Here is a 53,703-nt window from a genome sequence, read left to right as displayed (position 1 = left end):
CTTTCAACTTTTGCCAGTGTTGATCTGTCAGCATGGTACGAGGCATAGCGAATAGTAAAATTGGGTTCGGCGATTTGATTTTACTACTTCGCTATTTTTTTAAGCTAAAAGTGTCAACACACCCTAGCCTTCAAAATTTAATACATCTTCACATACTGACTTTTGTTCAGCTTTTTCAACTTCTTTCGCTGCTTCACGAGCATCTTTCAATAAAGATTGGAATTCTCCATCTTTTTGTAGACTCTCAAGGGAAGCTGACTTATCAGAATAGGTGCTTAAATAAGAACCCACCATCTTTTTGATGTTTTCGTCAAATTTAGCATTTTTTCCAATTATGCTTGGGCACATTTCAATGAGGACTTGCGCATTGGCAATATCATCTTTGATGAGTGCGTCTGCTTCTTTAGTTGAAACCGTTGTGTTTGCAAAAATTGCGGGTGCTGTTAGAAGTGAAAAACTTACCCCTAAAACACGGATAAAAGTAGATAAATGTCTCATGGCGGCATAAATTTCTAATACTATGAAGTTACAAATATATATAATTCAGTGAATAATTCAATTGAAAAAACTACGTAGTAACATTTGAAGAGACAAGATCAAAGTGAATATTTTAATAGCAAATGATGATGGTGTTTTTGCACCAGGCTTACAGGCTCTAGCACAAGCGTTAAAGCCTTTAGGACGCGTCGTCGTGGTTGCACCTGAAAGTGAGCGTAGCGGTTACTCAAGTGCTTTAACTTTAGATCGTCCTTTACGACCGATCCCAATTGCAGAGGATGTTTGGGCTGTGAATGGAACGCCCGCAGATTGTGTTTATTTATCAATGAATGGTCTATTCGATTTTGAATTTGATCTTGTTGTCAGTGGTATTAATAGTGGCGCAAACCTCGGCGATGATGTTTTATATTCAGGTACGGTTGGTGCTGCATTTGAAGGTCGCCTAATGAAACATCCTGCAATCGCAGTTTCATTAGCAGGTTCAAATGTACGTTCCTATGAACATCCTAAGCATTATGCGAAAGCTGCACAATGGGTTCATGATTTTATTGTGAATGGACTACCAATTTTGCCGCCCCGTCATATTTTTAATATTAATATCCCAGATGTTAAGCAAATTAAAGGGACACAAATCACCTATCAAGGTCGTAGAGCACAATCCAAACCAATTAGTAGCCATGTCGATCCACGTGGTCGCCAAGTCTATTGGATTGGTTTAGCCGGTGAGGCGGTTACAGAACCTCAATCCGCTTCAACTCATATTCAGTCTGATTTCTTTGCTGTCGCGAATGGTTATGTCAGTATCACGCCGATTCAAATGGATGCAACTAATTATGCTGTACTCGATAATTTACATCTTCATGTAAATGGTTAGCAGTGGCTATGTTATAACTTTGTGAATATAGAAAGTGAGAACTCGTTTTTTCTCACTTTTTTGGTACTCTTAGGCGCAAATAAATTAAGGTTTTTTTCGATGAGGGCGAAGATGCATTTAAACCATGTCTCGATTTTTCTATCACGAAAAATGATTAAAACAATCGTGTTGTCTATGGCAGTAACAAGCATTGTCGTCGTTACAGGTTGTGCATCAAAACCACAAGTAAAAGGTGGTAATCGTTATGTACAGCAAGCACCCAATTATTACACAGTACGTTCAGGCGATACGCTGAGTGCAATTGCAAATCGTTATGGATTGAATTATTTAGATGTTGCTGTGCTGAATGATATTGCGCCGCCTTATCGTATTTATGTCAATCAATCATTACGTTTAAAAGGTTCTGTTGCAGAACGAACTACATCTACACAAGCAGTGGTACAAACCGCACCGATTCAACGTCAAACGATTAAATTGCCAACACAACAACCTGTTGTTCCTAAGACACAGCCTGTTATACCCAAAGCTGTTGTTCCAGCAAATCCTGTTACACCATCTTCAACGACGCTTGCTTCGAGTTTACGTTGGGTAAAACCATCAAATGGAGCGATCATTCAAAGTTTCAATTTGGCAAATAACGTCAAAGGAACACGTTACGGTGGTAATGAAGGTGATCCAATTTTTGCTGCTGCAAATGGGCAAGTGGTCTATGCTGCTGATGGTTTAAAAGAATATGGCAATCTAGTCTTGATTAAGCATATTGATGGTTATATTACGGCGTACGCGCATAACAGTAAGATGTTAGTCAAGAGTGGGGATAATGTGACTGCTGGTCAAAAAATTGCAGAAATGGGTTCTTCAGGTGCTTCACGTATCATGCTTGAGTTCCAAGTTCGTTTAGATGGCAAGCCTGTAAATCCAATGACAGTTTTACCAAACTAAAATAGCCGAATTAATAATCTTTTAATAAATTATTAATAATCGCTAGTTTAAGGGTAGACTTCCTTGTATACTTATTGAGATTGCTTTAATTAGAACAATAAGCATATTTTAATAAATTAAGAGAGAAGTCTATGCTAGATCAATTGCGTGCAATGGGGGTCTTTGCTTGCGTTGTTGAAAAAAGTTCTTTTAGTGGTGCAGCACGAGAATTAGGAATTACAACAAGTGCAGTCAGTCAACAAATTCGTTCTTTAGAACATGAAATGGATGTCACTTTACTTCATCGTTCTACTCGAAAACTCAGTCTTACAGAAGCAGGACAAGCATTCTTTCTCAGTTGCCAGGAAATGTTGGCTGCCGCTGAACGTGGCAAAATTCGTATCAATCAACTGCGCGACGATCTTGTTGGAGATTTACGTATTGCGACGACACCTGAATTAGGTGCCTTGCATGTCATTCCAGCACTATCTCATTGGATGTCAGCACATAAAGGTCTAGCGATTCATTTTGAAGCAGACCACCGTTATATTGATTTGATTGAAGAGCGGATTGATATCGCAATACGGATGAGCCTGCGTGTTGATGATCATCAGCTCACCGCAGTACCTTTAGCGAGAGTTGATCAGGTTCTTGTTGCATCGCCAAGTTATCTCAATCAAGCATCAACTATTACTCGCCCAGAAGATTTACGAAATCACGAATTATTACCTGTTACTTTGATGCACAATTATCAACATTTTGCCTTCCGTCATGGTTTGAGTGGTGAAATTGTCAATGTTGATATGAAAACACGCTTAGGCACAAACAATGTTTTTGTTGCTAAATCCTTGTGCCAGCAGGGGCATGGTATTGCACGTATTCTCTATATGGATATTCAAAAAGAACTGATTAATGGTTCTTTGGTTGAAGTTCTACCTGATTGGCAACTTCCTGCTTATACGCTTCATGCATTAACTTCCAAGCGTGAACAATACCCAATGAAAGTGCATCTTTGTATTGATGCATTAAAACAATATTTCGCTCAATTACCTGGTGGACGATCTCTACTGGGTGTAGCCTAAGAAAAAGGCCATGTTTGTTTAAAAACATGGCCTTTTCATTTTATCTATTCTTCTTACGAAGTGATTTTAAGCTTTTAGCTTCAACAGTAGATTCTTCTGAAGATTTTGTCTCAGTTTCATCTTTTTTAGTCTTTTTTCGCTTTTTCTTTTTTTTAGGTTCGTCATCTTCAACAGCTTCGCCGTCCTCAATTGCTTGCCAATACTCAAGTTGTTCCATAACGGCTGCATAGATTGAATTTTTACTATATCGACCTTTCTTATCTAATGTACCTACTGGGCGAGCCATTAGAATTTCTAAGGCTTGATCAATTGTTTCAATCGCATGGACATGGAACTGACCTGCTTGAACCGCTTCAATTACATCTTGACGTAGCATCAAATGTTGCATGTTTTGACGGGGAATAATCACCCCTTGTTTGCCTGTAAAGCCTTGTAATTTACAGGCATCGAAGAAGCCCTCAATTTTGGCATTCACTCCACCAATTGGCTGTACCTGACCCAACTGGTTCATCGAACCTGTAATAGCCCATGATTGGTCAATTGGAATTTGAGAAATGGCAGAAATTAATGCTGAAAGTTCTGCAACAGTGGCACTATCGCCATCCACTTGTCCATAGCTTTGCTCAAACGCCAATGCTGCGGAGAAATGTAAGATTTGTTCACGACCAAAGTGTGCTTTTAAGAAGCTTGACATGAGCAACACGCCTTTGGCATGAAGCGAGCCGCCTAACTCGACACTGCGTTCAATATCTAAAATATCACCGCCGCCTTGATAAACGGATGCGGTGAGACGAGAGGGTAAACCGAACTCAACATCTGCATAGTGAATTACAGACAAGGCATTGATCTGACCGAGACGATGCCCTGAAGTTTCAATCAATTGTGTCCCACGCGAAAGATCTTGCCAATATAACTCTCTTAAATAGCCTAAGCGATATTGACGATGATGTAATGCTTGGTTGACATGCTGATCTGTGACGATTTTGTCATCAGCTTTAAAGGCATGATGATGTGCTTCACGAATTAAATCACCGAGTGTAGAGGCATGTAGTGAGAGAGAGCTTTGATCTTCTGCTTGACGACTAGAGTCGGTGAGTAAAGCAGCGAGCGCTGAACGATCAAATGGAAGCAATTTATCGGCTTGAACATAGTCTGCAATCAATTGCATGTAGGCCTGTTCATTGCTGTTATTACGCTGCAAGGTATCGGTAAAATCTGCTCGAATTTTAAAGACACTGCCTAATTCTGGTTCAACTTCTAAAATTTCATAGTAAATTTCAGGTTCTGCCAGTAAAACAACTTTGATATCTAAAGGAACAGAAGCGGGTTCAATCGAAATGCTGCCCGTTAATGTTAGCATATGTTCTAACGAAGAAAGTTTGAGTTGGCCTGATTTCAATGCACGTTTTAAACCTTGCCATGCATAAGGCTGTTCAAGCAATTGCTCTGCTTCAAGCATTAAAAAGCCACCGTTGGCTTGATGCAAAGACCCTGGGCGAATTAAGGTAAAGTCGGTGGTAATCGTACCATTATGTGTAAGTTGCTCAACATGACCTAATAAATTGTAGTGCGTTGGAAAATCTTCGAAAATAACTGGAGCACCGCTATTTGGCTTATTGGCAATAATTACATTAGCTTGATAACGTGATGGAACACGATTAAATAAAGCAGGCGTAAAATCATCTTCTTCTTGTTCTAAAATCAGCTCAACATTATCAATAATATCTTCAGCATAATGTTTTAGATATAAGTCGAGACCTTTGACTTCTTTGTTTTTATTTAAAATTGACTCCATACGTGGTGTAACCACTTGAGTGGCAATTTCACGGTTTAAGATTGATACTTGATCACGAGCATCGTCTTCTAAATCACCAAGATGTAACCCTAAACGCTCTAGTTTTTTCTCCATATAACGCATGTTGGATGTGATTTCAGCACGTTCTTTGCTGCTTAGCGCATCAAGATCATTTTTTGTTAATTCTTGATATTCATTCTCTATGAGCTGCATTGGAATAAACACGTGTTTGTCATCACGAGAAATCAACTTTAAATCGAGTTCTTGTCCTTCTTTTGTGAGTTCTATTAAAGCTTGCTGCTGGACATCACCTGTATCTTGACGAATGCGTTCAATACGATTGTGATAGCTTTCAGCACTAAAACGGCGCTCCAATTGTTTTAGAATAATTTGCCATGTTTGCTGTAAAGCATTTTGAAATTTTGTACCTTGTCCTGCAGGAAAGCGTAGTGCAATGGGTTGTCTTGGATTTTTGAAGTTATTGACATAAACCCAATCGTTTGGCGTAGGCATGGTTTTAGCGTGTTGCTGAAGCAACCGTTTAATCATGGTGCGTTTGCCCAGACCCGCTGTGCCAACTGCAAAAATGTTATAGCCAGAGTATGGTAAGGAAATACCAGCTTCTACTGAAGCACGTGCACGATCTTGCCCAAGAAAGTTATTGAGGGGTTTGATACGTTTAGTTGAACTCGGAATCTCAGCTAAATTTAGAATATGCGTGAGTTGTTCAGGGCTAAGTGCTGTTTTCTTGAGTGTCGTTTGAATATCCGTCTGCTCAAAGGCACTTGGTAAAGAATTGATTTTCGCTGTAGTCGTGTTTGTTGGTGTTGAAGATAAAGTTGTTGCAGTCATTTGATCAAGTTTTTGGGTCACTATTGCTATCCAACAAAGAAACGAAAGTTAAGTAATTAAAGGTATACAGTTTTAGGTCTAAAGATCAAGCGAACTTGTGTTTTTTATCGACAAAACAAAACAATGGTTGCATAAAGCAACTTGCAAGCAAGAGCAAGAAACGATTGAATAGGCACATTCACGCATGTTCATGGAAAATAATAACCAATGACAACTCAAGCCACTGGGTGGGCATCCGCATTTAAAGCTTTTTTAGATCGCCGTGCACTGATTATGCTATTTCTTGGTTTCTCGGCAGGGATACCCATTTTATTGATTTTTTCTAGCTTGTCTTTATGGCTAGGTGAAGCAGGAATTGATAAAAGTGCTGTGACATTTTTTAGTTGGGCGGCATTAGGTTACTCTTTTAAATTCGTTTGGGCACCGTTGATTGATGAATTGCCTGTTCCATTGTTAACGAAAAGTTTAGGTCGCCGCCGTGCTTGGTTGTTGATTGCACAGTCTTTGATTATATGTGCAATTTGTATTATGGCATTTTCCGACCCAGCACTTGGACAAAGCTATTTAATTCAAATGGCAGTTGGTGCTGTTTTATTAGGATTCTCGGCAGCGACTCAAGATATTGTCATCGATGCTTATCGTATTGAACTCGCTGAAAGTGAGATGCAAACGGTTTTGGCTTCAACTTACAACGCAGGTTACCGTATCGGGATGATCGTTGCGGGTGCAGGGGCTTTATTTCTTGCTGCTTATTTAGGTACAGCCAAAGGCAATTATATCTATGAAGCATGGAAATATACTTATCTCACCATGGCAGCAGTCATGGTGGTTGGTATTATTACAACTTTATGCATTCGTGAACCTCAAGTAAATCGTGTTTATAAACATTATAAAACTACAGATTACTATCGCTTGGTCTTTGTATTTTTTATTGCTGTTGCAACTTTTGTTGTCAGTTATATTTACTCTGGGAATGTAACAGATGCTATCGCTAAAGCCGCAAATATTAAAGATACTGCTGCTTTATTTGGTTTAGAAGCACTGCGCTTTTTAACTGCTACAGCCACAGCTTTATTGGTTGGTTTGGGTTTAGTTAAAACTGGCGTCGTGAATCAACAAATGGCTAAAGAAACTTGGGTTGCCCCAATTTTAGATTTCTTTAAACGCTACGGTATTAAACTTGCCTTAGTTCTTTTACTGCTGATTGGTTTTTTCCGCATCTCAGACATCATTGCAGGCGTGATTTCCAATGTGTTCTATCAAGATCTAAATTTCAGTAAAGAACAAATTGCTGAGGCTGTGAAAATCTATGGTGTGATCTTTAGTTTAGTTGGTGGTTTTCTCGGTGGTTTGTTGGCGCAACGCATGAACATTATGAAACTCATGTTCGTGGGCGCAGTGTTGGCTAGTTCAACCAATTTAATTTTTATCGGCTTGGTCAAATCAGGTAAACCACTTGCTCCAGTTGAGGTTCAGGTCGGAAATAAACATTATCAAGTGCAAACCGATGATGTTGGATATTGGAAATTACAAGTGCCGAATGACGTCTTAGCAAAAGCAAATTCGGTACAGGTAAGTACTCAGTACCAAAATCAGAGTGATACCAATGTAACTCTTGCAATACCATATTTAGTAAATGCCCAGCACGCTCAGATTCAATTATTACCTATCGGTGGTGATGATCAATTAACAGAAAAAGAATTGAAGCAAAGTCTGGTCGTTAAAGGACAATTAGCAGGGCTTAAAAGTGAAGATTTAAATGAAGATAAGCCTGTTATCCTTAAATTGGATAATCAAGAATTTGCTGCGAAAGTGGATGATAAAGGAATATTTACTAGTGCTGTAGATGGAAAGCTATTACAAGCATCTCCCACTAAAACGATTAAAGCTTTTGTTCATTTAAAAAATAATAGTGCAAGCCAGTTATTTGCAACAAGATCATACCGTATCAATACTGCATCACATGTTGAAACCACACTCGATGTCGATATTCAGCCAATTGTTGTGGTCGATCCAAGTCAGTCAGGCACAATAGAACTTTCTGGCAAAGTGATAAAAGGCTATAGCTCATTGTGGCTCTATTTTGCCATTATTGTAGATAATTTAGCTTCAGGTTTGGCAGGTGCTGCATTTATTGCCTTTTTATCTAGCTTAACCAGCGTATCATTTACCGCAGTTCAATATGCAATTTTCAGTTCATTAATGACTTTAACACCCAAATTATTGGGTGGTTATTCAGGAACGATTGTGAGTAATATTGGCTACCCAAATTTCTTTTTAATGACGACTTTAATTGGAATTCCAATTTTGATTCTTGTGGTTTGGGTTGCTAAACTATTGCGTGACCATGAAAACCAAACAACTCAACAGACAGGTGAATAACTATGCGCATGTTACATACGATGTTACGAGTAGGTAATTTAGAGCAATCTTTAAAGTTCTACACTGAGGTACTTGGTATGAAATTACTACGCCAACGTGATTATGAAGAGGGGCGTTTTACCTTGGCTTTTGTGGGCTATGGTGAGGAAGAAAACAATACTGTGCTTGAGTTGACTCATAACTGGGATACAGCTAGCTATGATTTAGGCAATGCCTATGGTCATATCGCCATTGGCGTAGATGATGCTTATAAAGCATGTGAAGAAATCAAAGCAGCTGGTGGAAAAGTAGTACGTGAGGCTGGTCCAATGAAAGGTGGAGTTACGGTGATCGCTTTTGTTGAAGATCCAGATGGCTATAAGGTTGAATTGATTCAACAGGATCAAAATGCACGTAATAATTAATTTCGTATCTTGATCCACAATTTCTAATTTAAAGCCATAGCTTTATTTATACAGCCCAGTATGATGTTTTGATCGAATGGTCAATAATCTCATGTTGGGCTGTATCGTTATTAGCGAACAGATTGGGAAAAGTTATGTTAAAGCTCTTGGCGCTAGATCGTTTCACAATATTATTGATAGCAATGGTAGTACTAGCGACTTTTTTCCCAGTTTCGGGACAGGTTGCGCATTACTTTAATATCCTAACGACAGTTGCGATTGCTATATTATTTTTTTTACATGGCGCCAAGTTGTCACGTGAAGCCGTTATACAGGGAATGCTGCATTGGAAAATGCATGCATTGGTTTTTGCTTTTACTTTTGCGATTTTTCCTGTAATTGGGCTTTTAGCTAAACCTGTTTTGGAGCCGCTTCTTGGGCAACAGTTGTACTGGGGCTTTTTATTTATGTGCTTCTTACCCTCAACAGTACAATCTTCAATTGCATTTACGTCGATTGCAAAAGGGAATGTTGCAGGAGCGGTTTGTAGTGCATCTTTCTCCAATATCATTGGGATGTTTATTACGCCAATCTTAGTGAGTTATTTTATCTTAGGCCAAAGCCAACATGGCTTTGATCCTACGCAATCGATTGTTCAAATTACCTTGTTACTATTGGTTCCCTTTGTTCTAGGTCAGTTACTTCGCCCTCATGTTTTTCCTTATATGATCAAATTACCAAGCTTAGTGAAAGCTTTTGATCAAGGATCAATCTTAATGGTAGTTTACGGTGCCTTTAGCAGTGCTGTAGTTGCAGGTTTATGGCATCAAATCAGTGGATTAGCTTTGCTGTATTTAGTGCTTGCATGCTCAGTTTTGCTTACTATTGTAATGTTGCTTGCTTCGTATTTACCAAAATGGTTAGGGTTTAATCATGCAGATCAAGTTACTATTTTCTTTTGTAGCTCTAAAAAAACGCTAGCGAGTGGCGTGCCAATGGCGCAAATTCTGTTTATTGGTCAGCCTTTAGGTATGATTGTATTGCCGATTATGATTTTTCATCAAATCCAATTAATGGTCTGTGGTGTAATTGCGAATCGTTGGTCAAAATCAAAACAAGAATAGTTCGCAAATTTTGATTTATTGGCGTATAATCTTTGACACTTGTTGGCTTTGCTCTGATCTAAGGGTCTCGGTGAGTCAAAAGAAATGGTCTGTTGTGGTATTGATCTGCGAGTGTTAACACTCTGCTTTCCTCATATTGAGAGTGATCAATTGCGATAACAGCTTAAGCCTTTCTTACTAAATAGGAGCATCGACCATGCGCGCCGATATTCACCCTAAATACGAAAAATTAGTTGCTACATGCTCATGCGGTAACGTAATCGAAACTCGTTCTGCACTTGGTAAAGAAACTCTTTATCTTGACGTATGTTCAGCTTGCCACCCATTCTATACTGGTAAACAAAAGAATGTGGATACTGGTGGTCGTATCGACAAATTCAAACAACGTTTCTCTGGTATGTCACGTTCTATCAAACGTTAATATCAAGAAAACAAAAAAACGGGCGATATGTCCGTTTTTTTTATGCCTTTTGATATTCCCTCCTTTATCAAAGGAGGGTTAGGGAGGAATTTCTATTGGTCTTGTACGTCAGTTAAACGATCAAGTTTCTTTTGGAAGTAGTTACCTTGCAAGAAGCGGGCTTCGACATTCCATGCATTCGCGAACAAACTCATGTCATTGAGTTCGGTGAGTAAAATCTCAACTTGCTTTTCAGCAATAAAATGAAGAATTTTCTCTTGTAGAATTGCCATTTCTTTTTCAGATCCTAGCATCTTCGCTAATTTTCGATGGAAGCTTAAATACTGCGTATCGATCTGTTGAAGAATTGAGTCACTATAAAGAGAATCACCAAAGTTACGAATAGAGATCTCAGCGCCGTGTTGACGAAGTGATGCAATCAGAGATTGAGCCTGTGATAAATTTTGCTGAAGAGCTTGCTCTGAAAACTGCAGAATTAAAGGATGAGCTTGTTTGCTTCCAATAATTGTCAATAATTTAGCGACCAATTCGGATAATTTTCTGTCATTGAATAAAATATGATGATTCAGATTAATAATTAATTTAGCTTTTGGATATTGGGTAATGAAGTTGTGTAATTGTTTACAAGCTTCTACTAATACCCAACGGTCTAACTGAGCCGATAATTCATGATCATCTTTTAGATCACTAAGATCCATCAAGTCTAACCATTGATTATTATGAATAATACCGCCAAATACTTCATAGGTATGAGTGAATTGATCTTGTTTATCATAAAGCTGCTGATATTTTAGATGTATATCACCCTTATCTAATTTGCTTCTGAGCTCTTCTAAAAGATTGACTTCCATCGACATTGAAATTTTATCAGTTGTCAGGCTAATATCACTGTCAATCGATGCATTTTTCAAGACTGGTAGTGCATGCGTAAATGCTCGAGAAATGATTTTCTCAAAATGAGCATCATCTAATATTTGTTGGTCTAGTTCTTGATAGCCCAGTTTTAAATGTAATGGGAAAGTGTGGTTTTCAGTGACCAATAACTGAGGTTTTTGTAAACCATTCAAGCCTATAAGCAAAGAGTTTAAAACTGTTTTTGATTCAGCTTGAATAAGCCCAACATACAAAGCCGTTTCTATTTGATAAATTGGAACATTAACTTGTTCTTTAATGAAATTTGCAATATTTGAAAAATAAGCTTTAGTTCCACGCCAGTCAGTTTGAAAAACTTCGTTTGGACAATTATTCAGGCTAAATAAGATGAGCGCATTTGCATTGGCTGGGTGATTTGCTAAATTTCGATTAATTTGTTGCAGTGCTGAGATGATACCAGAGGCTTTTTCACTTTGCACTGAAGTAGTCGTGGCAGTTGCTGCTGAAACAACAGTTGATGATGATTCACATTCAATATTCAGTTGTATTTCATCATCATTACCAGAGGGTAAGAACTCAACATTTAAAAGATTATTCTTAACCATTGGATTTTGGGTGCGAATTTCAAAGCGTGCTTGTTCGAATAAGCCTTGGGAAATTCTTTTAAAGCGTAATTTAAACTGGCCTAAATCTTTAGGTTGTAAAATATCAAGTATTGGTAAGCCAATGACGTCATCTTCGCTGTCGAAACCAAATAGGTGAGCATATTCAGCATTCGCTTTGATATGAATACCTTCTTGTAGAATTGCAACTGCTTTATGTGTTTCAGCAACAAGTGATTGGGCTTGTGTTTGAGCTGCCTCTAATTCGGTAAGTAAACGGTGCTCTGCTTGTACTAAACGACTGAATGAAAGTGATCTAATAATACTGATATAAAATTCTTCTGGCGCCTTTAAGTTCACAACATCATAAATACCTTTATGAATGTAATTTTGATATAGCGCTGAATTATAGTCATCTGGCTCAAGCAGTAGAATGGGTAAACTTGGTTGTGCGGATGCATGAATAAGAGAAAGCGTTTGTTCGATTTTTAGATCGTAAGCACGTCCAAAAATTACAATATCCCAAGGCAAATTCAATTGTTTTTCAAAAGTTTTTAAATCATCAAGTAAAATAGCCTGTACTTGATGTTCTTGCTGCGCAAATAGCTCTAAAACTTGATTATACCTTAATTGGTTATCATCAATAATGAGTAAGCGCGTTTCAGTTCGTTTCAATTTTTTAGAGAGTAAAGGATTTCTCACTTCAATGCTTCCCATAAATCTTGGTTATTTGTATCCATATTTTTTTGCGCAATAAATTTATTAAGAACGGGTTGTTCTTCTTCATTAAGTAGTTCAAAGTCGAATTGAACAAAACTTTGGGTAATTAGTTGTGCAGTCAACAGATACACTTTTACTTCCTCTTTCCCTAATCTCAAATGAACAGCTTGCTGTTCGCGAAAAATTTGCGAGCCTGGCAAAATTATTGTTGTTTTAGTTTCATCTAAATTTTGATTTTTTAAAATAAGCGCAGGGTAATAATTGCTAATATGACGATCTGCTTGTACGCGAACTGCACAAGGGAAAATTTCTTGTGCTAAAACCTCTAAGCCTAATTCTAAACTTTTTTCACTTGATTGCTTTAACCAACGAATTACACCGCCGCGCCAATGTCCATGAGAGGTTTCTTTTACAAGAATATATTCGCCAGTTCTTAGATTTTTTGGTGCTTCGGCTGACCATTTAATTCGATAACCATTAACACTAATATCTAAAATATCCGCTTGATAAATGGCTTTGTTTTCTCGGCTTAAACGCTGGATTGAGGATTCTTGATTGCCAGAAGAATCTTTTTTATCCCAAGTTGATAAAAATTTTGATTCGCTTTGTAGTCCATACCCGTGCTCTAAGAGTAATGTTTCACCGAAGTTTTTTGCTTTGGATAAATAGAAGTGGGCTGTTAAGAGTCCAAAACAAATATGTAGTTGAGCGGAATATTCATAGCGTTCATGGCGACGTTCTGCCGTAGATCCTAAAATGGTCTGAACGTGGAATTTTAGAGCGGGTGTGAGATAAATCTTTTCATTCTTAGAAATGTATTCAGCATTTTTATGTAATGTTGCTGTCACATGATCAAGTAAACCATTTGTACTAATAAAGATATTAGGATTAAATCCTGAACTTTGTTTTTTGTTGTATATTGGCGGATGATCTTTAGTTGTATCAACAACGTATTTAGTTAAATCAGTCTCTTTAGATAAGAGCTGTAGCATTTTGGCCCAGTCAAAACTGCATTGAAATAGGGCTTGAATTTCTGTTTGACGAATTTGATTGGTATTAAAAATATCCATCAAAATTAATTGAGCATAGGCCTGAGCAATATTATTCAGGCTATTTGGCTTGGTTTGCGCCTGTTCAATAGTCACATGATGATACTTATGTGTCACTGCTGCATCGTATAATTGATGTGCAATGAGCCACTGTCCTGCAACAGGTTCACTATATAACATGTGTTGTTGATAAAGAAGCTGCGTAAGTTGTTGTAATGCTTGGAAAGTTGCAAGTGTTCTAGCAGTATGTAAATTTTTCTTTTGGTTTAGTGCAAAAATAGAAAATTTTCGATTTTCCAATTGTTCGCTACTGCGGCGAACAATATTGATATAAATAGCCGCAAAATAGCAGCGTAACAGCATTGCCAGTTCAATAATGTGCTCATTACGATCTGAACTGATTACACCTTGATTAAAAAAATTTTTCTCTAGGCTACCTAAAATATTTTCAATCGTTGGATGTAAGGTCTGAATGAGATCAAAGCGTAATGTTTCTGAACAATCTAATTCACAAAGCTCTAATAAGGCTGCAAACAATGCTTTTGAAGTATCACCCAACTGCATAATTGAGAGGGTTGAAATCCATTCTGTTAAACTTTTTGCGTTTGCATCACAAAAACTGAGTTTATCCCGTCTTAAAACAGTGGGAATTTGAAAAATATCCGAAAATGCATTATTCATCATTGTAATCAATCTCAGAACGTTTGAACCCCAAAAAGCGGTGTTTTATTTTTTTCGCCCGCAATTTCCCTGACGAGTTTTGGAACTAAATATCCAGGTAAACTCGCTAATACATCACTGTATATATGATCTATCTCTGAAGATCTTAAGTCAAAATGTTGAGCACCTTTTACTTTATCCAATACATGTAAGTAATAGGGCATAACCCTCGCTTCAAATAGTCGATAACTTAGATGAGTTAAAGATGTTGCAGAGTCATTCACACCTTTAAGTAAAACTGCCTGATTTAACACAGTAATATGATGTAATGATAACTGTAATAACTTTGAACACGTGAAATCATCAAGTTCTGAAGCATGATTTGAGTGTATCACTACTACAATGCGTAGCCTACTGTTTTTTAAAATAGAAATAAGCTCTTCATCGATACGATTGGGAATAACAACTGGAACTCGTGAATGGATTCTCAATATTTTGAGTTGAGGTAAAGATTCTAATCGCTCTATCCAAAGTGCTATTTTTCGATTAGATAAAGTTAAAGGATCGCCCCCACTGAGAATGATTTCATTGATGGCAGGGTTGTCTTCAATATATTGTTTTATATTTAGCCAATCATCATTTTTAGGTAAATTTTCTTGATATGGAAAATGGCGGCGGAAACAATAACGGCAGTGAATTGCGCATGCCCCTGTTAAGGTCAGTAAAAAGCGAGACTGGTATTTGTGTAAGACACCAGCCATTTGATTGGCTGCTTCCTCACCTAATGGGTCAGTAACAAATTCAGGATATTCTTCAAGTTCAAGATGGTGTGGTAAAACCTGTAATAGCAAAGGATCAAATGGATCCCCAATACGCATTTTTCCGACGAATGCACGTGGAACACGTAATTTAAACTGTTCAGAGGCAAGTATTGCCCCTGATAATAATTGCTTGGTCGATAATCCAAGCAGATTTAACAGCTCTAAAGGATCAGTAATTAGATCACTGAGTTGTGATTGCCAGTTTTGCTCTTGATGTAAATAGTTTATCATGCCATACGTTAAAATAGTGATAGCCTTAGCTGTGCGCGTAGTCTAGCACTAATAGATTTGAGTTTTAAGTTTGGAGTGAGCCTTTCATGGCCTATTATTCTACAAATGATTTTAAAGCAGGCCTTAAGGTTATGCTTGATGGCAACCCATGTTCAATCATGGAAAATGAATATGTAAAACCAGGTAAAGGTCAAGCATTTAACCGTGTGAAATTACGTAATCTTCGCTCAGGTAAAGTATTAGAAAAAACTTTCAAATCAGGTGACTCTTTAGAAGCAGCTGATATTGTTGAAGTTGAAATGGATTACCTTTACAACGATGGTGAAATGTGGAATTTCATGGATCCTGTATCTTTCGAGCAAATCGCTGCTGACAAAACTGCAATGGGCGATGCTGCGAAATGGTTAAAAGATGATTCTAATGAAAAATGTACGATCATGTTGTTCAACGGTGTACCTTTAAACGTTAATCCACCAAACTTTGTGGTGTTGAAAATCGTTGAAACTGATCCAGGTGTACGTGGTGATACTTCTGGCGGTGGCGGTAAGCCAGCGAAACTTGAAACAGGTGCGGTCGTACGTGTTCCATTATTCGTTCAGCAAGAAGAAAGTGTTCGTGTAGATACGCGTACAGGTGATTACCTAGAGCGCGCATAATCGTAAATGAGTAGCAATGCTACGTAAGCTATACGATGATCGAAGGGATGATTAAACAATCATCCCTTTTTTTATGCCAAAGTATTAGATAAATCATTTTTAATAACAGATAAACTTACAAAGATATTTCTTCTAAAGAAAACATAGGAAGGGAAATCCAAAACTACAGCTTATGTATTTGAGAGGTTCTGAATGGAGACAGTACAAGCAAAGTCGACGCTATCCTCAAAAATTCTGTGGAGTTTAGTTGCCATCATTGGTGCAATTTCATTTGGAATTTTGGCGGTAAGTCGTGGAGAGCATGTCAATGCAGTTTGGCTCGTTCTTGCCGCGGTTTGTGTTTATAGCATTGCATATCGGTTCTACAGTTTATTTATTGCAACAAAAGTCTTTGAATTAAATTCTAAACGCTTAACACCAGCACATCGTTTGAATGATGGTCTGGATTATGTGCCCACTAATAAATACGTTTTATTTGGACATCATTTCGCTGCTATCGCAGGTGCAGGGCCTTTGGTTGGGCCAATTCTTGCAGCGCAAATGGGTTACTTACCAGGAACCATTTGGCTTTTGGTCGGTGTGGTGATTGCAGGCGCGGTACAAGATTTTCTTGTGCTATTTATCTCAACTCGGCGTGATGGTCGGTCTTTGGGTGAAATGGCAAAACAGGAGTTAGGTACTTTCGCAGGTGTTATTGTGATGTTGGGTACGCTCGGTGTCATGATTATTATTCTTGCGGTATTGGCTTTAGTTGTTGTAAAAGCGCTGGCCCATAGCCCGTGGGGGGTGTTCAGTATCGCAGCAACCATCCCAATTGCATTATTCATGGGCATATACATGCGTTATCTACGCCCAGGGAAAATTGCTGAGGTTTCGATCATTGGCTTTGTGCTAATGATGGCGGCGATTGTCTTTGGTGGTGATGTAGCAAAAGACCCTTACTGGGGGCAATTGTTCACCTTAACTGGAACTCAACTAACTTGGGCACTCATCATTTATGGCTTTATTGCGTCAGTATTGCCTGTGTGGTTATTGTTAGCGCCTCGTGACTATTTATCAACCTTCCTTAAAATTGGTGTAATTGCAGGTCTGGCGATTGGAATTATCTTTGCAATGCCTGAACTCAAAATGCCTGCGGTAACTCATTTTGTTGATGGTACAGGTCCTGTATTTGCAGGCAGTTTATTTCCTTTTCTATTTATTACCATTGCCTGTGGTGCGATTTCAGGTTTCCATGCGCTAGTTTCTTCAGGAACAACTCCAAAATTGGTCGATAACGAAGTCAATATTCGTATGATCGGTTATGGCGGCATGTTGATGGAATCATTTGTCGGTATCATGGCAATGATCTGCGCAACCGTACTTGATCCAGGGATTTATTTTGCGATTAATGCACCAGCGGCAGTTCTGGGTACAACGGTAGATACTGCTGCGGAAGCGGTGCGTAATCTAGGTTTTATCGTTACACCTGAGATGCTGACTGTGCTTGCTCAGGAGGTTGGTGAAAGTTCAATCCTTTCTCGTACTGGTGGAGCGCCGACTTTTGCGATTGGTATGGCTCATATCATTTCGGAAATTTTCAATAGTCGTGCAATGATGGCATTTTGGTATCACTTTGCCATTTTATTTGAAGCATTATTTATTTTAACTGCAGTGGATGCGGGAACACGTGCTTGTCGCTTCATGGTACAGGATACCGTTGGGATTGTTGTGCCTGCAGTAAAACAATCAGGTTCATTCTTTGGAAATTTGGTTGGGACGTCTGTGGCAGTTGCAGGTTGGGGCTTCTTCGTTTATCAAGGCGTAGTGGACCCTCTTGGTGGCATTAATTCTTTATGGCCATTATTTGGAATTGGAAATCAAATTCTCGCTTCAATGGCATTGATCTTGGGTACAGTTATTTTATTCAAGATGAAGAAAGAGAAGTATGTTTGGGTAACGATTGTTCCAACGATTTTCCTATTTATTACTTCTATGACGGCGGGTTGGCAAAAGATTTTTCACGAAAATCCGAAGATTGGCTTCCTTGCTCAAGCGAATCGTTTCTCTGATGCAATTGCACGTGGTGATGTACTTGCACCTGCGAAGTCAGTTGCTGAGATGCAGACGATTGTGTTGTCGAATCAGATTAATGCAGTACTTTGTGGATTCTTTATGATTGTTGCAATTGTTATGATTATTGCATCAATCGGAATTATTCGTCGTGCTTTACAAAGCCCTGTCCCAACAGTAAATGAAGCACCTGCCGTATTTACTGAAACTGCAATGACAGCAGAAACAGTGAAGGGAGAGTCGTGATGGATTTTAAAATTGCTAGGCAAGGAAGTGCTGTGATTGTGAAAATCATTAAGTTCACGATCATGTCGCAAAAACACCTGATCTTTTCGCCCAAAAACTGGTCTCGTATTGCAACTTTATGGCAAAACTTGCAAAAAAGTTTTCGTTTGATGGTGGGTGTGCCTGATTATGAAAATTACGTAAAGCACATGCAAGCGCATCATCCAGATTTAACGCCAATGGATGCTAAGACTTTTTATCGTCATTGTATCGATGCGCGTTATCCATCATCAGGTGGGAATTTGAAAAAATGTCCTTGCTAGAAGTCATTTGATTTCTTTGAAAAAAAACTAAAACAGTGTATGTTGAATCATGCACTGTTTTAGTTTGAGGATTACGTTATGTGGGGCATGGAAAAAGCTTCTATTCAAGAAAAACAACAAAAAAATCAAGAAGTAGAGCAAAATATTAAAAATTTTACTCAGAAAATAGAACGTTTTTTGGTTGAAGTGAATCAACTTATTTTAGATAAACCACAACAAACTAAATTAGCGCTGACCTGTTTATTGGCAGGTGGCCATGTATTGTTTGAAGATTTACCAGGATTGGGTAAAACGACTCTAGCTAGTGCCTTAGCTCGTCTAGCAGGGCTGCATTTTCAGCGGATTCAATTTACCAATGACATGTTGGCGAGTGATGTCATTGGGATCAATATTTTTAATCAAAAAGAACATTTATTTGAGTTCAAGAAAGGTCCAATTTTTACTCAGATTTTATTGGCAGATGAGATTAATCGTTGTAGTCCAAAAACACAGAGCGCATTACTTGAAGCTATGGAAGAAGGTGCGGTCACTGTTGATGGAACACATTATGACTTACCGCAACCATTTTGGGTGCTGGCAACGCAGAATCCGTTATTTCAAAGTGGAACTTATGCTTTGCCTGAGTCACAACTTGACCGTTTCTTGATGCGTTTATCGCTCGGTTATCCGTCTCGTCAAGCTGAAAAACTACTGTTACAACAAAGCTCACGTCAGGTTTTAATTCATCAATTAGAAGCGGTATTTACGCACGTTGATATTTTGGAATTACGTGAATTAGCAAAACAGGTTTTTCTAAGTGATGCTGTACTCAATTATATTTTAGATTTGGCTGCTGAAACACGTAAACAACGGCATGGCTTATCAACACGTGGAGTATTGGCATTAAAAGCTGCTGCACAAGCTTATGCACTGGTTGAAGGTCGCAGTTTTGTGACTACTGATGATGTGCAAACCATTTTTGTTGCCGTGGTTGCTCATCGTTTAAGTTTAGGCGAAATAGAGGTAAAACAAATTTTGCAATCGGTTGATGTCTTATAGTTGAGATTGGCTTATGCAAAGGATTCAGCAGTGGATTGCGAAACGCTTTCAGGTTAATGGGACTAAAACCCTGTTACAGAAAGATGTTTTGGTTTTTATTTATAAGCAGGGTTTTCTATATCTCATTCTGATTCTAATTACCTTTATTGCAGGGATTAACTATGCAAATAATTTGATTTTAGGTTTTTGTTTTCTAATCAGTGCAATTTTATGGATTAATTTTTATCTCACATTCAAACAATTGCATGTTTTACAAATTGATCTGATTGCAGCTGAAGTTGGGCAAGTCGATCAGCCTTTCATTTTAAAACTTCGCTTTAATCAGCCATCGGTAATGACCCGATATTTACGTATTCAATGGCTGCAACAAGAACAATTAATTTATTTAGATCAGCAACAACAGACCTTCGAACTGGCTTTTTTTCCGAAGCAGCGTGGTTTATTTGAATTTGGTGCGATGAAAATTTATTCGACCTATCCTTTAGGTTTGGTGCGAGCGTGGACTTATTTATATCCAAAACAAAAAGTGTGGATTGCACCTAAAGCGCATGATTGGCAAAAAGAACATAAAAATCAACCAACCAATGCGAACGATAGTTTAGATGAATTTAAGGAGCTTAGGGCCTTTCAACAAGGCGATTCTTATCAAAATGTGGCATGGAAGCAAGTTGCTCGAGGACAGGGCTTTTTTATCAAAATGTTTGAGGCTCAAACAAATCATCAACATTTAGAAATTGATTATCAAAAAATCCCTGCACAAAGTCATGAGGAAAAATTAAGCTTTATGATGGGATTAATTGAGAAATGTGAACAACTTGGTCATGATTATGCATTGATACTGCCACATGCAAGATTAGAAAGTGGTCAGGGGCAGATGCAGCTTCTTCAAGCAAAACTTCTACTTGCACAGGCCTAAGATTATGACCAAACAAATCTATTTTTGCATTTTAGCTGTATTGGCATTTGTATTAATTGGGCAAGTGGCTTTTATTCCTGTGACATTGAGTGGGTTGTGGGGCGTTATTTGGCTTATATTGGTATGGCGATATAGCAAACAAAAAATTTCACCATTTCCACGCTTATTTTTAGTTTTTTTCTCTTTATTATCTTTGGGTCTTATTTATTTAAATTATCAAACTTTACTGGGAGTAGAAGCTGGAGTCACATTTTTAAGTACGTGTTTATTTGCGAAAAGTTTGGAAGCCAAGAATACTCGTGATTTATTGATTGTATTTAACTTTGCCTTATTCGTCAGTGCCAGTTTATTGTTACATAGTCAGGCATTCTGGATGGCTGTCCTTGTTTTTTCAGCATTTGTGATATGTTTGATGGGGTTGTATCGGATTCAAACTGGTCTATTTAACCAGCATCAATTATTATCCAATCAGTTAAAAAATGATGTTAAACAAATTCTAAAGTTTGTCGGGATTGCGACACCGTTCTTTATTATATTATTTATTTTCTTTCCTCGGTTGCCACCTCTTTGGGCAATTCCTATTCAAAAGAATCAAGCCACTACTGGGATTAGCGATCGTATGTCTCCAGGAGACATTGCACAACTATCACAATCATCGGCTTTGGCTTTTCGTGTTGTTGCAGATATGAGACAACTACCAGATAGACAGGAGCTTTACTGGCGTGCTTTGGTTTTGGATGAGTATGATGGTACAACATGGACCAGTAGTTTTTATAATCAACAGATTAAAAGCGTAACTTCAAATTCTCAAGGAGTTGCCTATCAATACTTAGCTGCTGATGAACAGGCAAATTGGATCATGGGGTTGGAATATTCCATTCCACAAGAACGTTATTTACAACTGTATCAAGATGATAGTATACGCCCATCTAAACTTATTAAACGTAATCAACCTATCCAAATGTTTTGGTTGGGGCGTACATCAACATCTTCTACTTTGTTATCATCACGTCAAATTGAATTTAATACTCGATTTGATCATGATCGTGATCAAAAAGCACAGCAATTAGCCCATCAACTGTTTGAACAAAGTCAGAAACAGCCTGAGAAATATATTAAAAAGGTGCTGAATTGGTATGGAGACCATAACTTCGTTTATACCTTGGCACCAGGTACACTTGGCAGTGATCGTATAGATCAATTTTTATTTTATAGTCGAAAAGGTTTTTGTGAGCATTATGCCTCTAGTTTTGTGATGTTAATGCGTTATGTTGGAATTCCTGCAAGAGTTGTCACAGGTTATCAGGGTGGGCAGTTTGCATTAGATAGAGAAAGTTGGGAAGTACGCCAACTTGATGCACATGCTTGGAGTGAAGTGTATCTAGATGGTGAATGGCAAAGAATTGACCCTACAGCAATCATTGCACCACAACGTATAGATTCAGGAATGCAAGATTATTTAAGTCAATATCAAAACATCTGGGGGAATGGGGGAAGTCATTCATGGCAACTACAGCAATTTAAATTTTTAACAAATATACGTATTTGGAGCGATTATTTAAGCTATCAATGGCAAGCTAAAGTTGTAGGCTATGATGCGGATAAACAAAAAAATTGGTTATCTAAGCTAGGCTTTAATTCGAGCTATAGTTATGCATTTTTATTAATTATTGCTATTGCCGCGATTTTGTTTATTTACATTGGTGTCTATTGGTGGAGGAATCTAAGTCAAAAAGAGAATTATGAAAGAGCAGTATTATCATTCCAAAAGCAATTGCCTAAACATTTGCATAAAAGATCAGAGGAAACATTTCAAGTTTGGATGCAGCGTTTATCAAGTGTAGATAGTGATCAAAAATCATTTCATCAAGTAGTTGTGTTATATCAAAAAATTGTGTTTTTAGAACAGAATACTCAGCAAAATATTCAAGAATTTAAGAAACTGCTTAAAGTCTGTGCTATCGCAATTAAACAATCTCAAAAAAACTTGTGAAGCTGATTAAAAATGAATATTATGCTCTCATTCTAGGTGTATAGCTCAGTTGGTTAGAGCGCTACGTTGACATCGTAGAGGTCTCCAGTTCGAGTCTGGATATACCTACCAAGATTTTAATAAAAAAGCCCTAAGTTTATAAAATTTAGGGCTTTTTTATTAATACCACAAATATTTGCTTAGAAGAATAACTCGGTAACTGGGTTGAATTGCAATTTAGAATGAGTTTCTTATACTAATTATACTTGAACAATTTTTATCAGATATTAGAATCTTGACTCAGCCTGATATTGGTGCTAATTTAATCAATAAAGAAGTCATATACTATTTGGGATTTAAGAGAAATCTTGCCTAAATGAACAAAGATATGATGACCTGAATACACAGCTAACAACGAACGAAACAATTCTGATTGTTTTTAAAAATGTTCAAGGTTGTAGAAAAGCCCGTTAATCGGGCTTTTTTAATGCCCATTATTTTTAAAGCAAATTTACGCTATAGTTTGTCATAAGGATTAGGATAGCGATAGGGAATTGTGATGCTGATATTTATGATTATAGTGATTGTTATTAGTTTGATTTTATTGTTCTTTTTTGCCAAGAAAACTGATCCTACACAAGATAATTTTGATTATAGCCAGCCATATTCATCAACAACCTCCTCATATGATTCTTCTCAAAATAATGATTTCAGACGTTCTGATGAATGTAGCTCAAATGATGATTCGAGCTCAGACTCAAGTAGTTGTGATAATAGCAGCAATAATGATTAGAAAAAGCTTGTACCCCATGAGGGGCAAGGGGTACAAGATAAACTGAGTTTAATTAAGGTAGATCAAACCAAATCATTTGGCTGTCTTGCAATGCAGTAATGGTTGCAGTTTCATCGAATACTAAAGCATCACCTGCTTTAACCAAATGATCGGCGATCATCACTTCACCTGAAATCACATGCACGTAGTTCACTTTTTTTTGTGCTGTAATTTCTAAATGTTGATCTTTTTCAATGACAGCAGTTTTCACTTCCGCATTTTGACGAATCGACATTGGCGCAGATGTATCACCAGCAATCAAATGCCATTGGTTTGGATGGTCTTTTGGATTCAGCTGAATTTGCTGATAGGTTGGTTCGGCATCTTGCACATTCGGTTGAATCCAAATCTGTAATAGATGCACCGCTTTATCATGCTTGTTCATTTCACTGTGGGTGACCCCAGTTCCAGCACTCATCAATTGCCATTCACCCGCATTGATCTGACCTTCATTGCCCATACTGTCTTTATGGGAAATAGTGCCATCAAGTACGCAGGTTAGGATTTCCATGTTGTCATGGGGATGAGTACCGAAACCATTATGTGCAGCAACTGTATCATCATTGATCACGCGAAGGGCACTGACACCCATATATTTCGGGTTGTACCAGCTACCAAATGAAAAGCTATGGTAGGTGTCTAACCAACCTGCTTTGACATGACCACGATTTTCACTACGATGTAGATAAGCATTCATCTTTCATCTCCCAATTATTATGTTTTGCTTAATGACTATATTATTGATTCATAATGAAGATAAATAGTCTTTAATTGCGACATATTGTTCTATAAATGAAATGATTGAGTATTTAACTTTTTATTTCAAATAATAAAAAAGGCTGAATCAAACATTCAGCCTTTTTAAGTGGGCAAATTAATTTACCCATCTTTTATTTTGATTTATTTTCTAGCTGTGGAATTGCAGAACCTTGGCCAACAGCAAGTAAACCCGTTTTAGTATAGATACCGAGTTTTGCACGGGTATCGGTAATGTCGAGGTTACGCATAGTTAACTGACCGATACGATCCATTGGTGTAAACATCGAATCACCTTTCTCCATGGTCAAACGCTCAGCTTCATAGGTGAGGTTTGGAGATTCAGTGTTCATGATGGTGTAGTCATTACCACGACGTAATTCTAAAGTCACTGTACCTGTAATCGCTTTAGCAACCCAACGTTGTGAAGTTTCACGTAGCATTAATGCTTGTGAATCGAACCAACGACCTTGGTAAAGTAGGCGACCTAAACGTAAACCGTTAATACGGTATTGTTCAATCGTATCTTCGTTATGAATACCAGTCACTAAGCGCTCGTAAGCGATATGTAATAAAGCCATACCTGGTGCTTCATAGATACCACGAGATTTCGCTTCGATGATACGGTTTTCAATTTGGTCAGACATACCAAGACCATGACGACCACCGATACGGTTAGCTTCTAAGATCAGCTCAACAGGATCTTCAATACGCTGGCCATTTAATGCAACAGGGAAACCTTCTTCAAAAGTAATTGATACTTCTTCTGCATCAATTTTTACATCTTCTTTCCAGAAAGCAACGCCCATAATTGGGTCTACGATTTTGATACCTGCATTGAGGTATTCTAAATCCTTAGCTTCGTGAGTAGCACCCAACATATTAGAGTCAGTTGAATACGCTTTTTCCTTTGACATTTTATAGTCAAAACCGTTGTCGATTAAGAATTGTGACATTTCCGCACGACCGCCTAACTCATCAATAAAGGTTTGGTCTAACCACGGCTTATAAATTTTAAGCGCTGGGTTGGTCAATAAACCATAACGATAGAAACGTTCAATATCGTTGCCTTTATAAGTTGAACCATCGCCCCAGATGTTGACGTCGTCTTCTTTCATCGCCGTTACAAGCATCGTACCTGTTACTGCACGACCCAAAGGTGTGGTATTGAAATAAGGAACACCGCCAGTACTAATGTGGAATGCGCCACATTGAATTGCTGCAATACCTTCAAGCGCAAGTTGTAAACGACAATCGATTAATCGAGCTTTGACTGCGCCGTATTGTTCAGCTTTCTTTGGAATTGCATCATAGTCATCTTCATCAGGTTGACCCAAGTTTGCAGTATAAGCATAAGGCTCTGCGCCTTTTTGCTTCATCCACAATAAAGCTGCTGAAGTATCGAGACCACCAGAAAAGGCAATCCCAACTTTTTTGCCTACAGGTACGTGCTGCAAGATAGTTGCATTATCAGTCATTGCTTATCCTAACTTTTATGAGTAAAGACTCCGAATAGGTAGTCTTGAGAATAAAAAATCGGAATTATTGTAACACTTTTCATAGAGCTTGTTTTCCTGAAAGAAAAACTAAGTAGAAAAATTATGTTCTAATATATTTGATTTTGGTTTTTTAGATTGGAAATCAAAATAGTTACATTACTTTTGACTTTAGTGTCAGCATTTTCTTGAAAAGAGTCATAAACACATATAAAAATTCAGTTAAAGTACTATGCAACAAGTTGCAAAGCCAATAAATACAGAAGGAATATCATGACTAGCTATGCAAATATTTTAAAGCCATTACATCTCGGATTTACGACCATTAAAAACCGTGTGGTCATGGGGTCGATGCATTCAGGCTTGGAGGATCGTTTTTTTAATTATCCTAAACTTGCTGCTTATTTTGGTGAACGTGCCAAAGGTGGGGTTGGCTTAATCATCACAGGTGGGATTTCACCCAACCGTCAAGGCTGGTTATTACCTGCGGGCGGTACCATGAACAGTCTGGCAGATATTCCTCATCACCGTCTGGTTACACATGCTGTGCATAAGCATGGCGCAAAAATCCTGATGCAAATCCTGCATTCAGGTCGTTATGGTTATCATCCATTTTCGGTTTCTTCATCCCCAATTCAGGCACCTATTAATCCTTTTAAACCGCGTCAAATGTCGGATGCCCAGATTTTGGCAACTATTGAAGATTATGCCCGTTGTGCAAGTCTGGCAAAAAAGGCAGGCTATGATGGTGTGGAAATTATGGGTTCTGAGGGTTATTTAATCAATCAGTTCCTGAGCAGTCATGTCAACAAGCGTACAGACCGTTGGGGTGGCGATATTGAAAACCGTATGCGTTTTCCCGTGGAAATCGTCAAGGCGATTCGTGCCAAAGTTGGTGAAAAATTCATTATTTGTTTCCGCCTGTCCATGCTTGATTTAGTGCATGATGGCAACACCATGCAGGAAGTGATCGTAGTAGCAAAGGCACTTGAAAAAGCAGGCGTGACTTTATTAAATACAGGGATTGGCTGGCATGAAGCACGTATCCCAACGATTGTCACTTCTGTACCTCGTGCTGCATTTGTGGATTATACCGCCGAAGTTAAACAGCATGTTTCAGTACCAGTGATTGCGTCAAACCGTATCAATATGCCAGATGTTGCTGAAGAGATTGTTGCTTCAGGACAGGCGGATATGGTGCAAATGGCACGACCATTCCTCGCTGATCCATACTGGGTCAATAAAACTGCAACCAACCGTGTGGATGAAATTAATACCTGTATCGCTTGTAATCAGGCGTGTTTGGATCATGCCTTTAAAAATGAGCGTGTCTCTTGTTTAGTCAATCCACAGGCATGTTTTGAAACAGAACTGGTTTATATCAAAACCAAGAAACCAAAACGTGTTGCGGTTGTGGGTGGTGGTGTTGCAGGCATGTCGGCTGCAACAGTGGCGGCAAGTCGTGGTCATGCCGTAACCTTGTTTGAAGCCAATAATGATGTGGGCGGTCAGTTTAATCTAGCAAAAGTTGTTCCTGGAAAAGAAGAATTTCATGAAACCATTCGTTATTTTAAAGTTCAACTCAAACAGACAGGTGTGGATGTTCGCTTAAATACTAAGGTCAATCGTGAACAGTTGGAACGTGAAGGCTTTGATGAAGTGGTGATTGCAACAGGCGTAGTGCCACGCGCCTTAAAAATTCAGGGTAGTGACGCACCACAAGTCTTGTCTTATGCAGAAGTACTAAAAGGCGCTAAGGTTGGTCATAAGGTTGCTGTGATTGGTGCAGGTGGTATTGGTTTTGATGTGTCAGAGTTTTTACTAAAACCACCCCATCAACCACAGCCACAACCATTGGCAGAATGGCAACGCGAATGGGGCGTTGATCCAAACCCTAATTATATTTCTGAAGGCGGTGTACAACGTCCAGAAGTTGAAATGCCTGTACGTCAGATTTATTTATTGCAACGTAAAACAACGCCGTTGGGTATTGGCTTAGGTAAGACTTCAGGCTGGGTACATCGTGCACAATTGAAAAAGCATGCTGTTCGTATGCTTCGTGGTGTGCAATATAAGGCTGTAACTGACGAAGGCTTATGGGTTGAGCATAATGGCCATGACCAGTTATTGCGTGTGGATACCATTGTGGTGTGTGCAGGTCAGGAATCAGTAAAAGATTTAGTACCGTATGAGAATGAAACCACATTGGCAAAATATCATGTGATTGGTGGTGCAAAGTTAGCAGGTGAGCTGGATGCCAAGCGTGCAATCCGCGAAGGGGCAGAATTGGCCGCTAAACTCTAATAATTGATGAAACATTATGCATTTAAATACATTGCAGTTAAATTTCTCTTGAATAAAGAGGGCAAGCTTTGTATTCTTACGCACATGGAAGCGTGGCAGAGCGGTTTAATGCACCGGTCTTGAAAACCGACGAGGGTGTGAGTCCTCCGTGAGTTCGAATCTCACCGCTTCCGCCAAATATCTAAATAAGCCCTTGTTTTTACAAGGGCTTATTTTTTATCTATGTGTTTACCCCTCAACCTACCCCTCATCAAACTTTGGATTGAGTCGAATGATTTAGTACTCCATAGGATACGAACAATGAGTAATGATCTGTACTTTCAGTGTAAGCTTTAAAGATCATAGCGTAATAAAGAAAGCCAAATTTCATACCTATTTTCGGTAATATTAGGATATATAGTTATCAACATCATCTACAGTTTTAGGTTGGAGTGTTGAGACGGGCTTTTTTGGTGGTTGAGATGTTTCATTCTTTTTTGCGATTTTTTTCCTGTTATCTACTGGTCTTTTGTCAAAGTTTCTTTTATTCCATGTACTTTGTATTTTTTCTAAAACCTTATAATATGCTTTTGAATCAATAAAAAACCAAAAGTTTAATTGTAAAAGCACCAGTTCTTTTTTTTCTTCTAATGTTACTGGTGTATAGGGAAACTGTGTTTTTTTATCAAGGTAATTGTATAGCCATTCAACAAAGGTCTTATTTGATATTTTCTTGTTGATAATAGTACGTGATATTTTTTGTATATCATCATAATCTTTTATTAATAATACTATTGCGACTAGTTTAATAGGTTTTAAAAAATCATCTCTATATCTATTATTAAAATCTAAGATAATTTTTTTATTAGCTTGAATAATTGGGTTTTTAAATACTTCCTTACTTGGGAGTGAAGGAAGAATTTTATAAAGATCATGCTCATATTCATGTTTTTCAGAAAGCTCATGGTCATATTCATGTTTTTGGGAAAGAAAAGCACTTATTTCTGACCGAATTTCATTTAAATCATCTCTATTATTTTTAATAGTAGTTAAATAAAAATTAGCAAAATTTTTATCATTATTTATTAGGGTTAATAATCTTTTTAATTCTAGGTTAAATACAATATCAACCTCCAATTTCATATACTCAATCAACTTTTGGAAAAAAAATTCTCGGTCCAATTCGGTTGATATATTTTGATGAATTAACCTTGTGAGGTTTGTTATTGTAATTTGTCTGACTTCTTTAAGAGAGGTTAGATTTTCTAGTTCTATCAGTATTTCTTCAAAATCTCTAATTGAGTAGCGACCTATGATGCGTTCTGCATGGCGGATTAGATGACCATGAATCCAAATGTTCATGACAGGATCATAGCTGTTGAGTTTCTTCTTGAACTGCTCTGAATAAGATGGTTTGGTCGTCATTTTTATATTTCTATACAGTGTCTAAATTGCTAATAGAGTAGTAAGAATTTTTTAAGAAAATGGTATGAAATTGGTTAGAGTAGCGTAACTTTTAAGTAAGAAATGAGTAAGAATTTATCTGATCTAGCACTGGTTAAACATGGGATTTTCCCACTATTTAGATACTTTAAGCTGAAAATTTTTCTATTAACAGTATTTTATAAGCTCTTATGTCAGAAAAGTCAATGTGTGCTTATCTACTATAATTGGTTAAGAGAGATTCCAGATCCATTGGAATACATATCATCTCCATGAACACAATTCAGTGTTCATACTAAATAGGAGAAATGGATATGTCTACTCAATGTCCTTTGTGTCAATCGACACACATCAGTAGTAAAAATTATGGTCGTAAAATAGGAGGTACGGTAGGCACAACTGCTGGAACAGTGGGTGGTGTAACCACAGCTTTATCTACTGCTCAGGTGGGAGCAACGCTTGGTATGTTTGCAGGACCTGTTGGTTCAATCTTTGGTGCGCTTGCAGGTGCTGCAATCGGTGGTTTAGTTGGTGGAGTTGCAGGTTGTACTGCGGGTACAGCATTAGGAGAAATGGTTGATGAAAATATTCTGGATAACTTTCAGTGCCTAACGTGTGGTCATTGTTTCAACCATACAGCGCAATGATTCATATCCTTTATGCAATTCCTAGAGGATTGAACGATACTTCTATCTAATACATGACCAGCCCTTTTAGGGCTGGTCATGTTGTTATAGCCAGTTTTAAGTTTTGGTTTGAAATGCTGCTTTGGAACAAGTCATTTACCTAAGCCTACCAATCCCATGTTAAAAAATGATTCCAACGCTAGTTGTTATAGAGGAGTACGCAGAATAGAGGATTCATAACTTTCCTAATACGAATCCCACTGTTGTAGTCCTTGAAATTGAAGCAATTTAATCTCAATGGAGAACCGCTATGAACAACTTGGCAACCACACATAATATAGAGCCTGTAGCTACAGTGAAGAAGATCATCCGTTTAAAACGAGTGATTGAGCTGACAGGACTTTCACGTTCCACCATATATGATCGGATTAATCCAAAGTCCAAACGTTATGACATCAGTTTTCCAAAGTCCATCAAGCTAGGGACATCACATCTCAGTACAGGAGCGGTGGGATGGATTGAATCAGAGGTTCAGGATTGGATTCAGCAACGTATCCAAGCCAGTCAATCAGCATAGCCATCTCATTATCACTGCATAATTCAACAGCAGTATTTGATCCCCACATTCTAAATTAAAAAATCCTCCAATGTAGTGTGATGTCTAGTGGTTAAGGCTATTCTCTTTAATCAATTCATAATGTAAAAGTACCCAAAGTATTCTGGTACTTATATTATTAATATACTACTACTCTAGTTACTATAATAAGACCATCTAGTTATTCTTATGAAGTAATCTTATATCTACTTATAAGCCAGCCTGTTTATAAATCAATTATATTAAATATAGTTGATGGAATAGTTGTGTCTGATAAAAAGTAGATTTTAATAGGAAAGAGTGGGCATCACGTTACTTGGTAATAACCGAGTAAACAAACATGATTAATCTATACAAGCAAGATCTGCTAAATCAATTAAGTGATGATGAATACCAACTTTGGTGTCATGATTTGGCTGTGATTAAGCGAGTGGTTACAATGATCACATCATTCAAATCATTTGAAGAAGTATTCCTCAATACAAAGAGTTATTACATTCCTGACTATTGGAAAGACGGAAATCTAAAATATATAGATCATTACCAGCCCTATAGAAATTTGGCAGACTTAGCTGATAATTTTCTTTATGGCATCTCTGTAATGGATCGAGTTGAGAAGTATTATCCACTGGAATATTACCCCTTACACTTACGTGTGTTTATTGAGTGGATTGAGCGATATACCTTTGAACGTACGCAATATAATCCAAAAAACTTATCTAGGACTTTGGTAGAGCGATTGAATGACTGTATCTATGATATTCGTCAGGATATGAAGTCATTAAGGCATACAACTGAATTAAAAAGGATGAGAGAACAGAGTTTGCGGCAGAAAAGAAGTATGGAAAAGTACATTGATCAGCTACTGCTACGTTTTTCCCGTTTAATTGCAATAAGGGTTGACTTTGGTTATCGGGAGGATGCAGAGGCGAGCTATGAACTGATCAGCGAGCACCGTGAGAAACTGCTTCGCTATCTACGAGAAAGACATTGTGGCGATGCCTTTGCAGGCTTTATCTGGAAACTGGAATATGGGCTGAGAAAATCTTATCACCTCCACACAATCATTTTTCTGGATGGTTCCAAGGTACAGGAGAGCATTTCACATGGCAAACTGATTGGACAGCACTGGATTGATGAAATTACTGAGGGAGAGGGTGTTACCTACAACTGCAATGCCCATATGGATAAATATCAGCATTGTGGTCTAGGACGTGTGGACTATCATGATCGAAGAAAGATTGAGAATTTGAAATATGCCTGTCGTTATTTGACTAAATATGATGAATTTCTTGAATTGGTTCATTATGGTTATCAGGCAGAGCAACACTATCATCAGGATGATCCCTTGAGTCAGCAGATCACTTCCAAGCTAGGTCGTGTATTTGGGACAGCGAGACTGCCACCTTATGTTCCACAGTTGGGACGACCAAGAGCCAAGAAATAACAAATAAGCAACTTTTAGGAATAAGTCTATAGCCTTTGTGGCTATAGGCTTTAGGTCTATTAGAGTGAACTGAAAATTATTTCAGATACATATCATTGTCATGAACATTCAACAACTTGACCTTAAATTAAGGAGAACATTCATGGCACATTTAGTTGAAACAATGGCATTCGTTGGACAAACCCCTTGGCATGGTCTGGGCAATGCACTAACCCCAAACCAGCCGCTAGAGGTCTGGGCAGAGCAGGCAGGCATGGACTGGCGGATTGAATCCTCCGATGTTAGTTACATGGCACAGAACCATCGGGGGCAGAGCATTATTATGCCTTTTGAGGAGCAACGTGTACTTTATCGTTCCGATACCCATGCACCGTTATCGGTGGTGAGCCAACGCTTTCAGGAAGTACAGCCGATGGAGATATTAAATTTCTATCGTGACCTCACCGAACAATCAGGCTTTGAACTGGAAACCGCAGGGGTACTCAAAGGTGGTAAAAAGTTCTGGGCACTGGCACGAACAGGACAAAGCGCAGCTTTAAAAGGAAAAGATGTCAGTAATGGTTACATTTTATTGGCAACTGCCTGTGATGGTACATTGGCAACAACAGCTCAATTCACATCTATCCGTGTGGTGTGTAACAATACTTTGGCGATTGCACTCAAAGGACAAAACACCAGTGCAGGTGTGGTGAAAGTTCCACACAGTACCAAGTTCGATGCAGAGAAAGTCAAACAACAACTCGGTATTTCAGTTCGTGCATGGGATGAACACATGTATGAAATGAAACAACTAAGTCAGCGTAAGGTGACTCAACAAGAAGCAGCAGCCTATTTCGATGCGGTATTCAACAATACCAGTCTGAGCATTGCGGAACAGGATGAAAGCATTATTCAGTTCTATCGAAATGCAGCCATGCCAAATCAATCCAGCCCAACTAGATCAGACAATAAATCCGAACCAAACAGACGTGCCATGTCTAAAGTCATGACTATGTTTAACGGGCATGGACGAGGGGCAGAACTCAGTTCAACCAAAGATACGGCTTATGGATTACTGTGCGCCATTACTGAGTTCACCGATCACGAGCGTCGAGCCATGAGTACTGATCATCGACTCGATTCAGCATGGTTTGGGGCGGGTGCAGCCATTAAGCAACGAGGACTTGAACAAGCACTTCGAATGGTGGCTTAAAACGATTTGACTCACTGAAATTATTTTCAGTTTTATTTAAGCTTAGCCAATTAATTTAAACATACGGTAAAGCCGTAACAAGCATTGCAATTCTCATTTCGCCACATCATCCCCGATGTGGCTTTTTTTATGCCCGAAATTCAGCTTTTACGCTTTTACTCATACAGGAATATTTCTAATGAATAGCCATACTCAAATTCAAAACACACTAAATAACCCGTCATTACAACCTTATTCACCAAACCTGAATCCAACCACTCAAAACTCATCGACTCAACAGGTTGAAGTCGGAACTCGAACTAAACGTGATCGACCGAATACGCAACCACGAAAAACTAAAACCCCTGTAGCCAAACGTATTGCCAACACCAAGCAGATGAATTACCAACAATGGCTTGAAGTCAGAAAACAGGGCATTGGCAGCAGCGATGCCGCTACCGCCTGTGGATTGAATCCGTATATGTCGATGCTGGAACTGTGGATGATCAAGACAGGACGGATGCAACAAAACATCGAGGATGAAAGTGCAGGCTATGCACCTTTATATTGGGGTAAACAACTTGAACCATTAGTCGCTGAATATTACAGCATGCATACCAACAATAAGGTGCGTCGAGTCAATGCAGTGCTACAGCATCCTGATGAAGACAAACACTTTATGTTGGCGAACCTTGACTATGCCGTGGTGGGCAATGATGAAGTTCAAATCTTGGAATGTAAAACTGTAGGGGAATATGGTTCTAAGTTATGGCGAGATGGTGTGCCTTTATATGTCCTCTGCCAAGTGCAACATCAACTGGCAGTGACAGGTAAACAGGCAGCGCATATCTGTACCTTGATCTGTGGACATGAAAGTAAAATCTTTAAAGTGACCCGTAATGAAACCGTGATTCAGCATATCATTAGTGCAGAACGTCACTTCTGGCAATGTGTGGAATCGGATATTCCACCGAGTGTCGATGCTTCTGACTCAGCAGCCAAAGCCTTGCAGCAGCTTTACCCTGAGCAGATACCATTAACAGTGGAAGATCTGACTCAAAATGAACAAGCCAACTACCTATTTAACCAATTGCTTGAAGAGCGACATAAGGTTGAGCGGCACCAACAGTATTTTGATGAACTCAAACATCAACTGCAAATGATGATGAAAGAGGCAGAAAGGGCTGTGTTTGTTGGTGGTTCAGTAACATGGAAGAAAGCACAGGACTCAATCAGCCTAGATAGCAAATCACTCCTTAAGCAGCATCCTGAATATCTACAGCAGTTCCCACAAACCAAAGTGGGAACACGAAGATTTCAGATTTATCCCAACGGTGGATGACCAACAATTCTCACTGTCTATCATCATTCACTTAAACTCAAACGGCAACCAAAATCAACTGATCCCATACCCCAAACAAGTATGGGATTTTTTATGCCCAAAATTTTAAACAGCTATAAAGAGGACATCACCATGATTAAAGGCTTAGCAATTACACCACCCGTTTTAGGTCGTATTAGCATCGGCAAAATTGTCGAAAAGAATGGAAAACGACTCCCTGAAAAAGATGACCAATTTACCATTACCAGCCAAATCCAGAATAAGGATGGCTGGGTGAAACATCCACTGGATGAACAGTTACGTGCCAAAGCACCTAATCAAAATCAAAAGCTCAGAAGCATTCCCGTCCGTATGATCTTCAATGATCCCGAATTGAATCTACGGGCAGAGTACAGTCTGTTTGACCGACAAACTGGACGCTTAATCTGTTCAGGGAACGGAGAAACCTGTCAGCGACTTGGGCAAAACGGCATAGAACAACATCCATGTCCATCGCCTGATTTATGTCCGATGGCACAAGGTGGACTATGTAAACCCTATGGCAGACTGTATGTGAATTTAGATGAGTCGGACGAATTAGGGACATTCATCTTTAGAACCACAGGTTTTAACAGCATCCGTACTCTGGCAGCACGCTTACGTTATTACAGTTCAGCGTCAGGTGATTTACTTTCATGTTTGCCATTGCAACTGACTTTACGAGGTAAAAGCACCACGCAAAGCTACCGCACTCCGATTTATTACGTGGATTTAACTTTGCGGGATGGAACCAATTTGCAGGAAGCGATTAGCAATGCCAAGCAAATCAGTGAACAAAGCAAGGCAGCAGGGTTTTATCAGGAAGCATTAGATCATGTGGCGCGTCAGGGATTTGCCAATGCCAAGTTTGAGGTAGGAGGTGAGGAAGGGTTGGATATTGTTGAGTAGTTTTACAATGATGAATCTAAGCCACAACAACATGAACAATTTCATAATTTTACTCATGTTCAAGATATTCAAAAAAGGGTTGCAGCAGTCGGTTCAAGCTCTGAATTAAATACTGTTGGGGGCTAAGAAGCCCCCAACAGTAATATTGCTACTATTTTTTATTAAAAAATTTCTCTGTACACGACAAATTTCATAGGGCCCTTGTCCTATCAGGCTTTTTCTTCCTTAAAATTGCGAGCACTTTCTTAAATTCTTCTTTTTTTCCAAAACCAATCAAACGTAGAATAGCCATTTGAACATAGTCCAAACCGTATCGAAATAAACTTACTGAAAGTCGTCCATGCTTCTTTATTTTTATCGCTTTTTTTCGATCATGTTGCCATTCACCTGTTAAATAGCACCAACAGAAACCGATAGCTAGTACTGCTATCAATTTCTTGACTCGTCTAGGGTCTGTTAAACGAGTATTTTCAAGATTGAATCCACGTCCTTTGAGACAACTAAATAAGGTTTCGATTTCCCAGCGTAATGCATAATCACGAATAGCAGAAGCATTAAACATAGGAGAAACAACAAGTAAAAGTTCTCCATCTTCTAATCGTAGCGCACTAATATACAGTTTCACTCGACCAACCCAAATACGTCGTTTACGACATTCAGTTTGACCAACTTGAAGATGACGAAATAAATCACTAATTTTATGATTCTTGGCTAAGTGATTGGTCACAATGAAGTTTTTTTAACACGTATACAGAAGTTAATGTCATTTTCAATTCACCATGTAAACCATTTCTCACCGATAAACTCTCTGTCTGCGGACACATTCACAATACGGTCTTTACCAAAAATGGAGATAAAGCGTTGAATCAAAGCAATACGCTCTTTTGTATCTGAATTTCCACGTTTATTGAGCAATGTCCAAACAATAGGTATCGCTATTCCACGATAGACGATGGCTAACATCAAGATATTGATATCTCGTTTTCCCCATTTCCAATTGGTTCTATCTAAAGTCAGTTGCACTTTGTCGAATGAAAACATATTGAAAATCAACTGAGAAATTTGACGATAATCAAAATACTGATCTGCAAAGAAGCGTTGTATACGTCGATAAAATGATTGTGGTGAGCACTTGATGGGTAAGGCTTTAGATGCGGAAGAAAGATTACATGTCTGTTTTACAATTAATGCCAGCATAATCAGTGTAAAACATTTTACATGTGACTTGTTCCACTTTAGATATTTGTTTAAGATGAGATGTAACTCATTGAAATGTGTCATCATATTCGTCGTCAGAAAACAAGTATTATGCCATTATTTCAATGAGTTATCTTCTTTTGTCGTGTACAAAGAAAAAATTTGAACTACTTATTGAATCAATAAACATTACTTAAGTATCGTTTATTTGGAGGGCGGTAGTACGTTAGGCTTTTGTAACATTAATCCATTTATAACTTTTTGTTGTCTACTATCCTCATTACGTAGTTGTTTATCTTTGGAATGATGGTCATCTTTATTCTCATCAACTTTGGTATCGCCATGGTTATGATCAGTAATATTACGTAATTCAGTATCATCTAAGGAGCGAATCGTTTTTGAAGTGCTAGGTTCAGCCCAAGATATTGTATTTAAAAATATGAGAAATAATAAATTGTACTTCATCCATGAAGTCATAGCGTGATCCTTTTTTACTCAATACCGACTACAGTGGTGATATAACCAGTGGCTAAAAGAATTGATAGACCTAATGACATCTCAAATAAAATGGCATAGCCCAATTGTTTCGCAAATTTCGGGTCTTGTAAGCGAGGTGTGAAATACCATTTGTTAAAAGCGGCTAACAATAAAATACTTAGGACAAATACAATTTTAATAATAAATCCATGCCCATAAGGTGTATTGATTAGAGTATTAAAATCTTTAAAAAGTAATAAAGTAATGCTAAGACCACAAGCGATGAGTATTCCTACAATAAAGGCCGCTATTTGCCCAAATAGATGCATACGTTCTTTGAGTGGTAAGCCATTAATTTTTTTGCTTGTTTTCCATAAAGGATAAAGTGATCCCATCCATAAGGATATTACAAGTACATGTATTGATAATAAAGCTTGAGCGAATAAGGGTAAATTCGTGACATGACCTAATTGGGAAAAACTAAAAACAATAGGTAAGAGTAAGATGGTAAAGATTAACCCTTCAACTTTAGAAAACTGATTAGTTCTTCTGCTTAATTTCACGAGCATAAATAAAAATAAAAGCAGAAAACCCACTGATCGTATGATATGGGTATGGCCAATTGGAGTGTTAATTACTAGATTTATATAGTTAGTATCCCACATACCAGATAGTCCAGTATTGGCAAAACTTCCGATGAGAAGGAAGAATCCTAGAATACTGGAAATTAGTCCTAATGCTGTGCCAAGAGTTATGTATTTCAGAATAGTTTCCTTTATTTCTACATAACGTCCAAGTAAGAAGTAGGAGAAAGTACCACCAACAACAAATGCAATACCTAAATATAAAATGACTTTAACAAGCCATGATGCATATATCCAAGATTCAGGAATCATAATTTTCTCCATCGTAATAGCAACATGCCAGCAGTTCGCTGGCATGTTGCTATTAGCACTTGATTTTTATTTTGCTGATTTAATGGTGAAATTATATTCGCCATTCATGTTGTGGCCATCCGCTCCCATTGTGGTCCACACGACTGTATATTTTCCTTTTTTTAGTTTAGGTGCAGCGACGTCAAATGATTTTTTCATATCATGAGTTATTTTATAATTTAAAGGAATGTCCTTACGTTGTGCATCAAGCAACTTGACGTTCATTAACATAACTTCTTCACCAAAATTCAAAGTTATATTTTTCGGTTGGCTAGCTACAGATGCATTAATAGCAGGTGTTGCACTTTCAAGTTTCACATGTGCGAATGCACTTGAAGTAGCTACAACCATAGTCGTGCCTACGAGTACGTTACGTAGAGTAGACATTTTATTTTGAAAAATTTTCATTTCTTCATCCTCTTTAAATTAATCTTGGGCCCAGTAATGACCGAATGAAATTCATTGATTGATAGCTTGGTCACCAACTTTGTAATCCTATTATCAAAGAAAGATAGAAACACTCCGATGACTTCAAAATTACATTTTTGTCATTTTAAAAATTGAAAAGTCACAAGTGCTACACTGACTATAAAGAAAATTTCGCTTATCTAATGATCAAGTAATAGGAAATTATTTACGTTTTAATCAATTTATTACTTTTAAAATTAAATATGAAGGAGGTTGTATGGACCATCATCATCACGAAGATAAAAATACACTTACTGATCCTGTCTGTGGCATGGCAGTAAAAGAAACATCTCAATTTTATGAAAAAGTTGACAGTAAAACTTTCTATTTTTGCAGTGAAAATTGCTGGTTAAAGTTTAAGAATGATCCTGCTTTTTATATTAATAAACTAGCAAAAGCGACTAATCCAAAAGAGATTGGGATAAATTCAATTGTGGTTGATCAGCCGATAAATGTGAATACTTCTACTATTTACACTTGTCCGATGCATCCCGAAATTCAACAAAATCACCCTGGGAATTGTCCTAAATGTGGTATGACTTTAGAGCCTTTACTTCCAAATCTGGATGAAGCTGACGAAAACCCTGAACTAAAAGATTTTAAAAGACGATTTTGGTATACCTTACCTTTAACTCTTATCGTTGTATTTTTAGCCATGTTTGGGCATCAGCTGAATTTATTTGATATGAAGATACAGAGTTGGATTGAACTCATTCTTACATTACCTATCGTTTTTTGGGCAGGGTGGCCATTTTTTGTTAGATGTTGGCAATCAGTTTTAAATCGGAGTCCAAATATGTGGACCTTGATTGGAATAGGTACAGGAGCTGCTTTTATATACAGCCTTGTTGGAACAATAGTACCTCAAGTATTTCCAGACTCATTTGTATCTATGGGGCGTGTTGCTGTATATTTCGAAGCCACAGCAGCCATTATTTCGCTGACCTTATTAGGCCAAGTTCTTGAGTTGAAAGCTCGATCACAGACCTCGGCAGCAATTAAATCTTTACTTGGGCTAGCACCTAAGACTGCAAGAAAAATAAATGACGATGGTAAAGAAGAAGATATTCCTCTTTCCCATGTACATGTTGGAGATTTGCTCCGAGTACGACCAGGTGAAAAGGTCCCTGTTGATGGAGTTGTTACTGAAGGGGCAAGTTCTATTGATGAATCAATGTTAACAGGAGAACCTGTTCCCGTTACAAAACGTGAAGGCGATCAAGTAATAGGTGCAACAATAAATATGAATGGTTCATTAGTAATGCGTTCAGAAAAGGTTGGATCTTCAACGGTACTGTCTCAGATCGTACAAATGGTATCGCAAGCTCAACGTTCTAAAGCGCCGATGCAAAGAATGGCAGATCATGTTGCAGGTTGGTTTGTTATGGTAGTTATTGCTATTTCTGTGCTTACATTTTTTGGTTGGGGGGTATTTGGCCCAGAGCCTAGTTGGGTTTACGGGTTAATTAATGCTGTCGCAGTGTTAATTATTGCTTGCCCATGTGCTTTAGGCTTAGCGACACCTATGTCAATTATGGTGGCAACAGGTCGTGGTGCATCGAATGGTGTACTTTTTCGTGATGCAGCTGCAATAGAAAATTTACGTAAGATTGATACTTTAATTATTGATAAGACAGGTACTTTAACTGAAGGCCAACCCTCATTCGATAAGGTTATCGCTCTTTCGGGCTATGAAGAAAATGAGGTACTTCGGTTAGCAGCTAGTCTGGATCAGGTGAGTGAACACCCTTTAGCTGATGCAATCGTACGTGCTGCCCGTGAAAGAGATCTTGTACTGTCTAGACCAACATCTTTTGAATCTGGCTCTGGGATTGGTGTTAAAGGAGAGTTAAATGGACAACAATTATCTCTTGGTAATACAGCATTAATGGAACAGCTGGGAATATCAGTTAAAGCATTTGTTCCCGAAGCTGAAAAGTTAAGAGCCGAAGGTGCAAGTGTCATGCATTTAGCTGTGGATGGAAAACTGATAGGGTTAATAGCTGTTTCAGATCCAATCAAAGCAAGTACACCTGAGGCTGTTCTTTCATTAAAAGATTCCGGTCTAAGAATCGTAATGGCTACTGGTGATGGATTAACAACAGCTAAGTCTGTTGGCGCTAGATTAGGTATTGATGAGGTTTATGGTGAGGTTAAACCCGCAGATAAATTAGAATTGGTTAAGAAATTGCAAAAAGAAGGAAGAGTGGTTGCGATGGCTGGTGATGGGATCAATGATGCCCCAGCTTTAGCTCAGGCTGATATCGGAATTGCAATGGGTACAGGAACAGATGTAGCAATGAATAGTGCCCAAGTTACTTTGGTAAAAGGTGACTTACGTGGTATTGAAATTGCTCGTTCTTTATCAGAGGCAACTGTTAAAAATATGAAACAAAACTTGATGTTTGCTTTCCTCTATAATGGATTAGGTATCCCTTTGGCTGCTGGTGTACTGTATCCATTTACTGGCTGGTTACTCTCGCCTATGATCGCAGCATTAGCAATGAGCCTAAGCTCAGCATCGGTAATTGGTAATGCTTTACGACTACGTAGCCAAAACTAAGTTTTTCTGACTACTCATTATTTTTAACTATTAAAGATGAGTAGTCAGTAGTTGTTTATTTTTATATAAGTGATTAATTTTTAAAAATAATTTTAAAAGTTATGCGGCCATTATGATAGTCTGCTCTAATTGTTGCGCCATGTACATCAAGAATGGATTTGGTAATTGCTAGCCCTAAGCCAGTACCTTCCTCAACTCGCTGTCTGGAAGCATCTGTTCTATAAAAACGGTCAAATAATCGATTTAGCTGGTCTGATGATAAAGGTGAGCTTTCATTCTCAATTGTAAAAACAGTTTTATCAAAGCTTTGTTGGCAATTGATTTTGATCACTGAATCTGTTTTTCCATATTTGATCGCATTTGATAATAGATTACTGAGTGCTCGACGTAACATTGAAGGATCGCCATTTACATAACCTAGACCAGTTTGTTCTAAAGTCATTTTCTTTTCAGAAGCAATAGCATCATAAAAGTCAAATAAAGCTGAAATTTCTTTGACCAAATCAATTCTTTGTAAGTTTGGTAAATGCAAACCGTGTTCGGCTTTGGCAAGGAATAACATATCTGAAACCATCCGAGCTAAACGTTCAAACTCTTCTAAGTTAGAAAAGAGAACTTCCTGATAAGTATTGATATCTCTACTACGGGATAAACATACTTGGGTTTGAGTCATCAAATTATTAATAGGTGTGCGAATTTCATGAGCAAGATCAGATGAGAAGTCTGATAATTTCTCTACAGCAGATTCCAGTCTATCTAACATATCGTTAAAAGCTATGGCTAAGGATCTAAGCTCTGTTGGCGTGTTTTCGACTTCTAAGCGTTCAGAAAGATGTTGAGCAGATATACCTTCTGCCACTTTTGCCATTTTTTGAACTGGGCGTAATCCTCGCCATGCAGCAAACCAGCCTAAAAACATTAAGCAGATAGTACCGACAATGCCAATGTATAATAACTGGCGCCTAAAATCATTTAAGAAATGCAAATGCTCGGATGTATCGATTCCAACAATAATTTGAGCTGTTGGAATGCTACTATTTCTATTAAAAGACTTTTTATAAGCTAATCCACGATAAGTTTTATTTTGTATTTTCCACTCTAACCAAGGAGTATGTTTAGATTTAATTAATGTCTGCGCTTTAATAAGTGCAGGGGCTGAACTAAAAATAATTTGACCTGTTGGTCGTTCAATTTGAACAATTAGATCATGATGACCAACTAAGGCGTCTTTTAAATATAAATTCAATTCTTGAGAATTAGAAGGATTCTGTTCTAATAGATTCTCTATAAGTTGAATTTTACCTTCTAATTGAGTTCGGTCTTGAGCTTCGAAATGATGCATTACGAGTTGATGAATAACTAGTCCCATAATCATTAGAATGATTACGGTAGATAGAGAAAAAATAATAGCTATACGAAAGCTGATTGCATTAAACAATTTACGAGTCATCTTCAACCTCTAGAACATAACCCATTCCCCGTATGTTCTGGATTAGCTTAGGGCTAAAGTTACTGTCAATTTTACTTCTCAAACGTTTAATAGCGACTTCTACGACGTTGGTATCACTATCAAAATTCATATCCCAAATTTGAGAAGCTATGAGTGCGCGAGGTAAAATTTCACCACGTCTACGCATAAATAATTCCATCAGCGCGAATTCTTTAGCTGTTAAGTCAATACGTTGCCCAGCGCGAGTGACGCGGCGTTTACGAAGATCAAGTTCAAGATCAGCAATTGTAATAAGGTTACTATCTTCTTTTTGTTGTCCCCGTCGGAGTAAGCTTTTAATGCGTGCTAATAACTCAGCAAAAGCAAAAGGTTTTACGAGGTAGTCATCAGCTCCCAAATCTAATCCCTTAACTCGATCTTCAATTTGATCACGCGCTGAAAGAAATAGAATAGGCATTGTCTTTCCGCTTTTGCGAATATCATAAATGATATTCCAGCCATCTAATTTTGGTAACATAACGTCCAAAATGATGAGGTCATATTCTTCGGAAAGTGCTTGATGTTTACCTGATAATCCATCTGTGACCCAATCCGTAATATACCCAGCTTCAGATAGACCTTGTTTAAGGTAGTCACCAGTTTTTTGTTCATCTTCAACTAGTAAGATTCTCATTGATAAAAATCCAATATCACTCATTAAGAATATAATAACGTTATAAATACGTGATTCTTTGTAGATTACAAAAATGTCATTTTCATGTCATATAGATGTTTGGTGGTAGCCTTTAAGGTATTTGTATAAAGTTAATTTTTGGAGCAAAACATGAAAACTCTATTCCGTCGTAGCTTAACTACACTTATGTGTATTGGAACTTTAATTGCAGGAACTCAGTCTTGGGCAGCCGATGCTAAACAGGGAACCACTGTAGTCACTGAAACTAAAGCGGACTCAAAAATGTCAGAGAAATGCCAAAAACCTTGTAATATGAAGAATGATGAGAAAACCCAACAGGATCATAGTCAGCATGAGCATGGCAATATGGCTGATATGTCTCAGATGGATCACTCTAAGATGATGAATATGGATCAGTCTAAAATGGGTAATATGGATCATTCAAATATGATGAACATGGACCACTCAAAGATGAACATGTCAAATACATCAAATAAATAACAAATACGATAAATGAAAGATTGGGGAGATTAAAGCGAATAATTGGTTTGCTTGAGCTCCCCATCTTTATATTAGATAGGTGAAATAAATGTCTAAAAAATTAAGTCATGTCCTTTTAATAGGAGTTGGTTTATTTTCATCAACTTGGGTAATGGCGGCAGTTAAAGAATATGATTTAACAATCGCTGAACAAACTGTAAATATCACAGGAAAACCAGTTGAGAGAATTACTGTAAATGGTAAATTCGTTGCACCACTTCTTGAATTTGAAGAAGGTGATGAGGCCGTTATCCGTGTTCACAATAAGTTAAAAAATCAGGACTCTTCAATCCATTGGCATGGCTTATTACTACCTGGAATTATGGATGGTGTACCTGGATTTAACAAATTTCATGGCATTGCCCCTAATAAAACTTATGAATATAAGTTTAAAGTCCGCCAAAATGGTACTTATTGGTATCATTCACATAGTAAAGGACAAGAACAAGACGGTTTATATGGTGCTTTTGTTATTTATCCTAAAGATAAAACTCCACTAACAGCTGCTGAAAAAACCGATAAAGATTACGTTGTTTTGCTTTCTGATTTTCATAATTCGACAAGTGATCAAATTATGAAAAATATTAAAAAAGAAGCAGACTACTATCAGAACCGCCGCGAAACAGTATTCGATGTATTAAAACAAGTTAAACGTGATGGGCTAAAAGCGACTTGGCAAGACCGTTCTATGTGGAATCAGATGCGAATGCTGAAAACAGATATGTCCGATGTGACTGGTTATACATTTTTAATGAATGGCAAAACACCTCAGCAAAACTGGACCGGTAACTTCAAAGCTGGTGAAAAAGTTCGCCTTCGTTTTATTAATGCTTCCGCTATGTCATTCTTTGATGTACGCATTCCAAACCTAAAAATGACTGTAGTCAGTGCTGATGGTCAACCTGTAAAGCCCGTTCCTGTAGATGAGTTCCGTATTGGTACTGCTGAAACCTATGATGTCATTGTGGAACCAAAACAAGCACATTACCAAATTGAAGCTGAATCTATTGATCGTACCGGTTTTTCAGTGGGAACATTACATGAAGAAAGCAGCCCAGCAGTCAAACAAATTGAGATGCCTAAGCCTCGTCCTCGTTCTTTATTGACTATGGAAGATATGGGAATGAATCATGATATGTCATCTATGAAAGGTATGGATCATGATATGTCTTCTATGAAAGATATGAATCATGATATGTCTTCTATGAAAGGCATGAATCACGATATGTCTTCTATGAAAGGTATGGATCATGATATGTCTTCTATGAAAGATATGAATCATGATATGTCTTCTATGAAAGGCATGAATCACGATATGTCTTCTATGAAAGGTATGGATCATGATATGTCTTCTATGAAAGGTATGGATCATGATATGCCGATGAATAGCGCTACTGTTAAGTCGGCTTCAGACAAGAATGATAATACCGTATTTGGATGGGCAAATGCTTCAACACCCGTTGGTCAAAAAGCACTCCAGTATAGTGATTTACAATCTTTAAACCCTCAACCAGATACTCGTGCCCCTGAACGTGAAATGGAAATCCGTCTTGGTGGGAATATGGAGCGCTACATTTGGACAATTAATGGTAAGAAGTTTAATGAAACAGAACCATTCAAAGTGAAATATGGGGAACGTATACGCTTGAAATTTGTGAATGACAGTATGATGGCTCACCCAATGCACTTGCACGGTATGTTTATGCAGCTTGAAAATGGTCAAGATCCAAGTAATATGCCAAATAAACACACGATCATTGTGCCACCAGGGAAAACAGTTACAACTTTACTTACTGCTGATGAATTAGGTGAATGGGCTATCCACTGCCATTTGTTATATCACATGGCAGCTGGAATGATGAACAAACTCATTGTGGCAAATGTAGATAGCAATGATGTTGATTCAAAAAGTATCGTTGCCCAACCCCATGCAAATGATAAGGGAGTGAATCAACATGCAAACCACTAAAAAACTTTTTTCAAAAACACTTTTATCAGTTGCTTTAATTGGTTTAGCAGGTATGGCATTTGCGAATGATAATTCGACTGAAAATCTAAATAAGAGTACTTCAAGTATGAATGTGCTTTTAAGAGAATCAGGCGGATTAGGTTATGTTGAACGCAATGTTGCTCAAAAAACTTCAAAAGACAAAGGAATTGAAACTTTAACTCTTAGCCAAAATCATGATAAACATCTGAACGAGCATGGTGGGCAGATTTACCAAACAACTAAATTTTCCAATGAGTGGATAGTTGATAAAGATGGTAAAGGCAGTTTAGGTTCGAGTTTCGAAACATTGATTGGAACAGATGAAAATCGAATGTTTGTTGAAGCCAATCTGAATAAAGCAGAGAGTAATGATCCCAATTATGATGTATCAGCTCTTTACAGTAGAAATGTTGCACCATTTTGGGATGTTCAAGCTGGGGTAAGGTATAGTGAGGACAAAAATAACCGTAATAGTAATCGCATTGATGGTGTTATTGGATTATTAGGTCTTGCTCCTTATTTCTTTGAGACAAAAGCTTACCTTTATGGTGGTGAAAATAATTTTTGGGGAGCCAGTTTTGATTTCGACCGTGATTTATTACTCACTCAAAAGTTGATTACTCAGCCATATATTGAAGCAGATGTTGTGTTTAATGATAATTCTGACTTTGCATCAAAGACGGGATTGTCAGAATTGAAGACAGGTATTAAAACTCGTTATGAGATTACCAAACGTATCAGACCATTTGTTGATATAGCTTATCAATATGAAAAAGGGCAGAAATTAACAACTTTTCAAGAAGCTACAGATTCTGAAAAGGGGTGGTTATACGGGGCAGGCATTGAATTAGTTTTCTAAATATTTTATTAAGAATGAATAATGGTGATATTCCATTATTCATTCTTAATTATTTTAAACTTACGGATAACCCTTCAAGTACTTTACAAGAGTTAATTTCCAAAAAACCAGAGCATTTACTTCTTAAATCAGAAAGTTGTTGCTTAAGCTGAATCTGTTTTTGGATATTCTGCTCTAATTGATGAATATGTTTATCAACTAAGATGTTAATAGAACTACAGTTTCCACAAGGTTTGTCTTTGTATGCTAATAAAATTTTTATTTCGTCCAAGCCCATATTCAAAGTTCGGCAATTAAGAATAAATAGAAGTCGCTCTAAGTGGTCTTTGTTATAAAGTCGATAATTAGCTTCCGAACGATTAGGGGCTAGTAATAAAGCTTCTTTTTCATAAAACCGTATTGTAACAACAGGGCAACCGGATAGCTGAGATAATTCACCAATTTTTAAGTTCATTTCAAGTCACCTGATCTATTGACTCTATAGTAGCTATAGGGATTTTAATATGCAATACGTGAAGATATGACTATAGGCACATCAATGAGTGGTTGCGGTTGTAATCAAGAAAGTTCTTGTGAAGACACTAAGCAAAAACAAAATGAATCAAAAACAGATTCTTGTAAAATTAAAGATTTAGCTACAGAAGAAAGCGAAAGTTCTTGTTGCGATAATGAGGTACAGCAAGAACTTACCCCTGATGAAAAAGATTCCTGCGGTAGTAAGCAGTCGAATTCATGCTGTGGCCCAGATACTATAAATTTACCAGAGCAAGTTCGTGGCAATGAAAGTATAGTGGCTTTCATCAGTGACTATAGCATCCCGAAAATGGATTGTTCCGCAGAGGAACAAATGGTTCGGATGACTTTATCTTCATTGATAGATGTTAAGAGCTTGGTTTTTGATTTGCCGAACCGAAACCTAAAAGTTCTGCATAATGGTGAAAGTAATGAAATCACTACAAAACTTGAAGTTCTTGGATTTGGGGCAAAATTAAATAAAACTGAAGTTTATGAAAATAAAGAACAAGCACAAGAAGCTAGTACTTTTCTGATTCCGAAGATGGATTGTTCGGCAGAAGAGCAAATGGTAAGAATGGCACTTTCTCCCTTGCATGAAGTTAAAGGTTTATCTTTTGATTTGGCGCAAAGACAGTTAGTTGTTTTCCATACCAATGGGATTAATGAAATTACCACAAAACTTGAAGCCCTTGGCTTTGGTGCAAAGCTTGTGGAAACGGTAAAAGCTACGGGGGAATTGCCTGAAGCACCTGATCCAACTAAGCAGGCGAAAGTACTAAAATTATTATTAGCGATCAATGGTGTTCTTTTTTTTATTGAATTCATAAGTGGCATTATCGCCGAATCTACAGGTCTTATTGCCGACTCTCTTGATATGTTTGCTGATGCTGCTGTTTATGGTATAGCACTTTATGTAGTAGGAAAAGCAGCTAAGTACCAAGTAAAAGCAGCTCATTTCGCTGGTTGGATTCAATTGTCATTAGCTCTTGTTGTTATTGTTGATGTGATTAGGCGCTTTATTCTAGGTAGTGAGCCTGAATCTAGCATAATGATTATTATTGCTTTCTGTGCACTTATTGCAAATGTTGCCTGTCTCTATTTATTGACAGGCCACAAAAATGGAGGTGCCCATATGAAAGCAAGTTGGATATTCACCGCAAATGATGTAATCGTTAATATGGGAGTCATTTTTGCCGGTGTACTTGTGACATGGACTAGCTCAGCTTACCCTGATTTGATTATTGGTATCCTCGTTTCATTGTTCGTGCTTAACGGCGCTAGAAAAATTTTGGCGTTGAAATAAGGTGCAGACAATGAATTTATTTCAAGTAAAGCAAGACCAAATTGTAAAAATCATTGATCTTAAAAAGGGTGATCAGTATCAAGATAAAAATGATCCTGTTCTAGAGCGTTTAGAACTGCTGGGCTTTAGAGTAGGTGAATCCTTACAAGTACTTGCAAAAGGGCTTTTTGGTGGTGACCCCGTATTGGTTCAAATTGAAACCTCACGTTTCGCATTAAGAAAAAATGAAGCAGAACGAATTTTTGTAGAGATTACCAATGAACACTAAAAATATTGCACTCGTTGGTAATCCCAATTGCGGTAAAACATCACTTTTTAACACCCTCACAGGGACTCGTCAAAAAGTTGCTAATTATGCTGGGGTAACGGTAGAACGGAAAGAGGGTTTTTTTAAATTACCTTCTGGCGATACTGTACGAGTACTGGATTTACCTGGGACTTACAGTTTAAAGCCAAGTAGTTTAGATGAAGAAGTAACTAGAGCAGTCTGTTTTGGCGAGTTAAAAGGTGAAGTTATACCTGATATTTTTGTATGTGTTGTGGATGCTACGAATCTTCATCTTCATTTAAGTCTTGTACTTGAAGTCAGAGCTTTAAACAGACCAATGTTACTTGTTCTTAACATGATGGATGAGGTTAGAAAACGTGGTATCTCGATTGACACATCAAAATTATCTCAGCTCTTAGGTATTCCTGTTGTTGAATCGATAGCTGTAAAGACAAAAGGGATTCAGGGTTTATTAACGCAGTTAGACCAAAAAAATTTGTTTATTTCCCCTTATCATTCTGATCTAAATCATTTCGACCAAATCAAAGATATTACAAAACAGGTCATATTGAAGAATGATAATGGTGATAAACGAACGGCTTTCTTAGACAAAATATTCTTACATCCATTTTTTGGATTATTAATATTGACCTTTACCATGTTTGTAATGTTTCAGGCTGTTTTCATTTGGGCACAACCCTTCATTGCATTTATTGAAAATTCGATTACATGGTTTAGTGGGGCTGTTGGACCTTTAATTTCGCACCAACTTCTAAGAAGTTTGATTGTTGACGGTGTGATTGCGGGTGCAGGTAGTGTGCTTGCCTATATGCCTCAAATTCTTATTTTATTTTTCTTTATTTTAGTTTTAGAGGAATCAGGTTACTTACCTAGAGCTGCCTTTTTGTTGGATAAACTGATGTCTAAAGCAGGCTTAAGTGGGCGTTCATTTATTCCGTTGCTTTCAAGCTTTGCCTGTGCCATCCCAGGAATTATGGCAACACGGAGTATCAGTTCTGAAAGAGATCGTTTGGCAACGATTATGATTGCACCTTTGATGACGTGTTCTGCACGATTACCTGTATATGCTTTGCTGATCGCTGCATTCATTCCAAACAAGTTGGTTTATGGTTGGCTCAGTTTACAAGGTCTAGTTCTGTTCGGGCTTTACATGTCAGGAATCGTATCCGCTTTATTGGTTTCTTTATTCCTGAAATTAGTAAGAAAAGATAAAACTGAAAGTATTTTCATTTTTGAATTACCTACATACCGTATTCCAGATGTTCGAAATGTAGCTTTGGGGCTTTATGATAGAGCGACTATATTCTTAAAAAGAGTTGGTGGAATTATTGTCGCACTTTCTATTTTATTATGGTTCTTGGTAACGTTCCCATTACCACCTGATAACCCAACAATGCCACCAATCAATTATAGTATTGCTGGACAGTTAGGACATCTAATCCATCCAATATTTGCTCCGATTGGATTTACGTGGGAAATTTGTATTGCTTTGATTCCTGCCATGGCAGCTCGTGAAGTGATTATTGCTGCGTTAGGGGTGATCTATGCAATGTCTGGTGATGAAGATGCAGTTACCCAGACTTTATTATCTCAAATATCTGGTCCGGATGGATGGGGGCTAGCGACAGGTATGTCATTGTTAGTTTGGTTTATCTTTGCCCCGCATTGTTTAGCAACACTAGCGACCATTCGAAGAGAAACAGGGAGTTGGAAACAACCAGTCGTAATGGCTGTATATCTCTTTTCATTGGCTTATTTATTTTCCTTTATAACTTATCAAGTTATAAGTCGGTTTTAATTTAGAAGGCGGTTGTTGATATAAACCAACAACCGCTGTTTAATGAATTAGTTTAATTAATTATAGGATTGTTATTTACAGGATAATCTGTAAAACTAAAAAGGTTAAATTTTGGTCTTGATGTTATGCACTTGTTAAGGACATGCTTATCGCTGTTTTTATCTTTTGCTATCCTAATTGTAGGATCGGCAGCAGCTGCTGCATCTGTACATAGCCCATGTTTAATGTCATCTCAAGATACACAATCCATGCAAATGATGAATTCTGAAGATCATGAAAAAGCAAGTGCTATGCACATGGATTGTATGAAAGCTGAGGTAAAGATTAAGAAGCAACTTTGTACACGACAAAAAAAGACAACTCATTGAAATAATGGCATAATACTTGTTTTCTGACGACGAATATGATGACACATTTCAATGAGTTACATCTCATCTTAAACAAATATCTAAAGTGGAACAAGTCACGTGTAAAATGTTTTACACTGATTATGCTTGCATTAATTGTAAAACAGACATGTAATCTTTCTTCTGCATCTAAAGCCTTACCCATCAAGTGCTTACCACAATCATTTTATCGACGTATACAACGCTTCTTTGCAGATCAGTACTTCGATTATCGTCAAATTTCTCAGTTAATTTGTAAGCGTCCGCTGAATCCCATACCAATTTTAATTCGATTTAGGTTTCCAGCAGTGTGGCAGTAACTCTTCAATCTGGGTCACTTTATGTGTCGGCAGCCTTTTCAGCACATCACTTAAATAGGCATACGGATCCAAGCCATTCAGCTTTGCTGACTGGATTAACGTCATGATGTTTGCCGCTCGCTGACCACTGCGCAGCGAACCTGCAAACAGCCAGTTCTTGCGCCCCAACGCCCAGGGACGCATCTGATTCTCGACCCAATTATTGCAAATAGGTAGATTGCCATCATCCAGATAGCGGCTTAAAGCTGGCCAACGCTTCAGAGTGTAATTGATGGCCTTGGCGGTGGGAGAACTCGATGGCACTGTCAGATGATGTTGGTTGAGCCATTCATATAGTTGTTGCATCACTGGTTGACTATGCTGTTGTCGGTATTCGCGGCGGTCTTCCGCTGTACCATCGGTCTTTTTCCTGAGTTCTGCTTCTATCGCATACAGTTTCTGAATCAGCACTAAGGCCTGTTCAGCAACCTGACTTTTCCCAGTTACATGCAGTTCATGGAATTTACGACGTGCATGGGCCATGCACCCTACCTCAATCACCTGGCCTGATTTAAAACGTGCTTTATAACCACTGTAATCATCACAGACTAGATAGCCCTGCCAGCCTTTCAAGAACTCTTCAGCATGCTGGCCTGAACGACTATCCTGAAAGTCATAGATCACCGCCTGAACTGGATTATACTGTGTGGTGGCATAGGCCCAGACATAACCTTTCTTCGGTTTTTTATTATTCTCACCCATCCGCATGATGGTGACCGGTGTTTCATCTGCATGCAGCACCCGCTGTTGCAGCACCACCTCTTTTAAGGCATTGGCCAGAGGTTCCAGTTCTACACCGCAGCGACCTATCCAGTCAGATAAAGTGGATCTGGACAGATCAATGCCAGCCCGCTGATAGATCAGGCGCTGACGGTACAGCGGCAAATGATCGGCATACTTCGATACCAGCACATGGCTGAGCAATTCAGGTGAAGCAATGCCTTTATCAATCACATAGGCGGGCATCGCTTGCTGAGTCAGAGTGTCACACTGATCACAGACCCATTTACCACGCACATGCTGTTCCTTATAGAACTGTGCCGGTCTGAAATGCAGTTTTTCACTGACATCTTCGCCGATACGACGGAGTTGGCAGCCACAAGCACATTGGGTTGATGCAGGTTCATGCTCAATACGGATGGTGTGTAGATGATCTGGCAGTGGTCGACGTTTAGGTTTATTGGTTTTGGCTTTCTGTGTCGCTGCATTGGTTTTATCTGCATTTAGCCGTTCCAGTTCTAGATCAACCGCGGCAATATCTTCTTCAACCGCTTCATCCCACAGATGGATTTGTTTTGCCGTTAAGTGTTCATTCCTTTGGGCGAATTTGTGCTTTTTAAACAGCGCCAGTTCATGCTCGTATTTTTGATTGAGAATAGAAAGATGTTGAACTTTGGCATCCAATTGTTGGTTTGATTGTGCTAGAGACTGATGCTGCAGCGCCAACTGCCTGGTGAATTCCAGCAGTTGTTCATGGGTCAGTTGGCTTAAGTCAGGCAGCGTATTCATGACCGCAGTATGCCTGAGGTCATGACGCAGAGGAAATAGAACGTTTGGAGAATAGCAGAATGGAACAGCCTGGTTTAAAGCATCGTCACCACCTGCTGTCGTCCAATGCGCTGCCAGGGCAAACCTTGGATTAATGCCTGTAACTGTTCCGGGCTGAGGGCCACGGTTTCACCTTGGTGAACTTGAGCCCAGTGAAATTTGCCCTGTTCCAGCCGCCGGGCACACAGCCAGATGCCCAATCCATCATGTACCAGCACTTTCATGCGATGGCCACGTTTATTACAGAACAGGTAAGTACAATGCGGTTTGATGTAGCCAAAGGCTCTCACCACCTGAGCCATGGTCGTATCCATACCTGCACGCATGTCCATGGGCTGAGTAGACAACCAGATTTCATCAATGCGGATCATGTTGCAAGTGCCTTGAGTAATTCTGCCAAGGCAGGTATTTCTGATGTCTGCCATTTTAGCTGAATATCATTATTCGTATGAGGCACGGTGATACACAACGTGATCCTCTCATCAATAGGTTGGCTGATTGCAGCAGTGTAAGGCAAAGCAATAAATGCTGGATTCACATGAGTAGGATCCTGCACGGCACCCTCATGATGGCTGAAGATCCTGATCCAACGACTGACAAGGTTGGCATTAATACTATGTTGCAGTGCGACCGAAGCGATCGAGGTATTAGGATTTTTGCAGGCATTGACAATACTGAGTTTGAATTCTTTGCTGTATTTTCGGCGTTTTTTAGCAACAGGAGGTGTTGCTGAATATATATCCATGTTCATGGATTAAGTCCCCACTTGTTTTTAGGTGGGAACTAAATTAAGGCTTATAGGATCGCTTGGTAAGGCTGTGTTAGCCGGATGCTTACGTTAATTTTCAATATATTTTCATTCGATAAAGTCCAATTAACTTTGGATAGAACCAACTGGAAATGGGGAAAACGAGATATCAATATCTTGATGTTAGCCATCGTCTATCGTGGAATAGCGATACCT

At 38.2% G+C, this 53,703-nt stretch carries 44 protein-coding genes, 2 tRNA genes and 5 pseudogenes; 33 read left to right on the top strand and 18 right to left on the bottom strand.

Going from position 1 to position 53,703, the window contains the following annotated elements; all coding sequences use genetic code 11:
* Positions 1-123: 123 nt before the first annotated feature.
* Positions 124-498, bottom strand: a complete 375-nt coding sequence (locus HYG88_RS10535; RefSeq protein ID WP_005159321.1) for an MCR_0457 family protein — start codon at positions 496-498, stop codon at positions 124-126.
* Positions 499-601: 103 nt separating this feature from the next.
* On the opposite strand from HYG88_RS10535, the gene surE reads away from it, so the two are divergent.
* The 3 genes from surE to HYG88_RS10520 all read left to right on the top strand — a co-directional run bounded on the left by surE (position 602) and on the right by HYG88_RS10520 (position 3,375).
* On the top strand, positions 602-1,372 hold the full coding sequence (surE, locus tag HYG88_RS10530; protein WP_005159324.1) for a 5'/3'-nucleotidase SurE: 771 nt from the start codon (positions 602-604) through the stop codon (positions 1,370-1,372).
* 111 nt (positions 1,373-1,483) lie between these two features.
* On the top strand, positions 1,484-2,314 hold the full coding sequence (locus HYG88_RS10525; protein WP_005159327.1) for a peptidoglycan DD-metalloendopeptidase family protein: 831 nt from the start codon (positions 1,484-1,486) through the stop codon (positions 2,312-2,314).
* A 131-nt stretch (positions 2,315-2,445) separates the two neighbouring features.
* The gene (locus HYG88_RS10520; RefSeq protein WP_005159329.1) at positions 2,446-3,375 is read left to right on the top strand and encodes a LysR family transcriptional regulator; all 930 of its coding nucleotides are present in this window, start codon (positions 2,446-2,448) and stop codon (positions 3,373-3,375) included.
* Between the two features lie 40 nt (positions 3,376-3,415).
* On the opposite strand, the gene HYG88_RS10515 is transcribed toward HYG88_RS10520, so the two are convergent.
* On the bottom strand, positions 3,416-6,043 hold the full coding sequence (locus tag HYG88_RS10515; RefSeq protein ID WP_178883067.1) for an ATP-binding protein: 2,628 nt from the start codon (positions 6,041-6,043) through the stop codon (positions 3,416-3,418).
* Between the two features lie 186 nt (positions 6,044-6,229).
* Here HYG88_RS10515 and HYG88_RS10510 point away from each other — a divergent pair, with 186 nt between their 5' ends.
* The 4 genes from HYG88_RS10510 (at position 6,230) to rpmE (ending at position 10,332) form a co-directional block, all read left to right on the top strand.
* Positions 6,230-8,404: an MFS transporter gene (locus HYG88_RS10510; protein ID WP_178883066.1), complete on the top strand. Its 2,175-nt coding sequence runs from the start codon at positions 6,230-6,232 to the stop codon at positions 8,402-8,404.
* Between the two features lie 2 nt (positions 8,405-8,406).
* On the top strand, positions 8,407-8,808 hold the full coding sequence (gene gloA / locus HYG88_RS10505) for a lactoylglutathione lyase (RefSeq protein ID WP_178883065.1): 402 nt from the start codon (positions 8,407-8,409) through the stop codon (positions 8,806-8,808).
* 134 nt (positions 8,809-8,942) lie between these two features.
* Positions 8,943-9,911 carry a bile acid:sodium symporter family protein gene (locus HYG88_RS10500; protein WP_005159338.1) on the top strand — a complete coding sequence of 323 codons (969 nt, stop codon included), beginning with the start codon at positions 8,943-8,945 and terminating at the stop codon, positions 9,909-9,911.
* A gap of 196 nt (positions 9,912-10,107) precedes the next feature.
* Positions 10,108-10,332, top strand: coding sequence for a 50S ribosomal protein L31 (gene rpmE / locus HYG88_RS10495; protein WP_004662919.1), 225 nt, complete (start codon positions 10,108-10,110; stop codon positions 10,330-10,332).
* Between the two features lie 92 nt (positions 10,333-10,424).
* Here rpmE and HYG88_RS10490 read toward each other — a convergent pair whose 3' ends face one another.
* The 3 genes from HYG88_RS10490 to epmB are packed head-to-tail and all read right to left on the bottom strand — an operon-like array spanning position 10,425 to position 15,288.
* Entirely contained in the window at positions 10,425-12,524 is a 2,100-nt protein-coding gene (locus HYG88_RS10490) for an EAL domain-containing protein (RefSeq protein WP_034602675.1), read from the bottom strand.
* Positions 12,506-14,260, bottom strand: coding sequence for a hypothetical protein (locus HYG88_RS10485; protein ID WP_005159344.1), 1,755 nt, complete (start codon positions 14,258-14,260; stop codon positions 12,506-12,508). The genes HYG88_RS10490 and HYG88_RS10485 overlap by 19 nt, the downstream gene beginning before the upstream one ends.
* Before the next feature lie 11 nt (positions 14,261-14,271).
* Entirely contained in the window at positions 14,272-15,288 is a 1,017-nt protein-coding gene (epmB, locus tag HYG88_RS10480) for an EF-P beta-lysylation protein EpmB (RefSeq protein WP_178883064.1), read from the bottom strand.
* Positions 15,289-15,374: 86 nt separating this feature from the next.
* Between epmB and efp the strand changes: the two genes are divergently transcribed.
* The 8 genes from efp to HYG88_RS15295 all read left to right on the top strand — a co-directional run bounded on the left by efp (position 15,375) and on the right by HYG88_RS15295 (position 23,263).
* Positions 15,375-15,944, top strand: a complete 570-nt coding sequence (gene efp / locus HYG88_RS10475) for an elongation factor P (RefSeq protein ID WP_004662912.1) — start codon at positions 15,375-15,377, stop codon at positions 15,942-15,944.
* A 192-nt stretch (positions 15,945-16,136) separates the two neighbouring features.
* Positions 16,137-18,242 (top strand): carbon starvation CstA family protein, encoded by a 2,106-nt coding sequence (locus HYG88_RS10470; protein ID WP_178883063.1) that lies wholly within the window; start codon positions 16,137-16,139, stop codon positions 18,240-18,242.
* A complete protein-coding gene (locus tag HYG88_RS10465) occupies positions 18,239-18,544 on the top strand; it encodes a YbdD/YjiX family protein (RefSeq protein ID WP_171287512.1) in 306 nt (101 codons plus the stop codon). The genes HYG88_RS10470 and HYG88_RS10465 overlap by 4 nt, the downstream gene beginning before the upstream one ends.
* 78 nt (positions 18,545-18,622) lie before the next feature.
* Entirely contained in the window at positions 18,623-19,582 is a 960-nt protein-coding gene (locus HYG88_RS10460; RefSeq protein WP_178883062.1) for a MoxR family ATPase, read from the top strand.
* Between the two features lie 13 nt (positions 19,583-19,595).
* The gene (locus HYG88_RS10455; RefSeq protein WP_178883061.1) at positions 19,596-20,498 is read left to right on the top strand and encodes a DUF58 domain-containing protein; all 903 of its coding nucleotides are present in this window, start codon (positions 19,596-19,598) and stop codon (positions 20,496-20,498) included.
* A 4-nt stretch (positions 20,499-20,502) separates the two neighbouring features.
* The gene (locus HYG88_RS10450) at positions 20,503-22,491 is read left to right on the top strand and encodes a DUF3488 and transglutaminase-like domain-containing protein (RefSeq protein WP_178883060.1); all 1,989 of its coding nucleotides are present in this window, start codon (positions 20,503-20,505) and stop codon (positions 22,489-22,491) included.
* A 34-nt stretch (positions 22,492-22,525) separates the two neighbouring features.
* Positions 22,526-22,602, top strand: a tRNA-Val gene (locus tag HYG88_RS10445).
* A gap of 427 nt (positions 22,603-23,029) precedes the next feature.
* Complete coding sequence (locus HYG88_RS15295; RefSeq protein ID WP_005159364.1) at positions 23,030-23,263, top strand: hypothetical protein; 234 nt, start codon at positions 23,030-23,032, stop codon at positions 23,261-23,263.
* Between the two features lie 52 nt (positions 23,264-23,315).
* On the opposite strand, the gene HYG88_RS10440 is transcribed toward HYG88_RS15295, so the two are convergent.
* A complete protein-coding gene (locus HYG88_RS10440; RefSeq protein WP_005159368.1) occupies positions 23,316-23,999 on the bottom strand; it encodes a pirin family protein in 684 nt (227 codons plus the stop codon).
* Positions 24,000-24,192: 193 nt separating this feature from the next.
* Positions 24,193-25,536, bottom strand: a complete 1,344-nt coding sequence (gene argG, locus HYG88_RS10435; protein ID WP_005159370.1) for an argininosuccinate synthase — start codon at positions 25,534-25,536, stop codon at positions 24,193-24,195.
* 291 nt (positions 25,537-25,827) lie between these two features.
* On the opposite strand from argG, the gene HYG88_RS10430 reads away from it, so the two are divergent.
* Both HYG88_RS10430 and HYG88_RS10425 read left to right on the top strand, forming a co-directional pair.
* Positions 25,828-27,858: an FAD-dependent oxidoreductase gene (locus HYG88_RS10430; RefSeq protein ID WP_005159371.1), complete on the top strand. Its 2,031-nt coding sequence runs from the start codon at positions 25,828-25,830 to the stop codon at positions 27,856-27,858.
* A gap of 86 nt (positions 27,859-27,944) precedes the next feature.
* Positions 27,945-28,034: transfer RNA gene (locus tag HYG88_RS10425), tRNA-Ser, on the top strand.
* 211 nt (positions 28,035-28,245) lie between these two features.
* Here HYG88_RS10425 and HYG88_RS10420 read toward each other — a convergent pair.
* Positions 28,246-29,262, bottom strand: a complete 1,017-nt coding sequence (locus HYG88_RS10420; protein WP_005159372.1) for a hypothetical protein — start codon at positions 29,260-29,262, stop codon at positions 28,246-28,248.
* A gap of 332 nt (positions 29,263-29,594) precedes the next feature.
* Here HYG88_RS10420 and HYG88_RS10415 point away from each other — a divergent pair, with 332 nt between their 5' ends.
* The 6 genes and pseudogenes from HYG88_RS10415 (at position 29,595) to HYG88_RS10390 (ending at position 35,497) form a co-directional block, all read left to right on the top strand.
* On the top strand, positions 29,595-29,927 hold the full coding sequence (locus HYG88_RS10415; RefSeq protein WP_005159373.1) for a hypothetical protein: 333 nt from the start codon (positions 29,595-29,597) through the stop codon (positions 29,925-29,927).
* A gap of 289 nt (positions 29,928-30,216) precedes the next feature.
* Positions 30,217-30,483: an AlpA family transcriptional regulator gene (locus tag HYG88_RS10410; RefSeq protein WP_005159374.1), complete on the top strand. Its 267-nt coding sequence runs from the start codon at positions 30,217-30,219 to the stop codon at positions 30,481-30,483.
* 358 nt (positions 30,484-30,841) lie between these two features.
* A complete protein-coding gene (locus tag HYG88_RS10405; protein WP_143225214.1) occupies positions 30,842-31,948 on the top strand; it encodes an inovirus-type Gp2 protein in 1,107 nt (368 codons plus the stop codon).
* 142 nt (positions 31,949-32,090) lie between these two features.
* Positions 32,091-33,140: a DUF932 domain-containing protein gene (locus tag HYG88_RS10400; RefSeq protein WP_005159381.1), complete on the top strand. Its 1,050-nt coding sequence runs from the start codon at positions 32,091-32,093 to the stop codon at positions 33,138-33,140.
* A 178-nt stretch (positions 33,141-33,318) separates the two neighbouring features.
* The gene (locus HYG88_RS10395; RefSeq protein WP_005159383.1) at positions 33,319-34,461 is read left to right on the top strand and encodes a YqaJ viral recombinase family protein; all 1,143 of its coding nucleotides are present in this window, start codon (positions 33,319-33,321) and stop codon (positions 34,459-34,461) included.
* A 132-nt stretch (positions 34,462-34,593) separates the two neighbouring features.
* Positions 34,594-35,497 (top strand): annotated as a pseudogene (locus tag HYG88_RS10390) (hydrolase or metal-binding protein).
* 81 nt (positions 35,498-35,578) lie between these two features.
* Here the strand turns inward: HYG88_RS10390 and HYG88_RS10385 are convergent.
* The 4 genes and pseudogenes from HYG88_RS10385 to HYG88_RS10370 form a co-directional block, all read right to left on the bottom strand.
* Positions 35,579-36,669, bottom strand: a pseudogene (locus tag HYG88_RS10385) (IS4 family transposase).
* A gap of 120 nt (positions 36,670-36,789) precedes the next feature.
* The gene (locus HYG88_RS10380; protein WP_005159403.1) at positions 36,790-37,062 is read right to left on the bottom strand and encodes a hypothetical protein; all 273 of its coding nucleotides are present in this window, start codon (positions 37,060-37,062) and stop codon (positions 36,790-36,792) included.
* A 14-nt stretch (positions 37,063-37,076) separates the two neighbouring features.
* Positions 37,077-37,958 (bottom strand): copper resistance D family protein, encoded by an 882-nt coding sequence (locus HYG88_RS10375; RefSeq protein ID WP_005159405.1) that lies wholly within the window; start codon positions 37,956-37,958, stop codon positions 37,077-37,079.
* Between the two features lie 66 nt (positions 37,959-38,024).
* Positions 38,025-38,405, bottom strand: a complete 381-nt coding sequence (locus HYG88_RS10370; RefSeq protein ID WP_002058523.1) for a copper resistance protein CopC — start codon at positions 38,403-38,405, stop codon at positions 38,025-38,027.
* 277 nt (positions 38,406-38,682) lie between these two features.
* Here HYG88_RS10370 and HYG88_RS10365 point away from each other — a divergent pair, with 277 nt between their 5' ends.
* Positions 38,683-41,028: a heavy metal translocating P-type ATPase gene (locus HYG88_RS10365; RefSeq protein WP_005159407.1), complete on the top strand. Its 2,346-nt coding sequence runs from the start codon at positions 38,683-38,685 to the stop codon at positions 41,026-41,028.
* A 73-nt stretch (positions 41,029-41,101) separates the two neighbouring features.
* Here the strand turns inward: HYG88_RS10365 and HYG88_RS10360 are convergent, their stop codons facing one another.
* Positions 41,102-42,478 (bottom strand): heavy metal sensor histidine kinase, encoded by a 1,377-nt coding sequence (locus HYG88_RS10360; RefSeq protein WP_005159416.1) that lies wholly within the window; start codon positions 42,476-42,478, stop codon positions 41,102-41,104.
* A complete protein-coding gene (locus HYG88_RS10355) occupies positions 42,468-43,151 on the bottom strand; it encodes a heavy metal response regulator transcription factor (RefSeq protein WP_002058525.1) in 684 nt (227 codons plus the stop codon). Before HYG88_RS10355 ends, HYG88_RS10360 begins: the two co-directional genes overlap by 11 nt.
* A 150-nt stretch (positions 43,152-43,301) precedes the next feature.
* On the opposite strand from HYG88_RS10355, the gene HYG88_RS10350 reads away from it, so the two are divergent.
* The 3 genes from HYG88_RS10350 to HYG88_RS10340 all read left to right on the top strand — a co-directional run bounded on the left by HYG88_RS10350 (position 43,302) and on the right by HYG88_RS10340 (position 46,540).
* Positions 43,302-43,652: a hypothetical protein gene (locus tag HYG88_RS10350; RefSeq protein ID WP_002058521.1), complete on the top strand. Its 351-nt coding sequence runs from the start codon at positions 43,302-43,304 to the stop codon at positions 43,650-43,652.
* An 88-nt stretch (positions 43,653-43,740) separates the two neighbouring features.
* Positions 43,741-45,660, top strand: coding sequence for a copper resistance system multicopper oxidase (locus HYG88_RS10345; protein ID WP_178883059.1), 1,920 nt, complete (start codon positions 43,741-43,743; stop codon positions 45,658-45,660).
* Positions 45,647-46,540 carry a copper resistance protein B gene (locus tag HYG88_RS10340; RefSeq protein ID WP_005159431.1) on the top strand — a complete coding sequence of 298 codons (894 nt, stop codon included), beginning with the start codon at positions 45,647-45,649 and terminating at the stop codon, positions 46,538-46,540. The genes HYG88_RS10345 and HYG88_RS10340 overlap by 14 nt, the downstream gene beginning before the upstream one ends.
* Before the next feature lie 49 nt (positions 46,541-46,589).
* Here HYG88_RS10340 and cadR read toward each other — a convergent pair whose 3' ends face one another.
* On the bottom strand, positions 46,590-46,994 hold the full coding sequence (cadR, locus tag HYG88_RS10335) for a Cd(II)/Pb(II)-responsive transcriptional regulator (RefSeq protein ID WP_005144789.1): 405 nt from the start codon (positions 46,992-46,994) through the stop codon (positions 46,590-46,592).
* Positions 46,995-47,078: 84 nt separating this feature from the next.
* On the opposite strand from cadR, the gene HYG88_RS10330 reads away from it, so the two are divergent.
* From HYG88_RS10330 to HYG88_RS10310, 5 genes and pseudogenes are all read left to right on the top strand, one after another.
* Entirely contained in the window at positions 47,079-48,359 is a 1,281-nt protein-coding gene (locus HYG88_RS10330) for a cation transporter (protein ID WP_005159434.1), read from the top strand.
* Positions 48,360-48,369: 10 nt separating this feature from the next.
* Complete coding sequence (locus tag HYG88_RS10325; RefSeq protein ID WP_004722330.1) at positions 48,370-48,627, top strand: FeoA family protein; 258 nt, start codon at positions 48,370-48,372, stop codon at positions 48,625-48,627.
* Positions 48,617-50,446: a ferrous iron transporter B gene (locus HYG88_RS10320; protein ID WP_005159438.1), complete on the top strand. Its 1,830-nt coding sequence runs from the start codon at positions 48,617-48,619 to the stop codon at positions 50,444-50,446. The genes HYG88_RS10325 and HYG88_RS10320 overlap by 11 nt, the downstream gene beginning before the upstream one ends.
* Positions 50,447-50,571: 125 nt before the next feature.
* A pseudogene (locus HYG88_RS10315) lies at positions 50,572-50,784 on the top strand (hypothetical protein); the annotation flags it as partial.
* 68 nt (positions 50,785-50,852) lie between these two features.
* Positions 50,853-51,086, top strand: a pseudogene (locus tag HYG88_RS10310) (IS4 family transposase); the annotation flags it as partial.
* Positions 51,087-51,116: 30 nt separating this feature from the next.
* Here the strand turns inward: HYG88_RS10310 and HYG88_RS10305 are convergent.
* The 3 genes from HYG88_RS10305 to HYG88_RS10295 form a co-directional block, all read right to left on the bottom strand.
* Positions 51,117-52,700 (bottom strand): IS66-like element ISAba25 family transposase, encoded by a 1,584-nt coding sequence (locus HYG88_RS10305; protein WP_001094410.1) that lies wholly within the window; start codon positions 52,698-52,700, stop codon positions 51,117-51,119.
* Between the two features lie 74 nt (positions 52,701-52,774).
* Positions 52,775-53,110, bottom strand: a complete 336-nt coding sequence (gene tnpB / locus HYG88_RS10300; protein ID WP_000618092.1) for an IS66 family insertion sequence element accessory protein TnpB — start codon at positions 53,108-53,110, stop codon at positions 52,775-52,777.
* Entirely contained in the window at positions 53,107-53,490 is a 384-nt protein-coding gene (locus HYG88_RS10295; RefSeq protein WP_001055585.1) for a transposase, read from the bottom strand. The genes tnpB and HYG88_RS10295 overlap by 4 nt, the downstream gene beginning before the upstream one ends.
* Positions 53,491-53,577: 87 nt before the next feature.
* On the opposite strand from HYG88_RS10295, the pseudogene HYG88_RS10290 reads away from it, so the two are divergent.
* A pseudogene (locus HYG88_RS10290) lies at positions 53,578-53,703 on the top strand (IS4 family transposase); the annotation flags it as partial.

The organism is Acinetobacter sp. SwsAc4, from assembly GCF_013391535.1.
Lineage (GTDB): Bacteria > Pseudomonadota > Gammaproteobacteria > Pseudomonadales > Moraxellaceae > Acinetobacter.
Note: the sequence above shows the minus strand (reverse complement) of the source record. Positions and strands in the feature narration are given on the sequence as shown.

Coding starts and splice junctions, on each gene's coding strand:
- HYG88_RS10535 (WP_005159321.1), bottom strand. CDS start 498: ATGAGACATTTATCTACTTTTATCCGTGTTTTAGGGGTAAGTTTTTCA.
- HYG88_RS10525 (WP_005159327.1), top strand. CDS start 1,484: ATGCATTTAAACCATGTCTCGATTTTTCTATCACGAAAAATGATTAAA.
- HYG88_RS10520 (WP_005159329.1), top strand. CDS start 2,446: ATGCTAGATCAATTGCGTGCAATGGGGGTCTTTGCTTGCGTTGTTGAA.
- HYG88_RS10510 (WP_178883066.1), top strand. CDS start 6,230: ATGACAACTCAAGCCACTGGGTGGGCATCCGCATTTAAAGCTTTTTTA.
- gloA (WP_178883065.1), top strand. CDS start 8,407: ATGCGCATGTTACATACGATGTTACGAGTAGGTAATTTAGAGCAATCT.
- HYG88_RS10500 (WP_005159338.1), top strand. CDS start 8,943: ATGTTAAAGCTCTTGGCGCTAGATCGTTTCACAATATTATTGATAGCA.
- rpmE (WP_004662919.1), top strand. CDS start 10,108: ATGCGCGCCGATATTCACCCTAAATACGAAAAATTAGTTGCTACATGC.
- HYG88_RS10490 (WP_034602675.1), bottom strand. CDS start 12,524: ATGGGAAGCATTGAAGTGAGAAATCCTTTACTCTCTAAAAAATTGAAA.
- HYG88_RS10485 (WP_005159344.1), bottom strand. CDS start 14,260: ATGATGAATAATGCATTTTCGGATATTTTTCAAATTCCCACTGTTTTA.
- epmB (WP_178883064.1), bottom strand. CDS start 15,288: ATGATAAACTATTTACATCAAGAGCAAAACTGGCAATCACAACTCAGT.
- efp (WP_004662912.1), top strand. CDS start 15,375: ATGGCCTATTATTCTACAAATGATTTTAAAGCAGGCCTTAAGGTTATG.
- HYG88_RS10470 (WP_178883063.1), top strand. CDS start 16,137: ATGGAGACAGTACAAGCAAAGTCGACGCTATCCTCAAAAATTCTGTGG.
- HYG88_RS10460 (WP_178883062.1), top strand. CDS start 18,623: ATGTGGGGCATGGAAAAAGCTTCTATTCAAGAAAAACAACAAAAAAAT.
- HYG88_RS10455 (WP_178883061.1), top strand. CDS start 19,596: ATGCAAAGGATTCAGCAGTGGATTGCGAAACGCTTTCAGGTTAATGGG.
- HYG88_RS10450 (WP_178883060.1), top strand. CDS start 20,503: ATGACCAAACAAATCTATTTTTGCATTTTAGCTGTATTGGCATTTGTA.
- HYG88_RS15295 (WP_005159364.1), top strand. CDS start 23,030: ATGCTGATATTTATGATTATAGTGATTGTTATTAGTTTGATTTTATTG.
- HYG88_RS10440 (WP_005159368.1), bottom strand. CDS start 23,999: ATGAATGCTTATCTACATCGTAGTGAAAATCGTGGTCATGTCAAAGCA.
- argG (WP_005159370.1), bottom strand. CDS start 25,536: ATGACTGATAATGCAACTATCTTGCAGCACGTACCTGTAGGCAAAAAA.
- HYG88_RS10430 (WP_005159371.1), top strand. CDS start 25,828: ATGACTAGCTATGCAAATATTTTAAAGCCATTACATCTCGGATTTACG.
- HYG88_RS10420 (WP_005159372.1), bottom strand. CDS start 29,262: ATGACGACCAAACCATCTTATTCAGAGCAGTTCAAGAAGAAACTCAAC.
- HYG88_RS10415 (WP_005159373.1), top strand. CDS start 29,595: ATGTCTACTCAATGTCCTTTGTGTCAATCGACACACATCAGTAGTAAA.
- HYG88_RS10410 (WP_005159374.1), top strand. CDS start 30,217: ATGAACAACTTGGCAACCACACATAATATAGAGCCTGTAGCTACAGTG.
- HYG88_RS10405 (WP_143225214.1), top strand. CDS start 30,842: ATGATTAATCTATACAAGCAAGATCTGCTAAATCAATTAAGTGATGAT.
- HYG88_RS10400 (WP_005159381.1), top strand. CDS start 32,091: ATGGCACATTTAGTTGAAACAATGGCATTCGTTGGACAAACCCCTTGG.
- HYG88_RS10395 (WP_005159383.1), top strand. CDS start 33,319: ATGAATAGCCATACTCAAATTCAAAACACACTAAATAACCCGTCATTA.
- HYG88_RS10380 (WP_005159403.1), bottom strand. CDS start 37,062: ATGACTTCATGGATGAAGTACAATTTATTATTTCTCATATTTTTAAAT.
- HYG88_RS10375 (WP_005159405.1), bottom strand. CDS start 37,958: ATGATTCCTGAATCTTGGATATATGCATCATGGCTTGTTAAAGTCATT.
- HYG88_RS10370 (WP_002058523.1), bottom strand. CDS start 38,405: ATGAAAATTTTTCAAAATAAAATGTCTACTCTACGTAACGTACTCGTA.
- HYG88_RS10365 (WP_005159407.1), top strand. CDS start 38,683: ATGGACCATCATCATCACGAAGATAAAAATACACTTACTGATCCTGTC.
- HYG88_RS10360 (WP_005159416.1), bottom strand. CDS start 42,478: ATGACTCGTAAATTGTTTAATGCAATCAGCTTTCGTATAGCTATTATT.
- HYG88_RS10355 (WP_002058525.1), bottom strand. CDS start 43,151: ATGAGAATCTTACTAGTTGAAGATGAACAAAAAACTGGTGACTACCTT.
- HYG88_RS10350 (WP_002058521.1), top strand. CDS start 43,302: ATGAAAACTCTATTCCGTCGTAGCTTAACTACACTTATGTGTATTGGA.
- HYG88_RS10345 (WP_178883059.1), top strand. CDS start 43,741: ATGTCTAAAAAATTAAGTCATGTCCTTTTAATAGGAGTTGGTTTATTT.
- HYG88_RS10340 (WP_005159431.1), top strand. CDS start 45,647: ATGCAAACCACTAAAAAACTTTTTTCAAAAACACTTTTATCAGTTGCT.
- cadR (WP_005144789.1), bottom strand. CDS start 46,994: ATGAACTTAAAAATTGGTGAATTATCTCAGCTATCCGGTTGCCCTGTT.
- HYG88_RS10330 (WP_005159434.1), top strand. CDS start 47,079: ATGAGTGGTTGCGGTTGTAATCAAGAAAGTTCTTGTGAAGACACTAAG.
- HYG88_RS10325 (WP_004722330.1), top strand. CDS start 48,370: ATGAATTTATTTCAAGTAAAGCAAGACCAAATTGTAAAAATCATTGAT.
- HYG88_RS10320 (WP_005159438.1), top strand. CDS start 48,617: ATGAACACTAAAAATATTGCACTCGTTGGTAATCCCAATTGCGGTAAA.
- HYG88_RS10305 (WP_001094410.1), bottom strand. CDS start 52,700: ATGAATACGCTGCCTGACTTAAGCCAACTGACCCATGAACAACTGCTG.
- tnpB (WP_000618092.1), bottom strand. CDS start 53,110: ATGATCCGCATTGATGAAATCTGGTTGTCTACTCAGCCCATGGACATG.
- HYG88_RS10295 (WP_001055585.1), bottom strand. CDS start 53,490: ATGAACATGGATATATATTCAGCAACACCTCCTGTTGCTAAAAAACGC.